The organism is Veillonella parvula, from assembly GCF_032577575.1.
Classification (GTDB): Bacteria; Bacillota; Negativicutes; order Veillonellales; family Veillonellaceae; genus Veillonella.
On the sequence record NZ_JAWFVO010000001.1, the window covers coordinates 346,029 to 403,699 of the forward strand.

A 57,671-nucleotide genomic window follows, 5' to 3' on the forward strand; every position below is an offset into this window, starting at 1 on the left:
ACTTTCTTTGATAATTTCTCTTTTTGAAAGTCTTCCAATAAGTAAGCTAGAATTTAGATCATGATGTAAACGATTATATCGAACTGCTGCTTGATTAGTATTGGCATAACAATAACGGCAAAAGTGGCTACAGCTATCGTAAGCACCAATATCACCATGTAAATAACAATTACATTCTGGTCTCGCTGGCGTACGTTTTGGTGCTTTTAATTTTATATTCCAGGCCCTTTCATAACAATCTAAAGTAAGGCACCCCTCTGTATCAGCACCAAGTTCTTTAAAGATATACCCTTCTCCACAAGTTTTGAGAGTCATATGATGAGAACGAGCTATGGATAGAAATTCTTTGATGATCTTAGTTTGAACATCTAAACTTGGTCTATATCCTTCTGGAAAATTCTGAGCCACCTTATCCAATATATCTAAAAAGCTAACAACAACTGTATCTGTATAACCTTTAAGGGCTTGAGCCATTTTGTAAAAGCTTTCACAATGAAAATCAACGGTATATTCATTAGTTAAAATGATAGGATCATAGCGCCACACCATAGATTGAGAATTAAGCTGTTTAGAAATATGTTTAAATCCTTCTATAACAGACACATAAGTTGGCACGTAGGGTTCAATATCAGTTCCATAAGGCGTTATAGTCATATGCCAGTATTGTCTGTAATCAACAATTTCATTTAGTAGTGGAATAAACGGTAAAGGATTCTTTGTACAGAATGCAATACCATCTACCACTTCTTGATTAATTGGATACCGTGTCACCTGTAGGGGAACCTGTAGAGGATTATAAGGATTACGAACATCTACAAACCCTTCACGGACACGATTGATTAGCCATTGGCCATAAAAAGCAGGAATATCTGTACGTTGTCCAGTCTGTAATATCATAGCCCTGCCCTTTCCTTAAAATAAAACATAGAAGTATTATATCATACCTCATAGTTAGTATTTATGGAATTAATGTGATTTTTGCTGTATAGTTCGTTATTATTTTATGATACTATAAATACTATAGAATATGAGGAGAAGTAAAATATGAACGATATTTTTGAACGCAATCACCCTATGAAGGATGATAAAGACTTTATTACATCCTATTGGACAGATCGGGCTAAAGATTTTGGTGCTTTACGCGCTAAAGAATTGGAAAGTCCAAAACTAAAATTATGGATAGACGAATTAACAAGTCATATATTTGATTCTGATAGATCTTTACGTATATTAGATATTGGTTGTGGAGCTGGATTTTTCAGCATCATCCTATCTCAACTAGGTCATACAGTGCATGGTATTGATATTACGCCCAATATGATAGATGAAGCGAATCAACTAGCACAGTCGCTAGATTGTGATGCAACTTTCTCCGTAATGGATGCAGAAAATCTTAGCTTTGATACTAATACCTTTGATATCGTTGTAGCTCGTAATGTGACGTGGAACTTACCTCATCCAGATAAAGCCTATGCCGAATGGTTACGCGTTATTCGCTCAGGTGGTTTAATTCTCAATTATGATGCGGAACATGCTCGTAATCACCATGATTTACCGCAATCCGTTCATCATGCTCACGAACATGTTAGTAAGGAATTAAAAGAACGATGTCACACCATTTATCATATGCTCGAGATTTCTTCTTATACACGACCAGAATGGGATAAAGAACTGCTCACTAAATTAGGTGCTAGCTCTGTATCAATTGATCCCACAGTAGGCCCTCGTATTTACAGCGAAGAAGATGAATTTTATATTCCTGTACCAATGTTCTTGGTGAAAGTAATAAAATAGTATTTATAGTAAAACATTATAAAATAAACCCACTCCATATAATATGTACCCCTTTATTAGTTATTTAGTAAAGGAACATATCATAAAATGAGTGGGTTTTCTTTTATTTATTATTTCTTATTGTCTTTGATGATAGAGTCATCAAAGCTATAGGTTGTTATAAATTTTGTTTTAGGGTTGGCTGCATTACCAACCTCTTCTAAATATTTATTAGAGGCTACTTGAAGATCCTTCTTATACGCATCAGCCAATGTTTGTAAATTATTCGTATCGCTCACACGTTTAAAAGTTTGATCCGAAAATTTAATAGTATCTGTTTTTGAATCATAAATAAGATCAGTATTTGGTATATCCCTAATATCCATCTTGATTGTATTTGGATTTGAGCTCTCTGAATTACCTACTATATCATTAGCACTCATTACAAGTGTAAGGGCCGTAATATAATTTAGACGAGCTTCCTTTATATCCCCTACCATTTGGGTAGATTCAATAACAGGTCTCTTTTCAGGTGTTGTATATTGATAGTTATAGGCTTTCATATCTGCTGTATAAATCGTCTTACTATCGTTACGAGCCTTTACATTAAGGATAAAAATTGGTGTGTCTACAGCACTCACTACATTTTGAACGGTATAGCCTGAGTAAGCAATCCATTCCCCTTCAGGTCCTTTAGACTGAGAAGACGCACTATTACTACTACAACCAGCTAATATAAATAAACTAACTAGCACGATACAGAGTGAAAGGTATTGAAGTATTCTTTTTAGCATAGCAGTACCTCGTATACAAACTTATATTATATAAATACAAACCTAAATAGTACTACAATAGACAACAAGAAGTTAATCAATTACAGATATAGTTTTTTTCTAATATATTAGTTACTGAAATACGCTTGAGCCTTAGTGATTTCTGCGCGAAGTTTTTCTTCATCAATAGTAAGCAATTCTTTGTCTTTCATAAGAACTTTACCGCCTACGATTGTAGTATTTACATCGGAGCTATTAGCAGAGTATACAAGAGCTGCTAAATCATTGTAACGAGGCATCCAGTGCATACCAGATACGTCATATAACACAATATCTGCACGATAGCCTTTAGCTAGTACTCCAAGATCTGTATATCCCAACGCCTTTGCACCTTCTACAGTGCCCATGTTCCATGCTGCTTGAGCAGGAATAGCCTTTGGATCATAAAGACGTGCTTTATGTAATGTTGCTGCAAGACGTACTTCTTCAAGCATATCAGCATTATTATTAGAAGCGGAGCCATCTGTACCAAGACCAACCGTAATACCTTTGGCAATCATTTCAGGTACTGGTGCAATACCGCTAGCTAATTTTAAATTAGATTGTGGGTTATGCGCTACCGCTACATTATTTCCAGCCATAATAGCCATATCTTCATCTGTTACATGAACGCAGTGTGCGGCTAAGGTAGTATTCCAGAATAAACCTAAATCATGCATATGCGCAATTGGTGTCTTACCAGTAGCTTTCATAACATTCTCCACTTCTCCTTTTGTTTCGGACAAGTGCATATGAATACCACAATTTAATTCATGAGATAAGGCAATCACCTTTTCCATATAATCATCAGGGCAAGTATATGGTGCATGTGGTCCAAGCAATACTTTGATGCGGTCATTATCAAAGCCGTTCCAAGTGCGGAATAAGTCAGCATTTTCAACTAATGCTTGATCTGCTGTTGGGGATACACCGGCTAAGCCACGTGACAATACAGCGCGAATACCTGTTTCTTTTACCACCTCAGCAGTAGTATTCATAAAGAAATACATGTCGCTAAATGTAGTGGTACCAGTGCGCAACATTTCAGCAATACCGAGTTGTGTGCCGTACCGTACATAATCGTCATTTAATTTTGCTTCTGTTGGCCAAATAGCCGTTTCAAGCCATTCCATAAGCTCAAGATCATCTGCATAGTTTCTAAATAGACCCATCGCAATATGAGTATGTGTATTTACAAGACCTGGCGTAGCCAATTGACCTTTACCGTCTAGTACTTCCTTAGCAGAGTCTTTTACCTTTTCAGCTTCAATATCGTTTAAAATAGCTGTAATATAACCATTATTAATTTCAATGGCATGATTTTTAAGAACCCCCTCATCGGTGAGGACGTCTACATGAGTAATCAATAAATCAGACATAGTCTTCCCTCATAGGTATAACCGAGCCATGATAGCTCGGTTATATTTGTTTAATTTGAAAGCTAGTATAGTTTAGATACAAAATGTATTACAGAAACCATTATATTTCAATACAGTATTAGTTTACTTTTGTTAGGTAATCGATTTGTTCTTGTGTTAAAGAATCTAAATCATACCCCATCGAGTTCAACTTAAGTTTGGCGATTTCCACATCTAATTCATGAGGCAATACGTATACTTTTGGATCCATTTCTTTACCGTTTTTCAAAATATACTCTGCAGCAAGGGCTTGCATAGCAAAGGACAAGTCCATAATTTCTGCAGGGTGACCATCGCCAGCTGCAAGGTTTACTAGACGGCCTTCAGCCAATACATAGAGTTTACGACCATCAGACATAGTATAGCCTTCGATGTTTTGGCGAACCCGTTCGTGGCTTACAGCAAGTTCAGTAAGATCAGAAACGTTCACTTCGCAATCAAAGTGACCAGCATTACACAAGATAGCTTTATCTTTCATCACTTCGTAATGTTCTTTTACGATAACATCTTTACAACCTGTTACAGTACAGAAGATATCGCCCACTTTAGCAGCTTCAATCATAGGCAATACTTTAAAGCCATCAAATACAGCCTCAACTGCTTTAATTGGATCTACTTCAGTTACATATACGTGGGCACCAAGGCCTTTTGCTCGCATAGCAACGCCTTTACCGCACCAACCGTAACCAGCAACGACAACGTTTTTACCTGTTACAGTCAAGTTTGTAGTACGCATGATGCCGTCCCAAACGGACTGACCTGTACCATAGCGATTATCAAAAAGATATTTACAGTAAGAGTCGTTTACTGCAATCATAGGGAATGTTAATTGTTTAGCATTCTCTAATGCATATAAACGATGTACACCTGTTGTAGTTTCTTCACTCCCCCCTAACAAACGTTCTTTTGCATCTTGACGTGTAGTATGCAATAGATTTACTAAATCACCACCATCATCGATGATAATATGTGGTTTGTGATCAAGTGCTTTATGGAGGAAGTTAAAATATTCTTCATCAGTACAATCGTACCAAGCATATACAGTAATGCCCATATCTACAAGACCTGCAGCTACATCGTCTTGTGTAGACAACGGATTGGAGCCCGTTACAATTACATCTGCACCACCGCGTTTTAAAACAGTCGCGAGGTATGCTGTTTTTGCTTCCAAGTGGACACTAACAACAATTGTTTGGCCTTTGAAAGTTTGTTCTGCTTCAAAACGGTCACCTAATGTGTTTAATGTAGGCATAAAGTTAGAAACCCAATCAATTTTTTTGCGACCTTCTGTTGCTAAATTTATGTCTCTAATTAAAGATTGCATAATATCTCCTTTTACTCATACAAGTAGATACAATAAAATAAATAGTTGATAGTAAATCTACTTAGATTTATTGATACTATATAATTTTGTTAATATCATTGTAGATACTTAATTATATAGATAATATATTTATTATATATAGAATGCTTAATAAGCTAATCATTAAGATAATAGACTATTTAGATTCTACAATCTGGCGTAGCTTATCGATTGACTCTTCATAATTTGGAGTCAATACTCCCTCTTCGGTGATAATCGCTGTTACAAGTTCATGAGGTGTTACATCAAATGCAGGATTAAGTACATCAATACCACTAGGGGCTGTTTGAACACCGTGTAAAGCAGTTACTTCATCATCGTTGCGCATCTCAATAGGAATATCTCCACCATTTTCCAGACTAAAGTCAAATGTACTATAAGGAGCGGCTACATAGAACGGAATATTGTGGAATTTAGCTAGTACAGCCACACCATAGGTACCAATTTTATTGGCTACATCCCCTTTTGTAGTGATGCGGTCAGCACCGACGATAACGGCATCAATTAACCCATGTTGCATCGCATAGGCTGCCATATTATCTGTTTCAAGAGTAATAGGAATACCATCCTCGTGAAGTTCAAAGGCTGTAAGTCGAGCACCTTGTAATAATGGACGTGTTTCATCAGCATACACGCGTTCCAATTGTCCATTTTCATGTAATTTACGGACAACACCAAGAGCTGTACCTAAACCACCTGTAGCTAGTGCACCAGCATTACAATGAGTTAAGATGCGAATATTCTTTTTATCTTCAAATAATGTAGCCCCTGCTTCGGCCATACGTCTATTCAAAGACACATCTTCTTCGTGAATGATAATAGCCTCTTTTGTAATGAGGTCTACTACTTCACTCATTGAGGACATACTGTCAACATTAGTTTTCACAAGAGAAATGACACGATCTACAGCCCAAGCTAAATTGATTGCTGTAGGGCGAGTTTCTTTTAAGGTCTCACTAAACTCATATAAGCTTGTAAGTTGTTCACTAAATGGCGCCTCTAAACGTCCTGTTTCCATAGCAGCTAAAATGAGACCATAACTAGCAGCTACACCAATAGCAGGTGCACCACGAACGCGAAGCATTTTAATAGCTTCGGCCACTTGGCGCCAATCTGTACAGTGAACGTATGTAATTTCAGTAGGCAATTTAGTTTGATCTAATAGTACCAGCGTATCTTTACGCCATTCAATATTAATCATAACTTCTCCTTCGATGAACTATTGTGTATCATTATGAGTTGATTATAGTTTAAAACCACCATATTCATGCATGCGATTATGAGCATCATAACGAGCATCCACATCGATTGCATCAATAGCACCTAAGATAAGAGATTTTAGTTGGGCCGCCATATTGCCCATCATTTCTACAACTTCCGCATGTGTCAAAGCAGATTCAGAAATACCTGCTGCATAGTTGGTAATCATAGAAATCGTAGCATATGCCATTTCAGCTTCATTAGCAAGGTTTACTTCTGGTACATTAGTCATACCTACTGTATCGCCACCGAGCATGTGGAACATTTTGATTTCTGCAGGAGTCTCAAAACGAGGTCCTTCAGTACATACATAGGTACCGCCATTGTGTATCGTAAGGCCTTGTTCCGTACCTACCTTTTGAAGAATATTACGTAATTCAGGGCAGTATGGATTTGTTACATCAAGATGTGCCACTGGACGGTCCCCGCCTTCATAAAACGTAGTGATGCGGGTCTTTGTGAAATCTAAGAATTGGTCAGTCAACACAAAATGACCTGGCTTAAAGTTCTCATTTAAAGAACCTACTGCTGTCGTGGAGATAATAAATGTAACGCCTAGTTTTTTGAGGCCCCAAATATTAGCACGATAGTTAATTTTGTGTGGAGGAATTGTATGATCTTTGCCGTGACGAGCTACAAAAATTACAGTTTTCCCATGGTATGTACCTTGTACATAATCTATTTCACCATATGGTGTCATTAAGGATTCTTCATGAATATTTTCAAAGATGGACGGATCATAAACACCAGTACCACCAATTACGCCAATTGCACTCATTGTGACCTCCTATTATTAATAACTCTATCTTTTATTTTCTCATAGAATAGAAAAACAGGCTATAGGAAAAACCTAGTAGCCTGTATTTTTTCTACATATTATAAAGTTTTTATTGAATTGGACCTTTTGAAGTGAACATATTTTGTAACTCTTCACGTGTGAAATGATATTTTTCATTACAATAATGGCAAACAAGCTCTGTTACGTCATCTTCCAAAATAGCATTCTTATCTTCTTCACGTAATGTCATTAGCACACTGGCAAAGCGATCACGACCACAACGACATTGGAAATGAATTGGTTCATTATATACTTGATTCACAGTTAAACCATCGAGAACGCGTTCCATAAGACCTTTACCATCTGGATTTGCTTTCAAATATTCTGTAATAGGACCAAGTTCATTAATATTCTTTTCTACTTGTGCTAATGCTTCATCTGTAGCATCCGGTAAGGCTTGTACGATAAAACCTCCAGCTACAACTGTATGGTAATCTGGATCTACTAATACACCTAAACTAATCGTTGACGGTACTTGTTCAGATGCATATAAATAATATGCCAAATCCTCTGCTACTTCACCACTTTGAATCGGGCTTGTAGAAGTATAGTCTTGCGCCAATTGTGTAAATCGTGTAACTTGTACTTCCCCATTATGACCTACGGCAGCACCAACATCAAGCTTACCAGCATGCTTTAAAGGTACATCTACATGTGGCTCGTCTACATAGCCTCGAACCGTATTATCAGAGAATGCATCTACATGAACTACACCTAGTGGACCATCACCTTTGATACGAAGACTTACGTTTTCATGGTTTTTAAAATCACCAGCCAATAAAATAGCTCCCGTCATAGCACGACCTAAAGCAGCTGTTGCTACAGGCCATAAATCATGACGTACACGAGCTGTTTCAACTGTATCGGTTGTTACAGCTAAAGACATACGAACCCCTTCTCGGGTTGTAAAACGTTTTATATAATCCATTCTATCATTCCTTATTTCTACTTATTTTATATAAGATATTATATTTATATTGCTTATATAGTATATCATGTCAAATATTTAACTTTCAATAATAAAGAATATATGTTCGTCTAGTCTGATTTAAAGTTAAAAGAACATATTTTCGATGATATAAAAACACCCAGTACCATGAGATACTGAGTGTTATATATACAGTTCTTAGATTTGATCGATAAGGTTAACCATTTCGATTGCACCCATAGCACAATCATAACCTTTATTACCCGCTTTTGTACCAGCGCGTTCGATAGCTTGCTCGATGTTTTCAGTAGTCACTACACCAAACATAACTGGAATACCAGTTTCTAATGAAACGTGGGCAATGCCTTTTGCTACTTCATTACATACATAATCATAATGAGTAGTAGAACCACGAATAACTGCACCTACACAAATAACTGCATCATAACGACCAGATAAGGCAGCTTTTTTAGCAATCAATGGAATTTCATAAGCACCGGGAACCCAGATTACTGTAATGTCCTCTTGTTTAACGTCATGACGCAATAAGCAGTCTTCTGCTCCACCAATTAATTTCGACGTGATGAATTCATTAAAACGAGAACCAATAATAGCAAATTTCTTACCAGAACCTAACAAATTACCTTCTTGAACTACCATTATGATGACCTCCTATAATCCGTACATAGATTTTCTATGTGTGATAAAAACATTCTAAATTGAAGATAGACCATTATTAGTCTTCTAACATATGACCCATTTTTTCTTCTTTTGTTTTCAAATAGCCTGCATTAAATTTATTTGCTGCAATAATAAGTGGTACACGACTAGTCACATTAATTCCCCAATGTTCTAAGCCATGACGTTTTTCTGGATTGTTAGTTAATAAGCGAATACTATTAATACCTAAAAAGCGTATAATTTGTGCCGCCAAAGAATATTCACGCATATCTGCAGGGAAACCTAATTGCTCATTCGCCTCTACTGTATCAAGGCCTTGTTCTTGTAATGCATAGGCTTTAATTTTATTAGTCAGCCCAATACCTCGGCCCTCTTGTCGCATATATACAACAACGCCTTTGCCTTCTTTTTCAATAGCGCGCAACGCATTGTCTAATTGTTCGCCACAATCACAGCGCTTAGAACCAAATACATCGCCTGTTAAACATTCAGAATGAATACGTACAAGCACATCGCTACAATCTTGAACATTGCCCTTTACGATAGCTAAATGCTCTTTATGATCTAATTCATTTTTAAATACAAAGATATTAAAATCACCAAATTTAGTAGGCAACTTAGAACAAGCACCAAGCTCAACCATATCTTCATGTTGTTTACGATATTCTATAAGTTCTGCTACAGAAGCAATTTTCAAGTCATGCTCCTTAGCAAATTTCATAAGATCTGGCAAACGGGCCATATCGCCATTGTCTTTAGTAATCTCACAAATAACAGCTACCTCTTGTAGACCTGCCAAGCGGCAAAGATCGATAGATGCCTCCGTATGACCTTGTCGTACCAATACGCCTCCCTCTTTATAGACAAGTGGGAACACATGACCTGGACGGCGGAAATCTTGAGGTTTTGCAGTTGGATCTAACAATTTTTGAATTGTATAGGCACGCTCTGCTGGAGAAACGCCTGTTGTAGTATCTACATGGTCAACAGTAACTGTGAAAGCAGTTTCATGGTTATCTGTATTTTTGGCAACCATGGCAGGAATGCCAAGCTTTTCTAACGCTTCACGACGCATTGGGGTACATACGATACCGCGCGCGTATTTAACCATAAAATTAATATTTTCTTGTGTAACAAACTCAGCTGCAATGATAAGATCGCCTTCGTTTTCACGGCTTTCATCATCAACAATAATAACAGGCTTACCTGCTTTGAGGTCTTGTAAGACCTCTTCAATAGAATGTAATTGTTCGCTCATAGGAACGCTCCTTACTTATTACATAAATCCATTCTCTACTAAGAGGGATTGCATAGATTTCTTTGTTTTATCCTCAGTAGGTTCACTACCGAGATTCATAAAATGACGAATGTATCGACCAGCTATATCCGTTTCTAAATTAACTTCCGTACCAATATGGGCAGAGCCTAAAATTGTTTCGCTCAGCGTATGAGGAATGATAGATACGGAAAAACTGCTGTCCGTTCGTCGCATAATTGTGAGGCTAATACCATCGATTGTAATGGAACCCTTATAAATAACGTAATCTATTACCGATTTCGGGGCCTCTACAGTAAAGATAATGGCATTATCCGTTTGTTCGCGATTAATGATGCGGCCTGTACCATCTACATGGCCTGCCACAATGTGACCACCAAATCTACCATTAGCAAGCATAGCTCGCTCTAAGTTGACTGGTTGATGGACTTTCAAATTAGTAAACGTAGTCATCTTAATGGATTCTGGCATCACATCCGCTGTAAATATACTATTGCCAATCGTTGTGGCCGTCAAGCACACCCCATTAACAGCTACGGAATCACCAACTTTTAAATCGCTAAAAATTTTTTCTCCTCGAATTGTTATGGTTAAGGATTTAGGGCCCTTTTTAATGTTCTCGACGCGGCCAATTTCTTCAACGATTCCCGTGAACATAAGCGCCCCTCCTTCCTTGACGATACGCTTCAATGCGAATGTTATTATCTAATACTTTAATCTTGGTGAAAGTTAGTTGTGGTGAAGCCTTTAAACTTTCAAAACCTCGACCTCCTACAGCTGGTGTTGCATCGTTACCACCAATAATGGTATTTCCAATATATGTTACGACCTTATCAAAGTTCTTCGTTTCCACAAAGGAACTGATAATTGCAGATCCACCTTCAACAAGAATAGATGTGTAACCTAGTTCACCTAGTTTTGTAAGAATATCATCGATAGATAATTTCTTAATATCAATCACAATGTCTGTGCTCTTGCTTTTACGAGTAGAAATAGATTCTACTACGGTTACTTGAGCACCAACTTGTTCTAATACTTGTATCCGATCCTTAGGACAACCTTTAGATACGAATATATGAATCTTGCGATTATTTATTTCAAAGACGCGACTAGTAGTAGGTGTTCTACCAAGACTATCCAAGATAATTACATCTGGTTGATGAATCGTAATCGGTTCATCAAGTATGCTTTTATCTAATAAAGCATCTGATAATTCACTATCCGTTAAACGACAATTTAACTGTGGATTATCTGCCAGAATTGTACCAATTCCAACGAGCATGGCATCATGCGTGGCACGAAACACATGTCCATCGCGACGAGAGGACTCATTTGTAATCCATTGAGATTGTCCAGTAGATGTAGCAATTTTCCCATCTAGTGACATAGCACTTTTTATAGTGACAAAAGGCTTACCTGTCTGTATATAGGTAAAGAAATGCTCATTTAGTTCAGCACATTCATCACTACATACGGGGCAAACAACCTCAATACCTGCTTCACGAAGTAACTCCATTCCTTTTCCAGAAACTAGTGGATTTGGATCCGTACTACCTACTATTACTTTAGCTATACCAGCCTCAATGATACGAATCGCACAAGGTGGTGTTTTTCCATAATGGGAACATGGCTCTAATGTTACGTATAAAGTAGCACCTTTGGCATTATCACCTGCTTGATTTAGTGCATGCACCTCAGCATGAGCTGTACCAGCTTTATGGTGATAACCTTCACCGATTATTGTATTATCTTTTACCACAACAGCACCAACCAAAGGATTTGGTGAGGTGTGACCTGTGGCTAATTTTGCCAGTTCAATGGCGCGCTTCATATATACTACGTCATCCACCATATCACCTCAATAAAAAAAGGACTATTACATAGTCCTTGGGTCATCATAAATGCGCACAACAAACGTGCCTCGTCTTTTCTCATCCAGACTCTACTGTCGGTATCGGAATTGCACCGATTCATACCAAAAAGGTTCGCGGACTTTACCGCCGGTAAGGAATTTCACCTATCCCCAAAGACTTATCTATTTTGTTTATGAATTAATAGTAACACTTTTATTAATGTTATGCAAGAATAATAGTTTTGTATTGAGAAAGAATATTAAATAATTTAATTAAAATATAATTTTTAGAACACAAATACTAGAACAATATAAATAATAATATATATTTACTTTTAATATAAACATATATAAACTATGTATACAGTAAATAGTAACTTTTATCACATAATTACAAGTTAAACAAGTCTAATATAATATATATGGTTTGAATAACCATATTTTAATGATAGTAATTATTAAATATAGGTGATAATATGGCAAAAAAACGAATTTCTGATGTACTTATAGAAGTCTTAGCCAATGCGGGCATCGAACGCATTTACGGTATCACTGGAGATAGTCTAAACTCTGTAAATGATAGTTTACGCCGCAATGGTAAAATTGCTTTTGAACATGTACGACATGAAGAAACAGCAGCCTTTGCTGCCGGTGCAGAAGCATCCCTAACTCATAAACTAACTGTATGTGCTGGTAGCTCTGGTCCTGGCAACTTACACTTGATTAATGGTCTCTTCGACTGTCATCGCAATCGTGTTCCAGTATTGGCCATTGCTTCTCACATTCCTCAATCTGAAGTAGGTTTGAACTATTTCCAAGAAACACATCCAGAAAATCTATTCAAAGAATGTTCTTGTTTCTGCGAACTTGTATCCAATCCTAAACAAATGCCGGAAATTCTATTCCGTGCTATGAACGCTGCTGTTGGTAACCAAGATGTTGCAGTTATCGTTCTTCCTGGGGACGTTGCCGTTATGGAAATGGAAATTGACGAATTACCTGTATGGACCCCACCTCGTTTACCTCATATCGTTCCACAACGAGAAGATATTGAAGAAATGGCTGCTCATTTAGAAACAGGCAAACGTATTACCCTATTCTGTGGTGCCGGCTGTGAAGGTGCCCATGACGAAGTGGTAGAATTAGCAAAACGCTTGCAAGCACCGGTTGTACATGCTTTCAGAGGTAAAGAATGGGTTGAATGGGATAATCCATATGATGTAGGTATGACTGGCCTATTAGGCTATACATCTGGCTACCGTGCTATTGAACAATGTGATATATTGGTAATGCTTGGTACAGACTTCCCTTACCGTCCATTTTATCCAGAAAATGCGAAAGTAATACAAGTAGATAGAGATCCTAGCGCTTTAGGTCGTCGCGTACCGCTTACACAAGGTATCATTGGTACTGTAAAAGATACGTTAAAAGAATTATTACCTCTTGTAGGCCAACGTGGTGATACTGAATTTATCGACACAGTGCGTAAAGCGTACACTAAATTTAGAGGTGATTTAGATAGTTATGCCGTTGCCGAGCCAGATGGTGTAGCAATTCACCCTCAATACTTCGTAAATCGCCTCAATAAACTAGCAGCAGAAGACGCGATCTTTACCTTTGACGTAGGAACTCCGGTTATTTGGACTGCTCGCCATCTAAAAACAAATGGTAAACGCCGTATTTTAGGATCCTTTAGCCACGGCTCCATGGCTAATGCTATGATGCATGCTATTGGCGCTCAAAATGCTTGTCCAAATCGTCAAGTCATCTCCCTCTCTGGTGATGGTGGCTTTACAATGATGATGGGCGAAATGTTAACATTAAAACAACTTAACTTACCTGTTAAAATCTTTGTATTCAATAACGAAGAACTTAGCTTTATCGCTATGGAAATGAAGGCTTCCGGCTATCTAGACTACGCTACAGACTTTGTAAATCCAGATTTCGGTAAACTTGCTGAAGCTGCTGGTATCAAAGGTGTGAGTATTCATAACTCTAGCGAAGTTGATGAAAAAATCATGGAAGCCCTTAACCATAATGGCCCAGTCATCGTTAACGTTCGCGTAGATAAACAAGAACTTGCTATGCCTCCTAAAATTGCATATCAACAAGCTAAAGGCTTTAGCAAATATTTAATCAATGCAATCCTTGATGGCCGTGGTACAGAACTTAAAGAAATGGCCAAAACAAACTGGATGAAATATAAATCCTTATACTAATATTGCAAAATTTACAAAATCTGCCAAAATAAATAAACTGCAAAACTTTCAAAAAGAGGTGTCATCATTCGATGATACCTTTTTTATTGCATAATTTTAATCATATACTGTTATAAAACCTTCAGTCCAGCCCCTTAAATTGAGAGTAATTGTATAAATTCCTAAACAATCTAAACCATATACTTTAAATATATCCCAGGTCTTATACCACTTTAATGCTTTCTCTGCATATTCTAAAGTGCTAAATAAACCTATGTATCCAGAACTGGAATAATATGGATTTATATCGTAATCATACCAAACACCATAAATTTTATTATTTATTATTTCATAACTAACTTGATTACTTATATGAGAACAATCATTTAAATAGTGAGTTTTTATGGAAAAGGAATCATCATTTAACTTAGAAAATCCAGACAATATTTTAGATTCAACTAGAGCCTCTTCAGCTAATGATATATCAGAAAAAAATCCTAATCCAAAATATTCTGTATAAGGTAGCTCTTCATTCTTTTTATAGTGTGCTAAAGCTTCATATATTGGAACTCTCATAATTCACCAACTCGATTCAATATACATATAACACATTAACTATTTCTATCTATAATAATCGTCCTCGTAATCGTCTTTATACCGTATCGCATCGACCTCTGATGGAGATAGTACATTCCCCTCTTCATCTACATATTCCATGAATTCGTTAATGTATACACCTGGAATATCTGATTCTTCTAATTCAATAGTATCTTCAAGTTCAATCTCCCAAAGTTCTATCTCATCAGCTTGATTTTGAAGTTGTTTTATCATATTCCAACACTCCCTAGTATCAAAGACATATATTACTTGTATTGTAGCAAAATATATAAAAATAAGCACTATATACCTTTTTAGGTGTATAGTGCTTACTTTGTATTTAGTAATTTTTTGTATTAAATTATGCCCCAAAGAGTGACATTTGTTCATCTTCAGGTAGTTCACCACAGCATTTGAGGTCTTTCATAAGATCAATGATGGTATTTGATACTTTACAACGGCGTTGTAAGTCTTTTAAAGATGTAAATGGACGTTCATTTCTTTCCTCGACGATAGCATCAGCCACTGTTTCACCTAGAGAATCAATAGCTAAGAATGGTGGCAATAAAGCTCCATCCTTAATGCTAAAACGTCTAGCTTCAGAATGTTGAATATCTACATTAATAAAACGATAGCCCCGTTGATACATTTCCATAGATACTTCCAAGGCACTCATAAGATCCTTGTCTTTAGGGCTGGCAGCACGATCAAGAGCCTTGATACGGTTAAACTCGGTCAATTGCGTTTTGAGGTCTCCTGTCATGATTCGTAAGTCGAAAGCCTTTGCACGAATGGAGAAATATGCTGCATAGAATGCCAATGGATGGTATACCTTAAACCATGCAATACGGAAGGCCATCATTACGTAAGCTACCGCATGGGCCCGTGGGAATAGATAGGAAATCTTTTTACAAGATTCAATAAACCACTCAGGAATATTATTTTCGCGCATTTCTGCTTCAAATTCCGTTGTAGCTTGACCTTGTTTATTTCGTTTTTCAATCCCCTTCCCTTTACGTACGTTTTCCATAACGAAGAAGCTGTGCTTTCTATCCATACCACGATGGATTAAGAAATTCATTACGTCGTCACGGGTAGAAATAGCTTCGTTCAACTTACAAGTTCCATTTTTAATAAGGTCTTGCGCATTATCGAGCCATACATTCGTACCATGAGAGAAACCAGAGATACGTACTAAGTCAGAGAAGGTTTGCGGACGAGAGTCTTCCAACATGCCCCGTACAAACTTCGTACCACATTCTGGTACGGCCAAGCTGGCTACCTGGTCACCTTGCAATTGTTCAGGTGTTAAACCAATCCCCTCTGTAGAGGAAAACAAGCTCAATGTCTTTGGATCATCAAATGGTATTGTCTTAGCATCGATACCTGTCAAATCCTCTAGCATACGAATAATTGTGGGATCATCATGGCCCAGAATATCAAGCTTAGTCATACGACCTTCGATGGAGTGATAATCAAAGTGTGTCGTTAATACGCCACTTTCCTTTTTATTCGCTGGATGTTGTATGGGCGTAAAATGATGCACATCCATATCTCGAGGACATACCATAATACCACCAGGGTGTTGTCCCGTAGTATTCTTTACATTTGTAAAGCCTTTCGCTAAATGTTCAAAGAATCCATTGCGGGCTTGTATATCTCGAATTTCGGCGTATTTTTTAACATAACCAAAAGCAGTTTTATCAGCAATTGTACCGATTGTACCGGCTTTAAATACATTGTCACGGCCAAATAATTCTTCCGTATATTTGTGAGCTTTTGCTTGGTAATCACCGGAGAAGTTAAGGTCAATATCTGGAACCTTGTCACCTTCAAAACCAAGAAAGATAGCAAATGGAATATCGTGACCATTTGTTTGTAACGCATGACCACACTTAGGACAATCTTTACGAGGCAAGTCAAAGCCCCCTGCATATTCACCCTTTTCAAAGAACTCTGAATATTTACAATTAGGACATACATAATGTGGCGGTAATGGATTTACCTCTGTAATCTCAGACATGGTTGCTGCAAAGGAAGATCCTACGGAACCACGAGAACCTACGAGATACCCATCATCAAGAGATTTTTTTACCAATTTATGAGCGATATAATACAATACACCATAACCATTGGAGATAATACAATCTAGTTCATAGTCGAGACGCTCTTGTACTACACGTGGCAATGGATCACCGTAAATAGCCTTCGCATTTTTATAGCACATTTCTGTGAAAGCTTCGTCAGCACCTTCAATCTTAGGTGAGTATGTACCATCAGGAACGGGCTTAATATCTTCAATGCTATCATTAATAGCACGTGTATTAGTAACGACTACTTCGTATCGCTTCTCTTCGCTTAAGTAAGGGAATGACGCAAGCATTTCATCTGTAGTACGTAAATGTAAATCTGGTTGTTCATCTGCATCTGGATATCCACATGCAGTTAGCATGATTTCACGATATATTTTCTCTTCTGGTGTCAAATAATGAACGTCACAAGTAGCACATACAGGTTTATTCAAGGCTTCCCCTAATTCAATAACGGTCTTATTCATATCGATGAGGGCTTGCTCATCTGGCATGAGACCTTTACGAACCAAAAACATATTATTAGTATGTGGCTGAATTTCAAGATAATCGTAGAAGGATGCTATTTCCAAAAGCTCTTCTTTTGTAGCTCCACGAACAATAGATTGCATAAGTTCCCCTGCTTCACAAGCAGAACCGATGATAATACCTTCACGATGTTCTTCGATAACGGAACGAGGCAAACGAGGACGAACCTTGTAATGTTCAAGGTGAGAAATGGAAATCATTTTATATAAATTACGCAAGCCAACCATATTTTTAGCTAATAAAATAATATGATAGCGTTTATCTTTTTCCTTCTTCTTCTTTTTATCTAGTACAAGCTCCTCATCTTTTGTTACCGTTTCATCTTCGATGAGGTAACCTTCTACACCATAGATAACCTTAACACCTAACTCTTTACCAAGGGCTTGCGCTTCAGGAAAGGCTTGTACAACACCATGGTCAGTAATGGCAACCGCAGGATGACCCCATTTTTTAACTGTTTTAAATAAATCCTTAACAGATACGAGAGCATCTTTATCACTCATCTTAGTATGTAAATGAAGCTCTACACGAGAATCTGGACGGTTTTCAGTTCGCTCTACACTTGTAGTTTCCACTGCTTCAATACTGCGAATCGATAAGATATAATCTTTATCAAAACGATCGTCAAAGTTGACACTACCTTGTACACGAACGCGTTGTAAGCCTTTTAATTGTTTAAGTAGCGCATCCCCTTCTTCAGGGCTATTCGTAAACTTGATAAATTTAATGCTATTTGTATCATCTACAATGCTGCCATTAACGATACTTTTACCAGTCTTAGTATCACGTTTATCTAAACCTACAAAGACACCTTCAAAAATTACACTAGGTGTATCCACGGTGCCCATGATTTTAGAGGTGACCCCTTCAATTTTAGGTCCTAAAATCATGCCTTCATCTGTAGGTGCCTCCTTTGGTGCACGACGAGTATATTTACCATCCCCTTCACTTCTTTTAGCCGTAGATTTTGTAGTTTTTTTAGGTCCAAAGCCTTTGCTTGCTTTAGATGTACTGCTCACAGATGCGATAGTATCACTACTACTAGATTCGGCAGCCGTATGATTAGAACGAGGCACAACAACTGGGCTATTGTTGAAATAGCCTAATTCGACAGCTTCTACAAATGGGGCAAAATCATCTTCATCAATATCATCATATTCATCTTGTTGATCATATCCTGCAAAAGACTTGCCTTTAGGTACTTGATTTTTAGCCTCTTCAGCTTCACGTTGTGCTTCAGCCGCTTCAATCCATTCACCAGCACCACAGCCACCGCCATAATAATAGGTATCTAACCCTTCACCCGTTTCAGTATCTATCTTCCACGCAAAGCAACAAGCTGTATCTGTATTTGTTGGAATATCATCAAAAGAAATATTCTTTTCCTTGTACCATGCAGACAATCTGTCTCGTAAACTAAGCAATGTGGAAAATGCGGAGTCCGCAGCTTGAATCGTCACATGTTGGCTATGACAGTTCACATAGAAAGATGATTTCTTATTCTGTTTTGGTACAACGCGATAACGTACTTTCATTTTTATCCTTTATACCCACAATAGGTAATACATAAATCTCTAAATCGCCAAATATCGCCCTTGCTACTACGACTATCTAAAATAATCTCATAGAGCCCTTTTAATAAAGCTCGCAAGGCCTTAACTGAAATTCTAGGACTTGCTTCGTAAGCCAACTTAATCGGATATGGTTTAAATGACGAATCATGATCCTTACATAAGTTTTGTATGGCTTGAACAGACATTCCCGCTTGTCGACATTCACTAACCAGTAGCTGTAGACGTAATTGCCCCTCAATATAGCTCATAGCACGGTCTAATTCTTTATAGCCGAACATAAATGGAAATAGTTCAAGTAATGTATCGATATCTCTTTTTAACAGAGCCTCTTTAAAGGTAAATATATTTTTAGCTCCATAGTCACTGCCATTTTCCTCTAGGAATTCTTTGGTAATTACTTTTTCCCCAGTAATTTGCAAGAAATATCGGTCAAACTCAGTTCTCATAAAAGAAACAGGTACATCTTGCCACAAATCGATGAGATGAGTTACGTATTCTTGTGCATCAGGCGTCATGTTAAAGCCATGAGATGTACAATACTGACGTATCCACATCACAAGGTCTGCCCCTTCAAGGCGCTTACATTCACGATTCGGTATTTTATTTAAAAGCTCTTTATTCTGCTTGATTCGTTTATCTATCATGTCATGATAAATCAAAACAATTGGATTATCCCCATTATATTCCATGATGAGCTCATATAATGGGAGCCAAGCATCGCTATTTTTGCCGCTTTTACGAATAATGGGCAAATTAACTAAGCAGAATACCTTTTGATCTCCAAAGAGAGAGTCCTCACAAAGTTTTTCACTTATCTTCTGTGGACCAGCTTCATCGTCTAATACAATCACCGGTAGGTCAGGATAGGCACTTAAAAATTTACGTTTTTCTTCTTCAATTAATTGTGGCTCATCACCATAAATGAGTTCAATATGTGCCATAGTGCCTCCTTTCACAGATACATATCCTTAATATAGCTATACCCCATTATATACATGTGTTCTGACGAAGGATCCACATCGCGTAACGCACCGTGGGGACTGCCAAATAGAATTGTACTATGAGGTGAAATACGCCCTATTTCATTCATTACACTGGATCGACTCGTTATATATAATGAATTAATCTTATCATTTAATTTTAGATTTTTTTCTCTACTTTGTCCATTATATACGACGATTTGGTTCATACCATTTTTATATACCACCTGTGCAGAACCGTTACTGTGAAAGTACTCAACTTTTACATCTTTAGGATTTACACCATATGCCCTTATAGCCTGATTAATAAGTCTTTCATTAGGTATAGTTTTAATATAATCTGGTGCATCGATTAATAGATATGCTCTTCTATGGTTTGGGTCTATGCAAAGTAACACATTACACTGTTTCATAGGAATATAATGGATTATTGTGTTCTTGTGATGCTGAGTCACATAGTATGAAGCACCAAAGGTTGCAACCATACATAATAAGGACATCACTATATATACAGTATACTTATTCTTATGTGTCAAAAAATACGTAAACAAACCTAATAGAGCATAATATATATAAACACAATAAAGATGCATCATACCAAGCCAAAGTAGACTATAACTACGTCCTAACACATGATTTAAATATAAAGATATTCGCAATAGTACATCTACTAAAGACCATATTAACGATATAGGGAATACGTAACTGACTAAAGTACTTACAAAAATTAAAACTATGGATATATCTAATAAGGGCGCTACTATACAGGCTGCTAGCAAACTAGCAATGCTAATATAGTGAAAGTAATAGAGTTGTAATGGCAATATGAGTAACTGTGCGGATACACATAATACAAAAGGTGTTTTTATCCATCTTGGTAACCACTGTATCCGTTCATATAATACTTTTCCCCATATGAGTAAACCATAAGTCGCCCCGATGGATAGTTGAAAGCTTACATCAAATAAGGAGAACGGATCATATATGATACATAAAATAGCGCATATACATAACGCTTGTTTGGCCTGATATAGTCGTCCCTTTATATAGGCGATACACATGAGTATACTCATCATCGTTGCACGTACAACTGGTGCATCTCCACCAACGATACAACAATATATACAAGCTACTAATATACCCCAAATTAAACATGTACGCTTCCGTAATTTAACAAGCCTTCCTAGACCATAAATTAAAGCTAATAGTAAAGCAATATGCGAGCCAGATATAGAAAGAATGTGGATGAGGCCAGTATAGGCAAAATCTTTCATCCGTTCTTCTCCTAGTTCACTATAATGACCACCTAAAGCTAACGCTTGAGCTAATACCTTTTGTGGACCATCTAGATTACTAGCAATATTCTTTTCTATAGATTCTCGTATTTGACCACATAGATATAAACTTCTCCTATATGTTTCTTCATAAATACTCTCTTTATATGAAAATGTTTGTAAATCTTTAGCACTGGCAGGTCGATAAACTCCATCGTAGATTCGTCCTCTTGTGTTAGAACTCATATATCTGCCTCGAAGATTGATCCGACCTTCCTCTTCGATGAAAAATAAAGACTTTGGAGTTCCTTCAATAATGGCTTGTTCTCCCAATCTTATTTTGTTATTTGTAGCTGATACCTTAGAGTATACTTGTAAACGTCCTTGAGCCTTTATATAGGAGTTTTTTGCGCTATCTTTATAAGGATGTAGACCATAGATTTCAATAGTATATTTGTGATATTCCTGTCCATCTAGATTTACTATTTCAGGAGATGATACAACAGTACCTAGATATTCTCCTTCTTGCTGTAAATAATATGATGTATAACTATTAAAATTTATAATCCGTAAATCTGTTTGATAATAAGATAAACCAACTAAAACAAAGACTAAGATGATTAACTTGCTAAGTGAATACCATCTATCAGACGATAGTAATGCTTTGAAAATACCCACAACTATAATAGCTAACCCAATAGCAAAGATGTAGTGCATCTGCATAAGTACAGGATAATACTGACCATAGCCTAATATTGTACCCATAATTATAGAACCCAATATAGTATGTGCCCATTGACTATGGGTTAAAACCTTAGTGTTCCAATTAACATCATTTGCATCAAAGAAGGGTTCATCATTCTTGCTATCTTGATGACTAAATCGTAATTTTGTCTTTAATCTTCTTAAATACTCCGTCACCAATGCCCTTCACCCCCTTAATACCTTCAATGGATGTAAAGGGACCCTTTTGCGAACGATATTCTTCAATTCTCTTCGCCATAGCTGGACCAATACCTGGTAATGAATCTAATTCCTTTGCAGTTGCCGTATTGATATTAATTTTGTTACCGCGCAATAAAACCTCTGGATTACCGTGAAAGTTAAATACTATATGGATATGATCTCCCGCATTTACTGGTTTTGCCATATTGACTGATTCTACATCAGCATAAGGTAGTAGCCCACCTGCAAGCTTTACCATATCTCCATAAGTAGCTGAATTTTCATATTCATACAATCCTGGTGATACAACAGCACCTGTAATATACGCAATTGGTTTATTGGGCAATTGTTCTACATTTGATATAGAAGAATTTCCATCTATTGCCCCTTCAGCTAGGACAGAATCGCTTTCATCTGTTATAATAGGCCATAGGAAATAAATTCCTACTAAAATACATAGGATTAATATAATTATCGTATACGGCTTCAATTTACTTTTCATAATGCACCTCCTACTAAAGGATTTTCCAATATAAAAGTAAACTCCTACCGTTGACTCTATTGGTCACACAAGCAGGAGTTTTATAATTGATGTCGAATATAAGGAGACTCAATGAATCAAGATACATTAAGAAAATATGCCCGTACATTATTACAATACGGCGTAAATTTACAACAAGATCAAACTTTAGTTATTTCTGTTGATGTGGAAAATAAAGACTTTGCAGTTATCGTTACAGAAGAAGCCTATCAATTGGGGGCTAAAGAGGTTGTTCTCAACTGGCGCTGTTCACCTATTGCACGTCAACGTTTAATGCATGCCAAAGAAATAGTCTTAGAAAAACCTGCTAACTGGATTCCTGAATTCTACAAACAATACATCGATGATAAAGCGGCATTCTTATCTTTAATTAGTGCCAACCCTAAAGCCCTTGCTGGCATCCCGACAGAACGTATTTCTTTACAGTCACGTAATTTAAACAAAGCCTTATCCTTCTATCACACAGCCATTATGAATTCTTCTGTTACTTGGTGCGTTGCTTCTGTGCCAACTGTTTTATGGGCAGATTTACTCGGTTATGAAGGTACCGATGAAGAAAAAATCGACCAATTGTGGGCAACTTTGCTTAAACTTTGTCGCATCGAAGGCATTGAGGCAAAGGATACATACCGTCACCACATGGCTAAATTACGCCGTCGTCGCGAAGCAATTAATAAACTAGACTTAAAAGTATTACGTTACACTTGTGAAAATGGTACTGACCTCTTACTAGAATTACCAGAAGGTCATATTTGGCAAGGCGGTGAAGAAGCGTCTAAAGATGGTACTATCTTCAATGCTAATATTCCTACCGAAGAAATTTTCTCTGCACCACAGTACAATGGTGTAAACGGCATTGTATATAGTACAAAACCTTTAATTTACCATGGCAATACGATTTCTGATTTCTCCTTCACTTTCAAAGAAGGTAAAATTGTAGAATACACTGCAAAAGAAGGTTATGAAGTACTAAAAGAATTAGTTGAGACAGATGAAGGCTCACACTACCTTGGCGAAGTTGCATTAGTTGATCATTTTAGTCCAATCAGCCAATCTAATCAAATCTTCTATGAAACATTATTTGATGAAAATGCATCATGCCATCTAGCAATTGGAGCCTCTTACCCTACATGCCTCAAAAACAGTGATGGTTTATCTGACGAGGAATTAAAAGAACGTGGTTTGAACCACTCTTTAACACATGTAGACTTTATGATTGGTCATGAACATATGAATATCAAAGGCTATACACGTGATGGCCAAGAAGTAGACATCATGATCGATGGTCGCTTACAAGTATAAACATAAATAACAGATAACGAAATCCCCCATATACAACTGTATATAGGGGATTTTAAAAGCAATTAAATTTTTATTACATTACAATGTGATATTCAAAGTGCGGCCTGTAGGCTTGTATTCAATAATTTCTACACCTGCGGTTTTCAACATTCGTTTAGAAGCTTTTACCTCTTTCGTATCCTTATATAGGTCATCACGATAGATAACGGCCTTAATACCACTTTGAATAATGGCTTTTGCACATTCATTACAAGGGAAAAGTGTTACATATATTTTAGAACCTTCTAAAGAACCACCCCGATAATTAAGTATGGCATTCAGTTCACTATGAACGGTATAAAAGTATTTATTATCATCCGCCGTATCGCGTTCCCATGTGAAATCATCATCACTACAATTTAATGGCATCCCATTATAGCCAATAGACAATATTTTATTATCATTGCTCACAATACAGGCACCTACTTGTGTGTTGGGATCTTTAGAACGTTGTGCTGCCAAAATGGCAACACCCATGAAGTATTCATCCCAGGAAATATAATCGTTACGTTTTGCCATAGTTACCTCTCTTAAAAATAAGCCCCCATCTACCTATGTAGTTGGAGGCTTACATTATTAACCAAAAATATCATCATTTACATTTATTTAACAACGATATTTACAAGTTTACCTGGTACATAAATAACTTTTACAATGTTTTTACCTTCTGTAAACTCTTGAACACGACTAGACTCTTTAGCCATTGTTTCTAATTCTTCTTTTGTAATATTTACGGAAACAGTAAGTTTATCGCGAACTTTACCATTTACTTGCAATACTACTTCTACTTCGTCTACTACAAGCGCAGCTTCTTCATATACAGGCCAGTTTTCAGTGTGGATGGATGTAGTTTCACCCAATTCATGCCACAACTCTTCTGTCATATGAGGAACGAATGGCGCTAAAAGAAGTAATAATGAATGAGTCAATTCATTAGCTAAAGCACTATTGATTGTTTCAGTTTTATCCTTATGAGCGTACATAGCATTTACAAGTTCCATGATTGCAGAAATGGCTGTATTGAAGTTGAAGTTGTTATCGAGGTCTTCTGTTACCTTTTTGATAACACGGTGTAATTCACGACGTAATCCGAATTCGTCTTTTGTGAGTTCACCAGTTACATTTTTCTTAGCCTCTTCGTTATACGCATCAACAATACGCCATACACGGCCTAAGAAACGGTAAGAGCCTTCAACACCTTGATCAGACCAATCGAGGTCACGATCGACAGGAGCCGCGAATAGAATAAACAAACGAGCAGTATCTGCACCATAGGTATTGATGATTTCTTCTGGAGAAACTACATTACCTTTAGATTTAGACATTTTACTGCCTTCTTTAAGAACCATACCTTGCGTCAATAAGCCTCGGAATGGTTCGTTAGCTTCGATAAGACCTAAATCATGAATAACTTTCACAAAGAATCGAGAGTACAACAAGTGCAAGATAGCATGTTCAATACCGCCGATATATTGGTCAACATTCATCCAGTAATTAGCAATTTTTTTATCGAATGGAGCTTGGTCGTTTTTAGCATCTGTATAGCGCAAGAAGTACCAAGAGGAATCGATAAATGTGTCCATCGTGTCTGTTTCACGACGTGCAGGGCCACCACACTTAGGACATGTAGTATTTAGGAAGCTTTCAGATGTAGCCAATGGAGATACGGCACCAGATTCAAATTTAACATCCTCTGGCAAGCGTACTGGTAACTGTTCTTCAGGAACGAGTTGTTCACCACATTTTTCACAATATACCACGGGAATTGGCACGCCCCAGTAACGTTGACGAGAAATCAACCAGTCACGAAGGCGGAAGTTTACTTTACCTTCACCAATACCGCGTTCATTAAGAGCTGCCGTGATATTTTTACGAGCCTCTTCAGATGTTTGGCCATTATATTCACCAGAGTTAACGAGGATACCATCTTCATGATACCATTCTTGCCATTTTTCAAGGCTGTATTCTTCACCTTCACGAGCTACGACTTGTTTAATAGGCAAATCGTATTTATGAGCAAATTCCCAGTCACGTTCATCATGTGCAGGGGAACCCATTACAGCACCAGTACCATAATCTACCAATACATAGTTTGCAATCCACACAGGAACTTGTTCGCCAGACATTGGGTTTACTGCATAAGATCCAGTAAACATACCTTCTTTAGGTGCCTCTGTAGATGTACGGTCGATATCGCTCATATTGCGCATACGCGTAATGAAAGCTTCTAATTCAGCTTTATTAGGAGCATTTTCAATGAGACGTTCCACATATGGATGTTCAGGAGCCAATACTACATAGCTTACGCCGTAAATAGTATCAACACGTGTAGTATATACAGATACGCGTTCATTGATGGATGGCACTTCAAAGGAAAATTCTGTACCTTCAGAACGACCAATCCAGTTCTTTTGCATCAACTTAACGCGTTGTGGCCAATGATCTAGAGTATCTAAATCAGCTAACAAGCGATCTGCATATTCAGTGATGCGTAAAAACCATTGTGACAAATCTTTTTTCTCAACAGGGTTATCACAGCGCCAACAAGCACCATCGATAACTTGTTCATTTGCTAATACAGTATGACAAGTTTCACACCAGTTTACTTTTGCTTCCTTTTTATAGGCTAAGCCTTTTTTATAGAACTGTTCAAAAAACCATTGAGTCCATTTATAGTAATCTTCTTTACATGTTGCTACTTCGCGGTCCCAATCATAGGACAAACCAAGTGCTTTTTGTTGCAATTTCATGTTCTCGATGTTATCAAGAGTCCATGTTTTTGGCGCAATACCATGTTTAATAGCCGCATTTTCAGCAGGCATACCAAAGGAGTCCCAGCCCATTGGATGCAACACGTTAAACCCCTTCATTTTCTTGAAGCGAGCTACTACGTCACCGATGGAATAGTTACGTACGTGACCCATGTGTAAATTACCAGATGGGTACGGGAACATTTCTAATACATAGTATTTTTCTTTAGATTCATCATATTCTGTTTTAAATGTATGGTTATCTTCCCAATACTGTTGCCACTTTTTTTCAATATCTTGGGCTACATACTTTTCGTTCATGTAGGGGCCTCCTCATATGGTCAACCTCATAGGTTGCCATTTTATAATTAATGTTTTTATTTTACTACGTACTGTAAAAGCAGTCAAACACTAGCGTTTTACGACTTGAATAGTTTTTGTTAAATCATTTTTAGGGCTTGTATTTTGATCCGAACTATAACCAGTATATAAGTCATTTTGCTCTTTAACTGTTTGTTTATTATGCTCTTTTTTAGCTTTAGCCTCTTCTTCTAAGCGTTTTTTCTCAGCTTTTACTTTTTCAGCTTCTTCTTTTGCTTTGCGTTTAGCAGCCTCTTTCTCTTCTTTAGCTTTCCGTTTTGCTTCTGCTTTAGCTGCTTTTTCTTTTTCTTCTAAGCGCAATTTATAAGCATCAAGTTTAGACAACGGCTTAGCTTCTTCTACTTTAGGTTCTGAAACAACATGGTTAGCAGATTTAGACATACCACGACCTAAATCTTTTTCTTGAATCATAGCAATTGTAGAAGTATCTTCAAACCCTTTACGCCATGCAGCAAACCCACCAAGGTGTAATTCTTTTACCAGATCAAGTTTTAATCCTAACGATGTATTATCTTCAAACCAAATACGATCTGAACCAGAAGCTGTTGGAATAGATAAATAGTATAACTTTAATCGATCATCCCAAGTCATTTTATCCCTGTAATTAGTAAAGTAATTACTTGTATTCTTCATAGCCAATGTTTCGCTTTTAGCATAACCATTCGTGTCATGCCATAAGCGCATATAGAATGGTACGCCTAATATTAACTTTTGAGAAGGAACTTCAGAGAGCATTCTTTCTGTATGGCTACGAACCCAAGGATAACTTGCAACAGGACCTGCAGTAGTACTCTTAGCCCAAGTTTCGTCATACGCCATAAGAACTACATAATCTACTATATCTGCCAAAGCTTTACGGTTATACACTAATGACCATTCTGGACTATCAGAATAGCCAGTCACATCAATAGAAGTTTTAATATTATACTGATGTAAATGATTAGACAAATATGCTACAAATGTTGTTAAACGATCACGGTCAGCATAATCAATGTTTTCAAAGTCAAAGTTATAACCATCAAACCCATATATATAGGCATATTGAACAAGATTATGAGCAAATTTCTTCCATACCGATTGATCCGCCAGAATACCACTTGTAAAATTAGAGTCAAAACGATTAGTAATCAACGGCCAAATATGATAGCCTTTATCCTTATACGCTTTCACATAATCAATATTTACATTTGAACTTGCTTCTAAACCTAAGCTATGCAATTTAAACCAACTTGGAGAAATAATATTATCACCACTCGTATTGAGTTTTGCCTGATACGGAATTCCCTCTGTTGTCCATGGATCAAAAGCCCAAGCCAATGGTGTTTGCAATGTATAAGGTGCTTTCACCGTAGATGCTTCTGGTGCAGGTCCTAAAATAAGTTGACCATTATTTTTTGTATAACTAACACCCAGCATAGCTGGCTCAGACTCAATATCTACATAGGATATACCATCTTTTTTGGTAATGGGCAATTTAACAGGTTCACCTACGGCTGCAGGATTTAAAATAACCGTATCACCTTGTAATTCACTTTGTGGAACATATACTGTATATGCTGTTTTATATTGATTTGCTTCGTAATGACGTGTAGTAGTGGCTAAAAATTGATCTAATGGTACCAATACCTCTGCTTGTACGATTGTACTAGATAATGCAGACATTACTAAAGCTGTTAATGATTTTATAATAGTAGATTTACGAATCATGTACTCTCCTAATTCTAGGTCCCATACGGGGATACAATACCAATTTCTATATTATACCATATTATATATAGTTCATCTCTTTTCTTGCATGAAGGATATATGTAATTTATAATTTAATCTATGTACTAATAAAAAATTATCACATAAGGAGTTTTGTATGCATCAATATTTATTTTTCATAGGGGACTTCCCTATTAGAGCCTATGGTACCATGTTAGCTTTGGCTATCATTTGTGGTGCCTCTGTTGCCTATGTACTTTTGAAAAAGGATGGCCGCGGTTGGCATGAACACATCATCGACTTTTCCATTACTGTAGCCGTAGCTGGTCTCATCGGTGCTCGTCTATGGGACGTATTCTTCTTTGATTGGGATTATTACGGTAATCATTTATTAGAAATTCCCTTTGTTTGGCAAGGAGGTATGGCCATTCAAGGTGGCGTGGTACTAGGCACAATTGCTGGCTATTGGTATCTTCGTAAAAACAAAATTGACTTTTGGGCTTTTGCCGATTTATTTGCCCCTGCATTGATTTTAGCTCAATCGGTAGGCCGTATGGCAAACCTTTTAAACGGTGATGCTTTCGGTCATCCTACGGGTGGTAATTATGGTATTATCTATCCTGAAAGTACCCTTGCCTATCGCACCTACGGTAATCAGCCGCTTTGGCCTGCCGAAGTATGGGAAGGTCAAATTGATATTCTCATCTTTGTAGCCCTTCTATTATTTGGATCTTTCAAACATGCTAAGGGCCAAGTGTTCGTACTATATGCCATTCTCTATTCTACGGCTCGCTTCTTCTTAGAGTTCTTACGTGGCGATTACGTAAACTTAACGCTAGGTTTAAAATCTGCTCAAATGACTAGTTTAATAGCCATCATTGTAGGTATCTGTGTATTCATTTATCTAGGTTATCTAGAAAAGAAAAATCAAAAAGTACTCGTGACTACAGAACCGATAGTAAAAACTAAAAAACGTAAATAAATTACAAATAAAAAGAAAAAGTCCTACATTCAAAGTTAAAAACAATGAATGTAGGGCTTTTTCTATATAAGATATAATTTACTAACTCATTTATTGACTAATAAATTATACAGTAATTATAAATGTAAGAATTTTTTTTATAGATTTTCTTTAGCTTTTAACGCATCCAGATCTTCTAATGCACGATTTGCAATCAGTGCATTTTTTTCTTTCTTCTTACGTACTTTTTGAGACCAGGACTCCATGATACCAAAGTTGACGTTCATTGGTTGGAAATTTGAACCTTCGTAGTTAGAAATATAGTGACTAAGGGAACCGATAGCCGTCGTCTTAGGAAATTCAATAAATGGTTGTTCCTCTAAGTAACGGTCTACTTGTAGGCCTACCATTAGCCCACTAGCAGCAGATTCTAAATAACCTTCAACTCCAGTCATTTGACCAGCAAAAAATAAACGCGGTTCCTTTTTAAGCTGGAATGCATGATTCAATAACTCAGGAGAATTGATATACGTATTGCGATGCATAACACCATAACGAATGAAATCGGCATTTTCAAGGCCTGGAATCATACCGAATACACGCTTTTGCTCGCCCCATTTTAAATGAGTTTGAAAGCCTACCAAATTAAACATGGTACCTTCTTTATTCTCCTTACGCAATTGCACAACTGCATAAGATTCCTCATTGGTGCGTTTATCCACTAAGCCCACAGGCTTTAAGGGACCATAACGCAATGTATCTTCCCCACGGCTCGCCATAATTTCTACGGGCATACAGCCTTCAAAGTAGATTTCCTTTTCAAAATCTTTTGGTTGTACGGCTTCAGCCGTTGTAAGCTCATGCCAGAACGCTTTATATTCCTCTTCTGTCATAGGACAGTTAAGATAATCCGCATCGCCCTTATCATAACGAGAAGCAGCAAAAACTTTATCATAGTTTAAGGATTCAGCCGTTACAATAGGTGCAGCAGCATCGTAGAAGTAAAAGCCTGTTTCACCAGTTAAAGCTTTAATTTTATCTCCCAATGCTTCAGATGTAAGTGGACCAGATGCAAAGATAACAGTGCTTTCAGTAGGAATATCCGTTACCTCTTCTAGATGAACTGTAATATTAGGATGACCTTTTACTTTTTTCGTCACCATTTCACTAAATAAATGACGATCAACGGCTAAAGCACCACCTGCAGGAACAGCAGTTGCATCGGCACATTCCATAATGATGGAACCGAGATGACGCATTTCTTCTTTCAAAAGGCCTACCGCATTTTCAATATTACCAGCGCGTAACGAGTTACTACATACGAGCTCTGCAAATTGATCTGTTTGGTGCGCAGGAGAACTCTTAACAGGACGCATTTCATATAAGTCTACATGAATGCCTCGGTTAGCAAGTTGCCAAGCTGCTTCGGATCCTGCAAGGCCTGCACCAATAATGATAACATTTTTATGATTCAATTGTAGTTTCCTCTTTTTTAGCTTTACTAGACTTTTTAGATTCTTTTACAGTTTCTTCACTAGCTTCGCTTTTTTTCTTTCTTGTTTTCTTTGGTGGCCTAGTAGGACAAGTTTCATTGGAACAGAACTTTTTAACTGTACCATTTTTATATGTCTTTTCAACCATTATAGAGCCACATGTTTCACAGAAATCATGAGTTGGCTTATCCCATAATGTAAAGTCGCATTGTGGGTATCGATTACAGCCATAGAAAATACGTCCACGACGAGATTTGCGTTCTACGATTTCCCCTTCTTTACATTTAGGACAAGTTACACCAGTTCCTACTGTAATAGGTTTTGTGTTTTTACATTCCGGGAAATTAGAACATGCTAAAAACTTACCATAGCGACCAAATTTATATACCATTGGACTATTGCAAAGTTCACAGATTTCATCACTTTCCATAGATGCAATTTCAATGCGGTCTACATCACTTGCATCTTCTAGCTCTTGCGCAAAGACCTCGTAGAAATCAGATAATACTTTTACATATGTATCTTTACCAGATGCAATAGCATCTAGTTCTTCTTCTAGATCACGAGTAAAGCCAGTATTGATGATTTTTTCAAAGTATGCAATCAAGAAGTCTACCACAACAAAGCCTAGCTCTGTAGGCACGAATTGTTTATTCGTATTTTCCACATAGTTACGACTAACGATAGTATCTAGAATTGGTGCGTATGTACTAGGACGACCAATGCCAAGTTCTTCTAATGTCTTGATGAGACTCGCCTCGGAGTAACGTGGAGGTGGTTGCGTGAAATGTTGTTCAGGCAATACCTCTACCGTATGGGCAACATCATTCTTTTTTAAAGCAGGTAATTGAGGTACATCCTCTTTTTTTGCATCTTCATAAACGGCACTGAAACCTGGGAAAATAACACGAGAGCCAGTCGCTTTAAATGTATAGTCATCTTTAACATTCAACTCTATCGTTGTGGATTCATTTTGTTGAGGCGCCATTTGGCTAGCCATAAAACGATTCCAAATCAACGTATATAGCTTAAGTTCATCACGACTCAAGAATGGTTCCACCATTTTAGGTGTTAACTCAAGAGATGTAGGACGAATCGCCTCATGCGCATCTTGTGCAGAACCCTTAGAGCCGTACACATTTGGTTTAGATGGATAATAGTCTTCCCCATAATTGCGAAGAATAAAGTCTTTAGCCATAACTTGCATCTCTTTAGAGATACGCGTAGAGTCTGTACGCATATATGTAATCAAACCTACGTGGCCATAGGAGCCAATTTCTAAACCTTCGTATAAATGTTGAGCAATCATCATCGTACGCTTAGCACCAAAGTTCAATTTACGCACACCATCTTGTTGCAAGGTAGAAGTTGTAAATGGAGGTGCCGCTTTACGAGAACGCTTGCGCTTTTCAATATTAGTCACTACTGCATCTTCATTGCCAATAGCATCAACTATGGCTTGTGCATCACTTTCAGTAGTAATATCGATTTTTTCACCTTTAATATGGGTTAATTCCGCTGTGAAAACCTCTTTTTTAGGCGTTTCAAAATTGCCTTCAATAGTCCAATATTCTTGTGGCACGAAAGCTTGAATTTCTCGCTCTCTTTCACAGATAAGTCGAACTGCAACGGATTGCACACGACCTGCACTGAGGCCTTTACAAACCTTTTTCCATAATAAAGGACTCAATTTATAGCCTACGATACGGTCTAATACACGGCGTGCTTGTTGAGCATCTACCATATTCATATCGATGGTACGTGGAGACTCCAAAGCCTCTGCTACAGCATTTTTAGTGATTTCATTGAACGTAATACGGCATGTAGACGTAGGATCCACATTAAGAATGTACGCTAAATGCCAAGAAATAGCTTCCCCTTCGCGGTCAGGGTCAGTTGCGAGCAATACGGCACTGCTTTCATCGGCATAAGAAACTAGTTCATCAATAACCTTTTTACGGGTGACCAAATTGCTATAGCGCGGCGTGAAATTATTCTCTATATCGATGCCCATTTGAGATTTAGGCAAATCTCGTAAATGTCCCATACTCGCCTTTACAACATAGTTAGAACCTAAAAATTTTTCAATTGTTTTAGATTTAGCAGGAGACTCTACGATAACCAATACTTTGCCATCAGGATTATATACACGTGGTTCCCGTTGCTCCGGTGGCACTGAAGTTTGTAGTACGGATTTATCCCGTACAATCCCCATGGGAGTAAGGGCTTCTCTAGCAACCTTACGCTTTATCGTAGTACTTTCTTTCTTAGTATTTTTCTTTTTTGTGTCTTTACTAGTACTAGCTGCTTTCGGCTCGCCAATAACGATAGATCGTTTAATGGACAAGTATATCACTCCTAGTCATATTAATATAGCCTCTCGGCGGATGATTCTCTATAGCCCCTTCCATTTCTAACTCTAGTAATAAGGGCTGTAGTTGTTGTAATGGAATACGAGTCGCTTTCAAAATATCACTAACCGTAATACATCGATCATGAGGTATTTCACTCAATATTACACTCCTATCCACATTAAAGCTTAACATAGAGCACCCTTTTCTATCAACACTTTGACTATGATTCCCTATTTTTACACTATCTTTTACACCTTTATTTCCCTTATTTTTTGTTGGTAAAAGTTTCTGTTCACTAGAAAAATAGTCCCGCAATGTTAAATGATATTGTTCAACTATATCCACGTAACCAGTAAGTACATATGCACCATTTCTCATTAGAAATTTATTTCCGTCTGCCGTATGGTCTAATAAATTACAAGGAACTACAAAAACATCTCGACCTTCACTAACCGCCATATCTGCCGTAATCAAAGAACCGCTACTGGACTTGGCCTCTACTACAATAACACCTCTGCATAATCCACTAATGATACGGTTTCGTGCAGGAAAATGTTTTGCGGACGGCGGTGTACCTGGCGGGTATTCAGATAGGAGTAACCCATTATTTTGTAATATACGATCAAATAGTTTTGCATTTTCTCTAGGATAGGTGATATCTAAACCACATCCCATAACAACGATTCCGTACCCCTGACTAGTTAAAAGGCCTTCATGACCATGTGAGTCTATACCACGAGCCCCACCGCTGACAATAATGGTGCTATATTTACCCAATTCCTTGCCGAGCATTCTTGCCACATTCCGACCATATAAGGAGCAACTCCGTGCCCCAACTATACCAATACGATTTAATCGTTCATCTAAAAGTGCTCGATTACCTCTCATAAACAAAATAGCTGGCGGATTATATATATGATTTAAAACAGACGGAAAGTCTTTGTCTAAAAAGGTAGTAAAATCCATCTGGTATTCGTCTACTTTATGGATAATATACTCTAATTTTTCATCTTTAGCCGATGCTGAAATGGCACGTTTATCAGATGCAGAAATATATGTATAAGATTTTAAGTTTTCTACATTCTTAATAGCTTGCCACGCATCATAAGGGGATCCAAAATCCTCTATAAAACGCCTTACATATGTGGCTCCAACATTGTATAAGCTTTGTAATCCTGCAATATAAATATTGTCATCGTATCTAATCATATAAACACCTAGTAATTCTTTCTAAGTATATAATCATTAATTTTATATAGAATCAAACAACTACTTTTGGCAAATAAACAACTACTAAATTTATGAGATAATTACTTTATTTGCCAGTTCTAAATAACATTGCTTCAGAAATATGATGTGGTTCTACTTTTGGATTTTCTTCTAAATCAGCAATTGTACGAGCCACCTTTAATATGCGATCAAAAGCTCGCCCACTTAAATGAAAATGGTCAAATATATTGCCTAAAACACTCCAAGCCTTATCTGTAATATTGCATAGTTCACTAATTGCCTTATGGGGAACTGCTCCATTCGAATTAAAGTCAAAACCTTCATATCGTTTCTGTTGCATAGCAGTGGCCATGATAACTTGTTGTCTCATACTTTCACTCGTCATATTTGAAGATGATGTATCTAACAGCTGTTCAAGGGTCGGTCTCTCAACGGGAATATGCAAATCAATACGATCCATAATCGGCCCTGATAACCGTTGCTGATAGTTTTTAACCATCGTTTCTGTACAGACACATTCCTTATAAGGATCATGGTAATACCCACAAGGACAAGGATTGGCCGCAAGAATACAAATAAAATTAGCTGGATATATATAATTTCCTTGAGACCGATTTATAGTAATCGTTCTAGACTCTAAAGGCTGTCGTAATGCATCGATTACTTGGCGTTGAAACTCAGGCGCTTCATCCATAAATAATACGCCTCCATGAGCTAATGTTACCTCTCCAGGACGTCCCTGTATCCCTCCACCGACCATACTAGCCAAAGTTGCCGTATGATGAGGATGTCTAAAAGGTCTAGATTTCACTAGCCCATTATCACCTAGTAAACCTATTACATCTTGTATACGACTCACTTCAACAATTTCATTCCAAGTCATAGGAGGCAATATGGTCGGCAATCGTTCGGCCATCATCGTTTTACCCCCACCTGGAGGCCCTATCATAATACAATGATGATGACCTGCAGCACTGATGAGCATGGCTCGTTTGCCTAACTCTTGACCTTGTACATCGCCAAAATCAACTGTATATGGTTGATTAGTCTTTATAGTTATACTTTCATCCGTAACAGACGTATCAACACAATTATTACTAATCATAGTTACTTGTGGTTTACTGATTGTATCTAGATTTTCATTGCTTCCGGTTAATGGCATAGACTCTAAAGGCCCTAGAATTGATTTATTGGCATTGTGTTTATCTACTTTTCCTTTTTTGATACTTATTTGTTTATTTTTATCAACTACCTTTGGCTTAATTTGTTCCTCTAAAATAGTAATAATTTCTTGTAGTGATGATCCACCATATATAGTTAAATTAGGAATAGACTGTAGCACTTTACTATTTTCAATACTTGTATAAATTTTTGAATAATTAGCATCTAATCCTGCTAGCGACATAGCTAGAGTCCCAAAGGTCGGTAATAACGAACCATCTAACGCTAACTCTCCCATAAACAAACTCTTATCAAATAAAGCCGAAATTTTAGCTTTACGCCCATTTATCTGTCCTGATGCAAGCAGAACCCCTAAAGCGATTGCTAAATCGAGCCCAGCGCTACTTTTACGAATTGTAGCCGGGGCTAAATTGACTACGATGCGTCTCATTGGAAATTCGTATCCACTATTTTTAATGGCCGCTCGCACTCGTTCACGAGCCTCTTTAACAGATTGATTAGGTAGTCCAACGATATCAAAGACCGGCAAACCTTGTGATATATCAACCTCTACAGTAATGATACATCCATCAATGCCGTGTAAGGTGGCTCCATTTAATTTTGCGTACATAAACTGACCTCACTAAAAGCACTGTGGTAAATAATGAATAGAACTTTGAAAGTCCTCGTGCAAATACACCTCTATTACATCAAAGGATATTTCCTTCCAACGGCGCTTTTTTTGATTTAAATCATATAGAAACAACATAGCAGCTCGTTTAATATGCTTTTGTTTTTTCTTGGTAACTGCCTCACGTGCTAGTCCATGTTGCATACCTCGGCGAGCTTTAATCTCTATAAAATGATAGACTAAATCACGTTTAGCAATGATGTCTATTTCGCCTAAACGGGTTCGATAATTTGTATCTACTACCGTAAGTCCCATTTTTTCAATATAATTGGTAGCTACTCGTTCCCCCCATTTGCCCAGTTCTTTTGAATCGAGTTCATTAAATGCTTTACCAGTACTAATCGTTTTCATATATACCTCCTAATAAGGTGTATCTGCAACAACAACTCATAGAATTTAATATCTATACTATATTAATCTTTCAACAGGTAATACTTACTTGTAGCGTAAATTATGGAGGTAACAAAAGTAAATACAAAAGAGGTTCCTAATAGTCACATAGGTGACCAATAGGAACCTCTTTACGGATATAAACTATATGCAATTTATAATGATATAACGAATAAAACTAATACGACTATAGGACTTAACTTAATAGTCTAATCATAAAATAAATTTATTATCCATATATAAATAACTAAAATTTAGTCAGGTTTAACCCAACGCACAATAGATTTAATAGGCTCAAAGCTCTTACGATGAAGCGGTGTTACCCCTTGTTGCTCGATAGCTTCTTTATGTAATTCCGTATAGTAACCTTTATGAATACCAAAGCCATAGCCAGGGAACTCATCATCAAGGCTCTTCATATATCGATCTCGCGTAACCTTTGCAATGATGGATGCAGCAGCAATATTAGCGCTTTTGCTATCACCTTTAATGATGGATTCAACGGGAATCCTCAAATCAGGCAATTTCATAGCATCGGCTACTACTGCTTCAGCTGGTACGCTAAGCGTACGAATAGCCTCATACATCGCTTGTCGCGTTGCTTCATAGATATTTAGCTCATCAATCTTTTCTGGACCGTAAGAAATACAGCTAACAGCAACGGCTTCGTCCATGATGATATCATAGAGTGTTTCTCGTTTTTCCTCTGTTAGTTTTTTAGAGTCATTAAGGCCTGGAATTAATGTCATAGGTGGCAAGATAACAGCAGCTACCGTAACAGGCCCCGCAATAGGACCACGCCCCACTTCATCGACACCAGCCACATGATAAATACCTTGATCATAGAACATGCCTTCATAGTCATACATACCCATGAGGCGTTGCTGTTCTTTTAACTCTTTTTCTTGACGCTTAATATAAGAAGCAGCCAATTTCTGTACAGAACTACGAGTATCCTCTTGAGCAAAAGACAAAATCTCTAAGGCTTGTTCAGTTTCAAAGAGAGCTTTAATATCTGCTACTTTTAACTTAGAAAATACATCCTTATCCATTATGACTCTCCTCACCATCTGCAGGGTAGTACGGTTCTTCATCAACTTGATCGAGAGTAATTGTACCTAACTTAGTATTGCGATAGTCTTGCAAGATAATACGGCGAGCCTTGTCAAAATCTACAATGCCACCGCTTACAAGACAACCTCGACGACGTCCAATGCTTTCAAGAATCGTATCAACATCGGTCATCTCTTCTTCTTTTAATTTATAACGCTCTACCAAAATATTTGGCGTGTTCGTCAATAAGTAATTTAATAGTTGTTTTATAACATGCTCTAAATCATAAACATCATCGGAAATGGCACCTGTCATAGCGAGGCGAGCCGCTGCACGTTGGTCCTCTAATTTTGGCCATAATACACCTGGTGTATCAAGCAATTCAAGATTTTTACCGATTTTAACCCACTGTTGACCACGTGTATGACCTGCCTTATTAGCTGTACGCGTTGCAGCAGAACCAGCCAAAGAGTTAATCAATGTAGATTTACCAACATTAGGAATGCCTAAGATGATAGTCCTAACAGAACGACTGCGAATACCTTTCGCTACCCAACGATCAATGATAGGTTTACTTAGACGTTCTACGGTAGATAGTAATTTTTTATTGCCTTTGCCAGATTTAGAATCGATAGCCAATACTGTAATGCCTTGTTTAGTAAAAAATTCAGTCCATTCCTTTGTGGCTTTAGGATCAGCTAAGTCAACTTTATTTAACAGTACAATATGTGGTTTTTGACCAACGAGTTCAAGGATTACAGGATTCGCACTAGAGCGAGGAATACGCGCATCTAATAACTCGATAACAACATCTACCTTCTTGATGTACTCTGTAATCATACGAGTAGCTTTCGCCATATGCCCAGGGAACCAATGTACGATAGGTGAATCTGCCATTTTATATCCTTTCTACATACTTTATATACATCTCATAGAGATACTTAGTATATTTTATATTTATCTTTTTACAGCTCTATATTCCTCTATTATAATTCTTTAATTCATAGAATAATAAAATAGAACTATTTATATCTAATTTTAGCAAAAATAAAAGGCTGCCAACGGCAGCCTTTTATGAACATTAGCGTTTTTCGCGAATACGAGCAGCTTTACCAGTAAGGTTACGTAAGTAGTACAATTTAGCACGACGAACAACACCACGGCGCATAACTTCGATTTTAGCTAAACGTGGGCTGTGAAGTGGGAATGTACGTTCTACACCTACACCGGATGCAATACGACGAACTGTAAAAGTTTCACGTACGCCACCGTTTTGACGTTTAATTACCAAACCTTCGAACACTTGGATACGTTCACGAGTACCTTCCACTACTTTTACGTGTACGCGAACTGTGTCACCAGCGCGGAAAGTAGGGATGTCTGTACGAAGTTGTTCTTGTTCAAGTACGTTAATAATGTTCATTGTTTCCTCCTGTTTGCAGACATTCAATACCTACACCTTATAGGCAGCGGACTGTCTCAAATTAACAGCAATATAGTATCATAAATCACGTACTGTTAGCAAGTATTTTCTATATTATTTTAATAATCCAAATAATTACGTATTATTTACGTATAATTGGTCGTTTTAACTTACCTAATAAGCGGTATAAATTCTCCTGTTCTTCATCCGATAAATCAGAGAACATTACATTAAGAAATTCGTTAAATGTATGTAAAAGAGTTTTGCCTAACCGTTTCCCCTCATCTGTTAAAGTAACTACAGATATACGTTTATCCATATAATCAATATGTTTTGTAACATATCCCAATTCAATGAGAATATCTGTCTGCTCCGACACAGTAGCGGGACGCATATTTAGAGCATCTACTAACTGCTTCTGTGATGCTCCTTGGGAACGCATATATAATTCAATAATAATTCTATCACGAGACTTTTCTTTGCCGCTTGGCACCTTACACAAGGCTTTATATAATTCATCATGATTCATAATCATCTATCTCCTCATACAACTTTGTATATTATAAAGTATTCGTCATAGTCTCTAAAAATCCTGCATAAAATTTGCATATTCTTCGTAAAAGCAAAAAAGAGGTACGCACGGTACCTCTTCTCCTGTATATCATTATAAAAATTTTAACTTTTACTAGAATATGTTATTTTAATGCGCTAATATCGCCAATAATAGCCATTACACTGTATGCTAAACGAACGAGTTGTAAACGGTTAGCTTTAATAGCTTCATCTTTATCCATAACCATTACATCTTCAAAGAATTTGTTAATGGCTGGAACTAAAGTAGCTGGAACTGCCACGACTGCATCATAATCGCCAGCTTCCCAAGCAGCACTACTTGCTTCAGATGCTTTAGAAGCAGCTTCGAACAATTCTTTTTCAGCATCTTCTTTCAATAAATCGCTATTAACACCAGTATATTCCACATCTTTTACAAGATTGTACATACGAGTATAAGCTTGAACAAGTTCAACGTTTTCATCGATGCGGTTAGCTAACAATGCATTTACAAGACCTTCAGCATCAGCAACAGACAATTCGTTGTTAGATAACAATAAGTCAATTACATGATGAGGAACTTCGCGATCAAGGAAGATATTTTTCAAACGAAGTGTGAAGAACTCTTCTACTTGGTCAAGCAATTCGTCTTGTTTTTCAGCTAGTACATTAAGTAATTCCATAGATGCTTTGAAGATTGGACGTAAGCTGATATTCCATTCGCTACCAAGCAAGATATTCAAGATACCAATTGTTTGACGACGCAATGCATATGGATCTTGAGAGCCTGTAGGGATTAAACCACGGCTGAAAGTAGCGACGATGTTATCTACTTTATCGATGATGGACAATACTTTACCGGCCTCAGTTTGAGGCAATACATCACCTGCAAAACGTGGTAAGTATTGTTCAAAAATAGCTTCTGCCACTTCAGGGGATTCACCATCGAGTAAAGCGTATTCCTTACCCATGACACCTTGTAATTCAGTGAATTCTGTAACCATACCGGTTGTAAGGTCGGTTTTAGCGAGCTCTGTAGCGCGTTCTAACACAACAGCTGTATCTTCGTGCAAGCCACATTCTTCACCAAATACACGGCCCAATTTAAGTAAACGTTCAGTTTTATCCGCTAAATTACCAAGACCTTCTTGGAATACAATTTTAGTCAAACCATCTTGACGGTCGATAAGAGGTTTCTTGCGGTCTTCGTTGAAGAAGAATTTAGCATCATCAAGACGGGCGCGCAATACACGTTCATTACCAGCTTGAACTACTTCAATAGAATGATCGGAGCCATTGCGAACGGTTAAGAACATTGGCAACAATTTGCCGTCTTGATCAACTAATGGGAAATAACGTTGATGGTCTTTCATTGGTGTGATGATGGCTGCATCTGGAAGTGTCAAGTAAGACTCTTCAAAGCCACCACACAATGCTGTAGGCCATTCAACAAGATAGTTGATTTCTTCTAACAAATCATCATCCCAAACGATGGATGCATTTTTAGAAGCTGCCATATCATGTAATTGTTTGGAGATCAATTCACGACGTGCGTCTTGATCAACCATAACAAAGTTTTCTTTTAATGTATCTACATAGGATGCTGCATTTTTAATAGTGATTTCATCAGCCCCTAAAAAACGATGACCACGTGTTACATTACCAGATTTTACAGTAGCAAATTCTACAGGAATTACTTCTTCATCAAGTAAAGCTACAAGCCAACGTACAGGACGTACGAACTTAGCATCTAAATTACCCCAATGCATGGATTTAGGGAAGTTAAGACCTGTAATCAATTGAGGTAACATATCTGTGACGATATCTTTTGCAGGAACCCCTGCAGTTTTGGTTTCAGCGTAAATATAGCCGTCTTCTACAACGAGATCAGCTACATCAAGACCTTTACCACGAGCAAAGCCGATAGCTGCTTTTGTGGCATTACCGTCAGCATCATATGCGATAGACGCAGAAGGACCTTTATGACGTTCACTGATTTCAGCAGATGTGTCAGCAAGACCTTTCACGATAAGAGCCAAACGACGTGGTGTGCCGTATGTTGCGATGCTTTCAAAAGAAAGATGGGCATCATTTAATTTTGTTTCAGCCAATTGTTTCAATTGACCTAAGATATTTGGCATAAAGCCGGCAGGAATTTCTTCTGCACCGATTTCAAATAATAAATCTTTTGCCATCTTATTTATCTCCTTTCAAAAGTGGGAAACCTAACTCTTCGCGTTTAGCGAGGTATTGTTGTGCACAAATACGAGCCAATGCACGTACGCGGCCGATGAAAGCAGTACGTTCGCTGATGGAAATAGCGCCACGGGAATCAAGTAAGTTGAATGTGTGGGAACATTTCAATACATAGTCGTAAGCTGGTAATACATAACCAGCTGCACAAACGCGTTTTGCTTCTGCTTCGTACATATCAAACAATTTGAAAAGCATATCTGTATCAGCTAATTCAAAGTTGTATACGGATTGTTCAACTTCGTTAGCATGCCAAACATCACCGTATGTAACATTTTCATTCCATTTAAGGTCATATACGTTTTCTACGCCTTGAATGTACATAGCCAAACGTTCTAAACCGTATGTAATTTCTACGGAAACTGGTTTACAATCAATGGAACCAACTTGTTGGAAATATGTGAACTGAGTTACTTCCATACCGTCGAGCCATACTTCCCAACCAAGACCCCAAGCACCCAATGTTGGAGATTCCCAGTTATCCTCAACGAAACGGATATCGTGATCTTCAGCATGAATACCCAATGCAGCCAAAGATTGTAAGTACAATTCTTGGATGTTATCTGGAGATGGTTTCACGATAACTTGGAATTGATGATGTTGGAACAAACGGTTAGGGTTATCGCCATAACGACCGTCTGCTGGACGACGAGAAGGCTCTACATAACATACAGCCCATGGTTCAGGACCAATAGCATGTAAGAATGTAGCAGGATTCATTGTACCTGCACCTTTTTCTATGTCATATGGATTTTGAACGATACAACCTTGATCGCTCCAGAATTTTTGTAAATTTAAAATAATCTCTTGAAATGTCATTGCTGCCTCCACTTTACACAACCGACATAAAATCAACCATTTCGTTACAAACAAAAAAGTCCCTGTAACGAAAAACGTTACAGGGACGAGTATACCCGCGGTTCCACCCTATTTGGCTTGCGCCCTCTTTTTTCTATGTTGGCCTTTACTAACAGATACCTGCGTTCCTGCCAATGCTCTACAGCGCCTTCAACCAAATGTGAGCTTACACCATCCTCACTCGCTAGAGAGGTTTACTACTCTGCTTCATCGCATATATTATACACAATATTGTAGCAATAGAGAGGGATGAATGTCAAACTATTATCTAAAACTTTTACCCCAAATATATGTTGAAAAATAAATTAATACCTATATCTAGCTAAATATATAACTTGAATAAAATTATATAGAAAATAAGATAGCCATTAAAAATAGCAATATAGTAAAGAAAGTAAATAAATAGTAAATCCATTTATGGTTACTATTTTTAAATATTAGCGAAAACAAGTAGGTACTGAATGATAATAGTAAAAACTCAACTAGATATTTAAATTGTTTATTTATATCATCTAAGAACTTAAAATCCACAAAAAATACAACTAAAAATATTCCTAAACTAATTAATCTATATTTTTCATTTATGTCCTCATTAGATCTTCGAATATATTGAATTACACTATAGGCAAATGCTAAAAACAAGGATATAGTAGCAAAATAATATACTAATTTCATTTATTATTTTCACCTCGTTTTCTAATCTCTTCATCTGTCGGAATATCTTGTCGTAGCTCCATTTTTTTTATATCTCCTGCTATTCCACCGGAAATACTTCCTAAAGTTCCTAAAGAATAAGATGAAACTGCTGTCGCAATTGGTCCATAAGGATATCCTAGTTTGAATCCTTCTGCAGTACCATAAGCACCTCCTATTGCAGAGCCTATTGGAGGAATTAAATTTGTCCCCCAAGCTTTAACTAAATTGGTTCCACTATAGGTATAATAGTCTTGCACAAAATCATTTGTCATGCTTCCTATACTAAAAACCCCCCCCAATCTATTAACTACTCTAAAAGCAGGTTTAGCATTCTCAGTATAATATAAATACCCCTTTAAAGGTTGATTGGTCAACTCAGATGTAGTATTAGTTAAAACCGACTTTTCTAAATCTCTAGTACTTATACTATTAGTAGGTTTACTAACTTCTATAGTATCATTAGGATTATTAGAATTTAAATTATAGTCAAATATTTTGGTTGTACTAGTGTGGTTATTATATAAAATATCTTTATCAACACTTAAAGTTAAATTATTAATAGAATTATTATTGATTCTATCACGTTTCTGTTTTTCATATCCATATAATGCACGCCCTTTTTCTACACCATATTTATCAATATAGTCATTTAGCAAGGAGTCTTCATATGCTTTATTAGAAGAAACAATTCTAGAACTAGCCTCTTGTTTGTACATACTAAATGAATCTTCTAGGCCATTTGATGTAACATATTTATATACTAAATTGTTCATAATATCTTGGAATGAACCCGATCCAATTACTTCTGGTATACTACTTTCCAATTCACCATTTAAAAGTATGGATGTTTCATTATTAGTTTTATAGATTGAATTATGATTGTATTCATACCACATAAGGGTATCATAATAAGCAAGTTTTCTAACCCATTCGTCTAAACTAATTTCTCCATACTTAAAACTTCTATAATCACGTAACAAGTTTAGCTGATCGTCATGGGTCAACCAATTATTATCAACGGCTGAATTTATCAAAGGCACTGCTATTGATTGATCACTAATACTTTTCCCTAAAATTATACTAACTAACTTTTGCATGTCAGGATTATCGATTTTTCTTAGAAGTGGTTGTGTAACTTCATTTATTGCACTAATTTTAAATCCATTAAAAGAATCATATCCAGAAAGCTTCGATATAGTTGCACCAAGCGCACCATGTAAAGCAACTTTATAAATTCCACCATCATCCCATTTTTTAGCCTTGTCCAAGTATTCTTTTGCTAATTTTTCATTATTAGCATTTTCAGCAGATTCAGCTAATATTACATATTTTTTTTGTTCGCTAACAGCAATATCACCAATTAATTTATATCCATGATCAGAAATTTTAGATAAAAGAATTTGTTTTTCTTCTACTGTTTTCTTATCAAAAATCGGTGCTAGTTTATTTAATGCTTGTTCCGTATCATGATTAATCTTTTCTAAAGATTCTTTCTCAGCAATTTCAATGATACCTTCACTGATGGCAGAATGAGTAGTTGATTTAGAATTACCTTTCACAGGAATCCCCATTTTAGGGCTGCCAGTAATACCTATCGGATTATTTTTAGAGCGTTTAGTTGTAGATAAACTATATCCAGAAGTTTTTGCTGAATAGGATGCTTTATTTTGAATATCATTCATTTTTAAAGAATTAGAGGATAATTTATTCTTGGATTTATCAGGACTCCCTTTAATTATACCACCTGTAAGTGTAGTTGCATTATTTACCTGTACATTATATCCACCATCACCTGCGTATATACCAGCCTGATCTGTAACACTTGCATAGTGACTGTCTGTAGTGCCTCTCGAATTATCAAATCCAACTCTTACAGGTCCACTCATTCCATAAGATACAGATATACCTTTATTTTTACTTATTTTATGGTAGTCATTCGTATCTTGTAAACTTTCAATATTCAAATTATGTCCAACTTTTGTGGTCACACTTTCACCGATGACCTTAGAACCAATAATTTCTGTATCATTTCCAGAGACAGTATTGACTTGTTTACCACGAATAACAGTTCCAGTATGCGTCTTAGTTGTCTCTAATGCATTTTCTTTACCTTTATACACATTAGCATCTAAACCAATAACACCATTACCGTGAGGACTAACTGTGGCACCAACAGACCATCCTGAGCTTGTATATGTATCGCGTTGTACTAAAGAGTTCGTTCCTGCATCTATACTTAAGTTATTTGATGCATTTAGATTAACCTTTGGAGCCTCTACAATACTACCTTTAATATGAATATTTCCTTTGTCACTATTATCACTATCTGCAGTAATACTTACATTATTTTTGCTCCCTATAGAACTACCTATATAATTTTCTTGATTAAGTTCGCTATGCTGTTTAAATTTACTTGAACCAATACCTACTTGTATATTGAGTAAACGATCTTTTTTAATTCTATTATTTACATTATTAATCGCTGTTCTTACATCTGGATGCATAGCATTGCTCTCTTCAGGATGTTCTGCCTGATATGCTTTATTAAGTTCATCAGCCTTAGCAAGTATATCTTTTTCTTTTTCTACAAGTTTTTCTATCTTAGCATTTTTATAAGAAGTCCCATCATTATAAGCATGTTTTAAAGTATTTGCAGCCTCAAGATACTCTAATGTTGATAAGTTGCTATTTTTTCTAGAGTTAGCACGCTTACCAAGTTGCTGAACAGCATTCAATTCATTAACAATTTGACCACCAACACTTACAGTAAGACCGGAACGCTTCTCCTCGTGACTTTGCACTACATGTGCAGTATTATGTTTTCCATCAACCGTTACATTTTGAGCAGATAAGTCTATCGGTTTATTACTAAAATAGTTTGTTGTTGTACTGTGAATTGAATTACCAGCACTAACATTTATCTCGTCCTTAGAGGAAGAAATATTGGTAGCAACTTGATTTTTATATCTGCCATCTGTTGTATCAGTCACTTTTTTACTACCAATAGTAAAGCCTATACCAGCGCCCATTAAGCCAGATTTTTTACTATATTGATATACATCATCACGTTGTGTTTCTTCACCTGAATCTGTACGCACGTCATTACCTGCAGATACGGATACATCGTTTGTTCCTAAAATATTAGAACCTGTTACCGAAACATTACGATTAGCTTTCACATTAATCGTATCGCCACCAATAGTTGAAGATAGCACACCTGTGTGTTCGTGATCTGTACGTATGATATTAGTTGTACGAGATAGTAAACTTTTTTCTTTATACTTTAGACCATATTCATCACGGCTATAGCTTTTCCCATTAGTGATAGTAACATCATTTCCCGCTTCAACTGATGTTAAGCCATGTTCACTATTAACAATACCATTACGGATATTTACATCATTTCCCGCTCGTAAAGTAACATTGCTATCACTTAAAATAGCTGTACCTAATTCTGTACGGCGGTCAGTACGATTATAATTATCACTATTAACCGTCATATCCTTTTTAGCAGATAATGCCTCTGTTGTTACATTAATATTCTGACCAGCATCAATACTTACTTTGGAATTATCTCCAGTATGAACAATAGCTCCTTTAAGGTTAATATCTCGTTTAGCAGATAAAACTAAATCACCTTTTTCTCCTACACCTATAGTACCTTGACGACCAACAACATCTTGATGTTGTAATCTATCTACCTGAGTACCTACATTAATATCACGGCCAGCATTAATATAAACTTGTTTATCACCATGAATATTACCAGTATTTATTACATCTTGAGATGCTTTAATAGTAACTGTACGTCCATCTATACGCCCTGTATTTTCTACATCAAGAGCCCCTAATACAATTGTATCTGCAGTCATAATGCCTTGATTTAGAATATCTGTATTAGCATTGCTAACGATAGCTTTGCCACTTATAATTCCCCCCATTGTATCCATAGATTTAGCAGACTGTTTGGCTAAATACACTTTAGGATACAAAACTTGTTGCGCTTTTCCATCTACTATAACGGTTTTAGTTTCCAACCAAACCATATCTGTTGTTATAGCGTCCATTTGTTCTTTAGATAAAGCAATTCCAGGTGTTAATTTAAAAGCTTTACCAAAAGCTACACCAGCCTCTAATAAAGCTTTATATTCAGCTTCATTATCTGTATAACCTTCTAAATATTGTTTACCTGTAGCTGATACAATTTGCTCATTAATAAGTTGCTGTTCATAGAATCCATCACCTAAGCGTTTGGATCTTCTTTCAGGATTATTTGCCAAGGCATCAATCATAAATTGAGATGATAAAAAATTCTTTCGATTAGTAAAAGCAGGATCAGTCTCTATCAAAGCATTAGCCGTAATAGCAGGATGAATATCATATAGTGCCTCTGTTGGTAACGATAAACCATCTATGGTTTGACTTGCTTTACCTTTGCCCCCACCCAGACCATATGGATCTAAACTATCATTGACCTTTGCAATAGTAGCTTTGGATACTTTATCTTCAGCGTGCTCTTTTAGAGTACCAATTGGTTTTACATTTTCTTCAGTAATCGACGGTGTCATAAAGACTTCAGGGCCCCAAACACGTATACGTTTACTTCTATAACCATGACGTTTCCTTTTCTTTTCGGTTCTACTCTCTTGAGTAGTTCCAGTAATAAAGGTTTTATCACTAATCATATCTGATATGTTTTGTATAGAGCCCTTTGTTTTAAAAGTTCCTCCTGAAATCACGCTGCTATTATCATTATAAAGTATACCAGTAGTTACTAAATCACCACCACTACTAATGATACCTGGATCATCATTGGTAATCTTTTTGTGAGTTTGTTCGGCTTCACTTCTAATGATTGTAAACTGATTTATTCGGTTCTCATTCTTATTCATTTCCTTATTATAAGCTTCATCTTCAGGCGTTTTAACTGGTTTTACATGCGGTGTACCATAACCACTTGAATCATCAGCATATGGGAACTCAGACTTATCAAATACCTGACCTTCTAATTTATGATTTGGATGAGTAACTTTTATTTTATCTGGATTTTTAGTAATCCCATCTGAAACACGCTTGGTTCCTAACGCAACATTATTATTTTCTACTGTAGGAGTATCAAGTTTAATAGACTTTGTAGCTTTAATAGTCGCCCCTTTATTATGTATACCATCTTTAGCAATAAAGTCCATAGTTCCACCACTATAAATGAGACCTTTACCAGTATTATCTATTGTATTTGAAGTTATATTAACGTGATTACGACCCGCAATTACACCAGACTTATGAGAATCTAGTTCTGCCTTAAGAGCAGTAACTTTCTCTTGTACATCATCATACGCTTTTGTTAAATCATTAATCCGTTGACGATGTGCGTCTAACTCAGGCTTGGTCTTATATTTAGATATATCAGCATTCCATTCAGCATCAAGTTCATTTTTTGCCTTTTCTAGCTCTTTACCAGCTTTATGATAGCGTTCTTCTATTTCACTATTAGTATGATTTGTAACTATATTAGCTTTAATATCTACTGTATCACCATAAATACGTCCACCTTCATGATTATCTATAGATTTAGCATTTATAGTTGTAGTATTTCCAGAGTTGATAAGACCATTATTGTTTACCTTTTCTTGACTATGTACAGTTGTAGAGGAATCACCTTGAACCACACCATTTGAATGAATTGCTATACTTTGTCCATCTAAAATAGTATTGCCATTACTTGTAACGCCACCATCAACTACAATTTGACCATCACTAGTAATACTAGAGGCTTGTGAAGAACTTACTACACCTTTAACATTTACCCCAAGACCAGTATTGGTCCCTTTCAGAGTAATAGAATTTGCATACATACCCCCAATTGCGGATACATCTAAGCCAATATTGTTAGAATTACCAATTTTTTGCGTGTCTAATGTATTAGCATCTATTTTGTTCTTACCCGTGCGAGCTTCGATCGAATTTGCCCAGATTCCAGCATTTACACTCGCTGCTTCTGTTAAAATTTGTAACGAGTTAGCCTCTTTGGCATTAAGACCGTTTCTATTAATAGCAACAATTCCTCGCTCCACCCGATATGAGTTTAGATTTCCTGATAAATCATATTCAGGTTTACCTGTAGTTAATACTGCTCGATCTGTATTGATAAATCCGCCACCATCTACAGTAATACCATTAGGATTTGCTATAACTACTGAAGCTTTATGACCTGCTACCTCAATAAACCCGTTCATATTGGTTGGATTGTGTGAAGTAATCTCATTAACAATGACATTGGCAGAACCACGCATCATATTAGTATTACCAGGAACATATCCACCAAGCTTGGTATTAGACATTTGGTAAGAGTTATTAAGAATTACACCATTTTGTGGTACGTTAAAGTTAGTATAATCATTTCTAGATACTCCACCAGCGCTAGGGCCTACGACATTTACTAATGTGACACCATTAGCAGCTTGTCCAATCATGGCTTGTCTTTCATGTGGCGCATTTCGATCTACCTCTATAGGATTTTCTGCATATACAAACGGTACGACTAAAGGGTCAACGATCATTAGCCCCATAGTAAGCCATACTGCAATTTTATATTGTAATCGTTTTTGTTTCATATTTACTCTCTCAATTAATACGTATACTATATTAGAACCGCACACCTGCTTGGAAACCTGCGGTTACAGAATCAGTTTTGTAACCACTTGGTTTATATAAAGGAGCCCCAACAAATACATCATAGAATAATCCAGATATAAATTGCCCTCTTATCCCAAGACTAGTACCAGCAATAAATTTTCCTGTAAATACCTCTGTACTTGGACCATATACGGCGCCAAAATCAATATTAGCATAAACACTTGATTTCCATTTAGGGATGTAACTAGCAACCTCATTACGCATATACCAGCCACTTTCAGCCATTAGTGTATTTTCACCATCAAATCCTTGTACAGTATATCGATTCCCAAGGCTAATCATATCTCTAGAGAATAAACGTTTATCCCCTAATGTCCATTGTCCATGGAAAGATGTAGTTATACTTGCTGGTCTATGTCCCCATATACGTGGAATTTGATAATCGACATCTAACAATAGTTGAGTATATCGAGTACTAGGCGCTCCATTACCATATTCTGGTTGCGAACCAAACCAACCAACCCCTTGTTTAATAGCTGCTCTAGAGTATAATGTATTTTTCTTTATGTATCTACGTTCTGATATACCTACTTCTAAAGAAGCTGTATTAGCACGTTGTACAGCAATTTCTACATCATTAATATAATTTTTAGCATTACGCTTACTGATAATAATATCCCAACTACGCTTAGTCATTCGATCTCGATGAAATACATGATTCCACGAACCTCTTACAGTCTTTGCATGACTAGAACTAATAAATGGAGTAGCCATAGAATTAATCGTTTGATGATATTTCATATCACTATAGGAAATACTAAAGGTGTCCTTCCCTCTAGGTATTGAATAAGAAATAGTATGGTTTCGACTACCTTTTCGTTCACCATCTTGAGCAGCATCTCGATTAATACTTAAGTTTAATGAATCATTAGCATTAAATATCCTATCAACTCCAATTGCAGCCGTCCACTGCAGTTTACCAGTATCTTTTAGTCCAGAATCATCTATGGATATCATTCCATGAATTGGTGGTTTTTTAGTAGTTTCAAGTACAATATTCGTAGCTAACGGTTTTGTTCCTGGCTCAAGCTCAACAGACACATTTTGAGAACCAATCCGCTTCATTTGCTCTATCCCCTGTTCTATATTTCGAATATTAAGGATATCCCCTTCACGAATAGGAAATGCATTTTGCCATGGCAATGGTTGTGCATACGTTTTATATAAGACAGACTCTACGCGACCGAGTTGTAAATTAAATTGTAGATTACCTGAAGCTAATGATTGGGATGGAATACCAATCCGAGACGTGACGTATCCATGTTCTATAAGTGCAGTATTTAAGCTAGTAGATAATCTATTTACATCTTCAACTGTAAGTTTGCGATTTACAAATGGTTTAATTGTTTTACGTAGAAACGTAAACTCGTTAGGCACATCTAATTGTATCTTCTTTTTTTGTGCTTCATAATATAATGGACCTTTAATTAATCGTACACTTGCTGCAGAACTATTATCCACAAATGTCGTCTGATCCATAGTAGTATTTATCATATTACTATATGTTAATTCTGCAGACTGACTAATAGGTTCTTCTACAACACGGATATGAGATACAAAAAAAGATGGCTCTACATGTGCTGGCTGTTGTGCCGGTACTGTATAACCATCTTGTGGTGTTAAAGAACCAGATGAAAAATCTATTCCACCTGTTTGTACTGTAATTCGTCCCTCTCCAAGCCGCGCCTCTCTCGCTAGTTGTTGTTCTCTCGATCTATCTAGTTGTTCTTGAGTATCAATAGGTTTAGCACCCAAAATATGTATTGGTACCATACACACTAAACTTAGACAGAATAATAACTCTCTCTTTTTCATATTGCTCCTTTTGTAATAAAATATAAATCTGTTTTATATTTTATTATGTTTTTATCTTGACAGTCAATAGAGAGTTTAAACTGTAAAACCACCTACCAAAGATAAATCAATTCATCTTCGATAGGCGGTTTATTTTATTCACCCTTAGCAATACGGTCTAAGAGTTCAATATAGCTTTCTTTATTTAAGGCTGGTGTAAAGTTGTCTAATATATCTTTAGCACCTGCTGCATCATCGTATAGTAAGTCTACGATTGTCATAGCCAATGCTTGTGCTGTTTTAATGTACGCTACATCAGGTACAGAGATTTCATATTCCGCACTGTGTAGTACACCACTTATACAACCAACCCATGGATGGATGACCGGCATCAAGTGAGATACGTCCCCCATATCTGTACTAGCTGTTATATGTGGGCCTTGGTATATATTGGCTTCACCAAAGATAGGATTTGAATTTTCTCGTAATAGAGCATTCATACGTTCATCATTACGCATCGGTAAATAACCAGGTAGGTCATGGATAACACATGTGGCTCCTACTGCATCGCCACCGGCTTTTAAGGCCCGGTTTACACGATGATTGCCATCTACAATAGCTTCAATATTAGAGGCACGCACGTAACTTTCAACTTGAACATAATCAGGCACACAATTTACCAATGTACCACCTTGATTAATGATTGGGTGGAATCTGAAATAATCGCTTTCTTTGAAAGTTTCACGAATGGAGTTAACCCCCATAACCCCCATCAAAGCAGCATTAAGAGCATTGATGCCTTCATGAGGTGCTTGTGCTGCATGGGCTACCTTACCGTGATATTCAATCAGTTTAGATACAAAACCATTAGAGGTACTACCAAGCCCCATTTCACCAGCTGGTGTTTTGGCTGTCTCCACATGCATTTGCATAGCCATATCAATATCGTCGAAAGCTCCTTCATAGATGAGCTGTTGCTTACCACCCATATACTTAAGCTTACCTTGCTCACGCAATTTATTGCGGTAATCAATTTCAATCATTTCCTCTGCCGGAACAGCAAATAATACAACATCGCCAGCTAATTCGTCCACCACAGCTTGTAAACCCATAGCGACAGCAAACATATTCGCAATTTGTACATTATGACCACAGCAATGGGCGGCCCCTGTTAAATCATCGGCACGAGGATGGCGAGGACAGAGAATGGCATCTAATTCCCCCACCATTGCAACCGTATATTTACTATCTCGACCTTTCATTCTACCTTTTACACCTGTCAATGCATGGCCAGTAGTATAAGAAATGCCAAGTTCATCAAACATAGCTTGAACCTTTTTAGAGGTTTTTACCTCTTTAAAACCCAATTCTGGTTCAGCCATAATAGATTCAGCCAATTCTCGTAAACGCGGTTGTGCATCAACAATAGCTTTACAAACACGTTGCTTTACTTCTTCCTTTGTCATACGGCTCATAATATCTCCTTTATAAAATCGACCGTATAAAATACGGTCGATCATGTCATCATGATGTATAGATATCTTCTAAAATATAATTCTATAATTATATCTTAACATAATTTAGACATCTAACATTATGATTTAGTATTAAATTAAACCTTCTAAATGAAGTACTAATTGGGCTAATGCTGTTGCACAGATGAAAGTACCTGCTGTTACAGCTAGTGCAACAGGGATAATACGCCAAGATAAGCGACGGAATGCACCAAGGTCTTTACCTAAGGATAAACCTGCATAGGCAAGTACAGGTGTTGTAGTAGCTAAGAATGTAACTTGGCTAGTTTTTGCGATAATCCATTCTTGACCAGGCATACCTGGTAAGGATGCAATAACACCAACTAAAGACACCCAGAATACCATAGGCAATTTATTAGCATATGGCAAGTTAGAGATCAAAGCACCGATTGTAGCAAGAGCTGCCAAGATAGCTACGCCAACTAAACTATCGCTAAATAGAAGTTTACCATCCATTACATTACCGACTGCAGTGATGATAGCAGCAATACAGATAACGATGACAAACTGTGTTAATCTTTCACTTTTACTCATGATGTGCTGCCTCCTCTGCTAAATCTTCTTCCCGGGTACGACCTGTAAAGAAGTTGTATGTTTTCTCCATAACTGGTAAAGAAACAAATAAACCAAAGTATACGCCTAGAACAGTAGTCAACAAGTTTGCAGCCCCTGCAAGAGCCATAATTTGTTGTTCGTAATCAGGATATACTGCAATGATTGGAGCTGTAGCTGCCGCCATCATACTAGCACTACCTACGCCAGCGCCCATAGCTAATGCCAAAGGATGAAACCAGCCAGATTGTGCTAACATACCTGCCAATACAGATGACCACATAGCGCCGATAAGAACACCACAGATGTACATGCCCATAACGCCACGGCCTTCTGGAGAGCTAAAACCGAATTTATCGATGATAATCGCTACATTTGGCTCACGGTCTACAGAGTAACAAGCACCTACTGCTTCGCGACGCATGCCTACTAGCAAAGCTACTGGTAAACCAAATACAATAGTACCGAAGAAGTGACCAAGCTCTTGTAATAACAATGCCCAGCCAGCACTTGTAAGAATACCAAGATTTGGACCGATACCAAGTCCTACTTTTACCATCAAGATCATAACGGCGATACCGATATAATCGGCAGATTTTTCCATCTGTTTAATCGTAAGAATTTTAAACTTAGGAATAGAAATTAATAAACCTAGAATCAATGTGTACAATAATGGCAATAATACAACAGGACCTAGTTTTTTTATGCCTATAAATTCAGCGACTACAGTTAGTACGAGCGCTAGAAAATGTATTTTGAGATTTCCCAAAAGCTGCATAATGACCTCCTGTAAAAATACATAATATAACATTGTTATATTATAAATAATTGTTATTAAAAGTGTCAATTACAGATGTACATTTGTCTATTTGAATTATTTTTTTCCAATAATATAGAGTCCCTGTTCAGCATCAACTACCTCAATAATAATATTTTCTATCATTGATGGTTTTACTTTATGAAACCTTTGTTCTTCTTCATCATAGTAAATGGCCCATTTAGACATACATGCCGGAATAGTGTCACTATCATAATCTTTCCCCCTCCAAATGGCATCATCTCTAAAATAACTTAGTCCATCTTTAACTAATTCTGTATCTAAACAAAATTCACCAGCTAAACTAACATGATTATCTAATAAAAGGTCTCTAACAATGATGGCTTCATATTCCCAACTTAGAAAACATAAGTATTCAAAGTATCTAAGTGCTATCTTGGAATCCCAACGATTGTTTAAAACCATGATTTGAAATAACTTATTTACTAACGCATAATCAGAAAATATATAATAGTCATTAGTTAAAAGGAAATTATATATTTGTTGAATTTCTTGTAAATCTAAAGTTTTATCTTTATTTATTTTGTCTATAGGCAACGAAGAAAATATTATATCCATATAGTACCTCATAATACATTTCAATAAAAGGCAGTTTGATGTCTCAAACTGCCTTTTACTGTCATTAAATTATGGAATTTAAAAATTTAACGCTTTGTAATGGTTTACCAATTTCTTGCTCACAGTAGGCAAATAGTAGTTTTTCAAGTTCCTTCCAAATTGTTTTGGGAAATTCTAAATGCGTATCTTCACCCCACTGGTAAGCTAGAATCTGAGGTAATGTAGCTTTCACAGAACGAGAAATGCTAAGATTTGTAGTTTCCCGCACCTGCATCCAGAATGGCTCAATTCCGTCTTGATGGTTAAAAGCATTAGCACTAGGGACAACCCCTGCGAGAGATAATAGTTGCCATCCGAGCATTATCGTTCCCAATTGTACATTGCGACGTCGAATTTGCTTGGAATAGTTTACAACAGTATCAAAGACCTTGCGATCTACGTCATACATGGCAAATAACTCTTGAATGAGCTCACTCGCTACTGCTGCATAAGCAATATTATCGAGGTTTACATCTAAGGATTCCACCACATAGGAGCCATCAATTTGCGTAACATTTACATATTCCCCATCCGGTACAACTGTAATATACATGGCACTAAATGGACGTAAATAGGAGCTGTTGCGCATCGTCATCATTCGCTTATGTGGAATCGATGCTTTAATAAGTCCCAAGCTAGGCGTAATAAACGTAAATACGGAATACAACTTATACTTTTTTCGACTTATGACGATGGCTGGCGTATTAAAACCACCATTAAGCTTCTTCATTTTCTTCTTCCGTTGGTTCCTCTACTGGTATAGGTGTTACTTTAATGCGAGAGATACGATATCCTTGCATTTGAGTAACTTCAAAGGTGTAACCATGAGCATCCACCGTATCACCTACGATTGGTGTACGTTCTAATAAACCAAAGACATAGCCACCTATTGTATCAGAATCAGAATTATCAATTTCAATATTCATAATTTCTTCTACTTCGTCTACGAGGACCTTGCCATCAAACTCGAAGGAACCATCTGCATAGGACATCGTAGCTGGTAAATGCGGCTCATGCTCATCTTGTATGTCCCCAACCAACTCTTCGATAATATCTTCTAAGCCTACTAGACCAACCATGCCACCATATTCATCTACTACTACAGCTAGATATATACGGCGCGTTCTCATATATTGCAACAAGGTAGATAATTTCATTACCTCTGGAACAGTAAGAATGTCTCGTTTAATATTGCGCAAATCCTTACGGGCTTGATTAGGGCGTTCCATTAAATCTTTAATATGAACGAGTCCAATAATGTGATCCTTATCCTCTACACAGAGTGGATAACGTGTATGTACTTTAGAGCGGATAACCTTCATCGCTTCATCGTAACCATCTTCAACGAATACGCAGTCTACATCTTGACGAGGCACCATAACCTCTTTCGCCATGCGATCTACGAAGTTAAAAACATTATCGATTAACTCAGACTCT

The 57,671-nt window shown here is 36.9% G+C and carries 43 protein-coding genes and 1 riboswitch (2 of these 44 cut by a window edge); of the genes, 4 read left to right on the top strand and 39 right to left on the bottom strand.

The genetic code is table 11. From position 1 onward, the window contains the following. Window positions 1-897: the 5' portion of a DUF1848 domain-containing protein gene (locus E7K77_RS01680; RefSeq protein WP_325306004.1), read on the bottom strand. It extends 54 nt beyond the left edge of the window; 897 of the gene's 951 nt are visible here — the first part of the coding sequence; it begins with the start codon at window positions 895-897; its stop codon lies off the left edge, out of view. Between the two features lie 147 nt (window positions 898-1,044). Here E7K77_RS01680 and E7K77_RS01685 point away from each other — a divergent pair, with 147 nt between their 5' ends. After that, window positions 1,045-1,794 (top strand): class I SAM-dependent methyltransferase, encoded by a 750-nt coding sequence (locus tag E7K77_RS01685; protein WP_287520444.1) that lies wholly within the window; start codon window positions 1,045-1,047, stop codon window positions 1,792-1,794. A 110-nt stretch (window positions 1,795-1,904) separates the two neighbouring features. On the opposite strand, the gene E7K77_RS01690 is transcribed toward E7K77_RS01685, so the two are convergent. The 10 genes from E7K77_RS01690 to ribD all read right to left on the bottom strand — a co-directional run bounded on the left by E7K77_RS01690 (window position 1,905) and on the right by ribD (window position 12,201). Next, window positions 1,905-2,567: a hypothetical protein gene (locus E7K77_RS01690; RefSeq protein ID WP_287528572.1), complete on the bottom strand. Its 663-nt coding sequence runs from the start codon at window positions 2,565-2,567 to the stop codon at window positions 1,905-1,907. 107 nt (window positions 2,568-2,674) lie between these two features. After that, window positions 2,675-3,964, bottom strand: a complete 1,290-nt coding sequence (locus E7K77_RS01695) for an amidohydrolase (protein ID WP_325306009.1) — start codon at window positions 3,962-3,964, stop codon at window positions 2,675-2,677. A gap of 118 nt (window positions 3,965-4,082) precedes the next feature. Then, window positions 4,083-5,327 (bottom strand): adenosylhomocysteinase, encoded by a 1,245-nt coding sequence (locus E7K77_RS01700; RefSeq protein WP_004695862.1) that lies wholly within the window; start codon window positions 5,325-5,327, stop codon window positions 4,083-4,085. Window positions 5,328-5,502: 175 nt separating this feature from the next. Next, complete coding sequence (mtnA, locus tag E7K77_RS01705) at window positions 5,503-6,567, bottom strand: S-methyl-5-thioribose-1-phosphate isomerase (protein ID WP_315306874.1); 1,065 nt, start codon at window positions 6,565-6,567, stop codon at window positions 5,503-5,505. Between the two features lie 42 nt (window positions 6,568-6,609). Continuing rightward, the gene (gene mtnP / locus E7K77_RS01710) at window positions 6,610-7,404 is read right to left on the bottom strand and encodes an S-methyl-5'-thioadenosine phosphorylase (RefSeq protein WP_316104721.1); all 795 of its coding nucleotides are present in this window, start codon (window positions 7,402-7,404) and stop codon (window positions 6,610-6,612) included. 109 nt (window positions 7,405-7,513) lie between these two features. Further along, on the bottom strand, window positions 7,514-8,392 hold the full coding sequence (hslO, locus tag E7K77_RS01715; RefSeq protein ID WP_012864385.1) for an Hsp33 family molecular chaperone HslO: 879 nt from the start codon (window positions 8,390-8,392) through the stop codon (window positions 7,514-7,516). Window positions 8,393-8,590: 198 nt separating this feature from the next. After that, complete coding sequence (gene ribH / locus E7K77_RS01720; RefSeq protein WP_101928287.1) at window positions 8,591-9,052, bottom strand: 6,7-dimethyl-8-ribityllumazine synthase; 462 nt, start codon at window positions 9,050-9,052, stop codon at window positions 8,591-8,593. Between the two features lie 76 nt (window positions 9,053-9,128). After that, the gene (locus tag E7K77_RS01725) at window positions 9,129-10,331 is read right to left on the bottom strand and encodes a bifunctional 3,4-dihydroxy-2-butanone-4-phosphate synthase/GTP cyclohydrolase II (RefSeq protein ID WP_316061183.1); all 1,203 of its coding nucleotides are present in this window, start codon (window positions 10,329-10,331) and stop codon (window positions 9,129-9,131) included. A gap of 18 nt (window positions 10,332-10,349) precedes the next feature. Then, complete coding sequence (locus E7K77_RS01730; RefSeq protein ID WP_316104719.1) at window positions 10,350-11,006, bottom strand: riboflavin synthase; 657 nt, start codon at window positions 11,004-11,006, stop codon at window positions 10,350-10,352. Continuing rightward, entirely contained in the window at window positions 10,987-12,201 is a 1,215-nt protein-coding gene (ribD, locus tag E7K77_RS01735; RefSeq protein WP_325306015.1) for a bifunctional diaminohydroxyphosphoribosylaminopyrimidine deaminase/5-amino-6-(5-phosphoribosylamino)uracil reductase RibD, read from the bottom strand. The genes E7K77_RS01730 and ribD overlap by 20 nt, the downstream gene beginning before the upstream one ends. A gap of 67 nt (window positions 12,202-12,268) precedes the next feature. Further along, window positions 12,269-12,384, bottom strand: a riboswitch (FMN riboswitch). 293 nt (window positions 12,385-12,677) lie between these two features. On the opposite strand from ribD, the gene poxB reads away from it, so the two are divergent. Then, window positions 12,678-14,420, top strand: a complete 1,743-nt coding sequence (poxB, locus tag E7K77_RS01740; RefSeq protein ID WP_325306017.1) for a ubiquinone-dependent pyruvate dehydrogenase — start codon at window positions 12,678-12,680, stop codon at window positions 14,418-14,420. A gap of 96 nt (window positions 14,421-14,516) precedes the next feature. Here the strand turns inward: poxB and E7K77_RS01745 are convergent, their stop codons facing one another. The 6 genes from E7K77_RS01745 to E7K77_RS01770 form a co-directional block, all read right to left on the bottom strand. Continuing rightward, window positions 14,517-14,975: a hypothetical protein gene (locus tag E7K77_RS01745; RefSeq protein ID WP_316597677.1), complete on the bottom strand. Its 459-nt coding sequence runs from the start codon at window positions 14,973-14,975 to the stop codon at window positions 14,517-14,519. A gap of 45 nt (window positions 14,976-15,020) precedes the next feature. Continuing rightward, window positions 15,021-15,230, bottom strand: coding sequence for a hypothetical protein (locus E7K77_RS01750; protein ID WP_316597678.1), 210 nt, complete (start codon window positions 15,228-15,230; stop codon window positions 15,021-15,023). 127 nt (window positions 15,231-15,357) lie between these two features. Continuing rightward, complete coding sequence (locus E7K77_RS01755; protein ID WP_316597679.1) at window positions 15,358-19,149, bottom strand: PolC-type DNA polymerase III; 3,792 nt, start codon at window positions 19,147-19,149, stop codon at window positions 15,358-15,360. A gap of 2 nt (window positions 19,150-19,151) precedes the next feature. Continuing rightward, the gene (holA, locus tag E7K77_RS01760) at window positions 19,152-20,129 is read right to left on the bottom strand and encodes a DNA polymerase III subunit delta (RefSeq protein WP_325306018.1); all 978 of its coding nucleotides are present in this window, start codon (window positions 20,127-20,129) and stop codon (window positions 19,152-19,154) included. Window positions 20,130-20,140: 11 nt separating this feature from the next. After that, entirely contained in the window at window positions 20,141-22,363 is a 2,223-nt protein-coding gene (locus E7K77_RS01765; RefSeq protein WP_316597873.1) for a ComEC/Rec2 family competence protein, read from the bottom strand. After that, window positions 22,320-22,889: a ComEA family DNA-binding protein gene (locus E7K77_RS01770; protein ID WP_295815867.1), complete on the bottom strand. Its 570-nt coding sequence runs from the start codon at window positions 22,887-22,889 to the stop codon at window positions 22,320-22,322. Before E7K77_RS01770 ends, E7K77_RS01765 begins: the two co-directional genes overlap by 44 nt. 111 nt (window positions 22,890-23,000) lie before the next feature. Here E7K77_RS01770 and E7K77_RS01775 point away from each other — a divergent pair, with 111 nt between their 5' ends. Next, the gene (locus E7K77_RS01775; RefSeq protein ID WP_325306019.1) at window positions 23,001-24,230 is read left to right on the top strand and encodes an aminopeptidase; all 1,230 of its coding nucleotides are present in this window, start codon (window positions 23,001-23,003) and stop codon (window positions 24,228-24,230) included. Window positions 24,231-24,308: 78 nt separating this feature from the next. Here the strand turns inward: E7K77_RS01775 and E7K77_RS01780 are convergent, their stop codons facing one another. From E7K77_RS01780 to E7K77_RS01790, 3 genes are all read right to left on the bottom strand, one after another. Beyond that, window positions 24,309-24,788, bottom strand: coding sequence for a deoxycytidylate deaminase (locus tag E7K77_RS01780; RefSeq protein ID WP_004697136.1), 480 nt, complete (start codon window positions 24,786-24,788; stop codon window positions 24,309-24,311). A gap of 83 nt (window positions 24,789-24,871) precedes the next feature. Beyond that, window positions 24,872-27,340: a leucine--tRNA ligase gene (gene leuS, locus E7K77_RS01785; protein ID WP_316597684.1), complete on the bottom strand. Its 2,469-nt coding sequence runs from the start codon at window positions 27,338-27,340 to the stop codon at window positions 24,872-24,874. 90 nt (window positions 27,341-27,430) lie between these two features. Beyond that, a complete protein-coding gene (locus E7K77_RS01790) occupies window positions 27,431-29,107 on the bottom strand; it encodes a glycosyl hydrolase family 18 protein (RefSeq protein ID WP_316597686.1) in 1,677 nt (558 codons plus the stop codon). Between the two features lie 157 nt (window positions 29,108-29,264). Here E7K77_RS01790 and lgt point away from each other — a divergent pair, with 157 nt between their 5' ends. Then, window positions 29,265-30,089 (top strand): prolipoprotein diacylglyceryl transferase, encoded by an 825-nt coding sequence (gene lgt / locus E7K77_RS01795; protein ID WP_302682876.1) that lies wholly within the window; start codon window positions 29,265-29,267, stop codon window positions 30,087-30,089. A 137-nt stretch (window positions 30,090-30,226) separates the two neighbouring features. Here the strand turns inward: lgt and trmFO are convergent, their stop codons facing one another. The 19 genes from trmFO to E7K77_RS01890 form a co-directional block, all read right to left on the bottom strand. After that, the gene (trmFO, locus tag E7K77_RS01800; protein ID WP_325306020.1) at window positions 30,227-31,543 is read right to left on the bottom strand and encodes a methylenetetrahydrofolate--tRNA-(uracil(54)-C(5))-methyltransferase (FADH(2)-oxidizing) TrmFO; all 1,317 of its coding nucleotides are present in this window, start codon (window positions 31,541-31,543) and stop codon (window positions 30,227-30,229) included. Continuing rightward, window positions 31,533-33,908, bottom strand: a complete 2,376-nt coding sequence (gene topA, locus E7K77_RS01805) for a type I DNA topoisomerase (protein ID WP_325306021.1) — start codon at window positions 33,906-33,908, stop codon at window positions 31,533-31,535. Before topA ends, trmFO begins: the two co-directional genes overlap by 11 nt. Beyond that, entirely contained in the window at window positions 33,898-35,124 is a 1,227-nt protein-coding gene (dprA, locus tag E7K77_RS01810; RefSeq protein ID WP_325306022.1) for a DNA-processing protein DprA, read from the bottom strand. Before dprA ends, topA begins: the two co-directional genes overlap by 11 nt. A gap of 106 nt (window positions 35,125-35,230) precedes the next feature. Beyond that, window positions 35,231-36,937, bottom strand: a complete 1,707-nt coding sequence (locus E7K77_RS01815; protein WP_077708448.1) for a YifB family Mg chelatase-like AAA ATPase — start codon at window positions 36,935-36,937, stop codon at window positions 35,231-35,233. Window positions 36,938-36,949: 12 nt separating this feature from the next. Next, a complete protein-coding gene (locus E7K77_RS01820; RefSeq protein ID WP_004696986.1) occupies window positions 36,950-37,348 on the bottom strand; it encodes a YraN family protein in 399 nt (132 codons plus the stop codon). 293 nt (window positions 37,349-37,641) lie between these two features. Then, window positions 37,642-38,439 (bottom strand): ribonuclease HII, encoded by a 798-nt coding sequence (locus tag E7K77_RS01825; RefSeq protein WP_077708449.1) that lies wholly within the window; start codon window positions 38,437-38,439, stop codon window positions 37,642-37,644. Continuing rightward, the gene (gene ylqF, locus E7K77_RS01830) at window positions 38,432-39,337 is read right to left on the bottom strand and encodes a ribosome biogenesis GTPase YlqF (RefSeq protein WP_060919830.1); all 906 of its coding nucleotides are present in this window, start codon (window positions 39,335-39,337) and stop codon (window positions 38,432-38,434) included. The genes E7K77_RS01825 and ylqF overlap by 8 nt, the downstream gene beginning before the upstream one ends. 184 nt (window positions 39,338-39,521) lie before the next feature. Continuing rightward, the gene (gene rplS, locus E7K77_RS01835) at window positions 39,522-39,863 is read right to left on the bottom strand and encodes a 50S ribosomal protein L19 (protein ID WP_004695921.1); all 342 of its coding nucleotides are present in this window, start codon (window positions 39,861-39,863) and stop codon (window positions 39,522-39,524) included. Window positions 39,864-40,005: 142 nt separating this feature from the next. After that, the gene (locus E7K77_RS01840; RefSeq protein WP_077708654.1) at window positions 40,006-40,392 is read right to left on the bottom strand and encodes a MarR family winged helix-turn-helix transcriptional regulator; all 387 of its coding nucleotides are present in this window, start codon (window positions 40,390-40,392) and stop codon (window positions 40,006-40,008) included. Window positions 40,393-40,558: 166 nt separating this feature from the next. Further along, window positions 40,559-42,610 carry a glycine--tRNA ligase subunit beta gene (gene glyS / locus E7K77_RS01845; protein WP_077708450.1) on the bottom strand — a complete coding sequence of 684 codons (2,052 nt, stop codon included), beginning with the start codon at window positions 42,608-42,610 and terminating at the stop codon, window positions 40,559-40,561. Between the two features lies 1 nt (window position 42,611). Next, window positions 42,612-43,487: a glycine--tRNA ligase subunit alpha gene (gene glyQ / locus E7K77_RS01850; RefSeq protein WP_021148183.1), complete on the bottom strand. Its 876-nt coding sequence runs from the start codon at window positions 43,485-43,487 to the stop codon at window positions 42,612-42,614. A 710-nt stretch (window positions 43,488-44,197) separates the two neighbouring features. Further along, complete coding sequence (locus E7K77_RS01855; protein ID WP_325306023.1) at window positions 44,198-50,836, bottom strand: two-partner secretion domain-containing protein; 6,639 nt, start codon at window positions 50,834-50,836, stop codon at window positions 44,198-44,200. 31 nt (window positions 50,837-50,867) lie between these two features. Next, window positions 50,868-52,733, bottom strand: coding sequence for a ShlB/FhaC/HecB family hemolysin secretion/activation protein (locus tag E7K77_RS01860; protein WP_024062585.1), 1,866 nt, complete (start codon window positions 52,731-52,733; stop codon window positions 50,868-50,870). Window positions 52,734-52,867: 134 nt separating this feature from the next. After that, complete coding sequence (locus tag E7K77_RS01865; protein ID WP_077708452.1) at window positions 52,868-54,187, bottom strand: amidohydrolase; 1,320 nt, start codon at window positions 54,185-54,187, stop codon at window positions 52,868-52,870. Window positions 54,188-54,319: 132 nt separating this feature from the next. Further along, a complete protein-coding gene (locus E7K77_RS01870) occupies window positions 54,320-54,781 on the bottom strand; it encodes a hypothetical protein (RefSeq protein ID WP_077708453.1) in 462 nt (153 codons plus the stop codon). Continuing rightward, a complete protein-coding gene (locus E7K77_RS01875; protein ID WP_325306024.1) occupies window positions 54,774-55,577 on the bottom strand; it encodes a DUF3100 domain-containing protein in 804 nt (267 codons plus the stop codon). The genes E7K77_RS01870 and E7K77_RS01875 overlap by 8 nt, the downstream gene beginning before the upstream one ends. Before the next feature lie 96 nt (window positions 55,578-55,673). Further along, on the bottom strand, window positions 55,674-56,195 hold the full coding sequence (locus E7K77_RS01880) for a hypothetical protein (RefSeq protein WP_077708454.1): 522 nt from the start codon (window positions 56,193-56,195) through the stop codon (window positions 55,674-55,676). A 64-nt stretch (window positions 56,196-56,259) separates the two neighbouring features. Then, window positions 56,260-56,964, bottom strand: a complete 705-nt coding sequence (recO, locus tag E7K77_RS01885) for a DNA repair protein RecO (RefSeq protein ID WP_325306025.1) — start codon at window positions 56,962-56,964, stop codon at window positions 56,260-56,262. After that, window positions 56,951-57,671 carry the 3' portion of a hemolysin family protein gene (locus E7K77_RS01890; RefSeq protein ID WP_004695947.1) on the bottom strand. It continues 611 nt past the right edge of the window, so the window shows 721 of its 1,332 coding nt (coding positions 612-1,332); the start codon falls outside the window, past its right edge; its stop codon occupies window positions 56,951-56,953. The genes recO and E7K77_RS01890 overlap by 14 nt, the downstream gene beginning before the upstream one ends.

Bases quoted from the DNA above. Each gene is read 5' to 3' on its own strand.
- E7K77_RS01745 (WP_316597677.1), bottom strand. From the start codon at position 14,975: ATGAGAGTTCCAATATATGAAGCTTTAGCACACTATAAAAAGAATGAA.
- E7K77_RS01790 (WP_316597686.1), bottom strand. From the start codon at position 29,107: ATGATTCGTAAATCTACTATTATAAAATCATTAACAGCTTTAGTAATG.
- E7K77_RS01855 (WP_325306023.1), bottom strand. From the start codon at position 50,836: ATGAAACAAAAACGATTACAATATAAAATTGCAGTATGGCTTACTATG.
- E7K77_RS01865 (WP_077708452.1), bottom strand. From the start codon at position 54,187: ATGAGCCGTATGACAAAGGAAGAAGTAAAGCAACGTGTTTGTAAAGCT.
- mtnP (WP_316104721.1), bottom strand. From the start codon at position 7,404: ATGAGTGCAATTGGCGTAATTGGTGGTACTGGTGTTTATGATCCGTCC.
- E7K77_RS01860 (WP_024062585.1), bottom strand. From the start codon at position 52,733: ATGAAAAAGAGAGAGTTATTATTCTGTCTAAGTTTAGTGTGTATGGTA.
- ribD (WP_325306015.1), bottom strand. From the start codon at position 12,201: ATGGTGGATGACGTAGTATATATGAAGCGCGCCATTGAACTGGCAAAA.
- E7K77_RS01750 (WP_316597678.1), bottom strand. From the start codon at position 15,230: ATGATAAAACAACTTCAAAATCAAGCTGATGAGATAGAACTTTGGGAG.
- E7K77_RS01875 (WP_325306024.1), bottom strand. From the start codon at position 55,577: ATGCAGCTTTTGGGAAATCTCAAAATACATTTTCTAGCGCTCGTACTA.
- glyS (WP_077708450.1), bottom strand. From the start codon at position 42,610: ATGGCAAAAGATTTATTATTTGAAATCGGTGCAGAAGAAATTCCTGCC.
- ylqF (WP_060919830.1), bottom strand. From the start codon at position 39,337: ATGGCAGATTCACCTATCGTACATTGGTTCCCTGGGCATATGGCGAAA.
- leuS (WP_316597684.1), bottom strand. From the start codon at position 27,340: ATGAACGAAAAGTATGTAGCCCAAGATATTGAAAAAAAGTGGCAACAG.
- E7K77_RS01770 (WP_295815867.1), bottom strand. From the start codon at position 22,889: ATGAAAAGTAAATTGAAGCCGTATACGATAATTATATTAATCCTATGT.
- E7K77_RS01815 (WP_077708448.1), bottom strand. From the start codon at position 36,937: ATGTACGCAAAATTAAATGGAGCCACCTTACACGGCATTGATGGATGT.
- E7K77_RS01685 (WP_287520444.1), top strand. From the start codon at position 1,045: ATGAACGATATTTTTGAACGCAATCACCCTATGAAGGATGATAAAGAC.
- E7K77_RS01870 (WP_077708453.1), bottom strand. From the start codon at position 54,781: ATGAGTAAAAGTGAAAGATTAACACAGTTTGTCATCGTTATCTGTATT.
- E7K77_RS01840 (WP_077708654.1), bottom strand. From the start codon at position 40,392: ATGAATCATGATGAATTATATAAAGCCTTGTGTAAGGTGCCAAGCGGC.
- E7K77_RS01780 (WP_004697136.1), bottom strand. From the start codon at position 24,788: ATGGCAAAACGTAACGATTATATTTCCTGGGATGAATACTTCATGGGT.
- ribH (WP_101928287.1), bottom strand. From the start codon at position 9,052: ATGGTAGTTCAAGAAGGTAATTTGTTAGGTTCTGGTAAGAAATTTGCT.
- E7K77_RS01690 (WP_287528572.1), bottom strand. From the start codon at position 2,567: ATGCTAAAAAGAATACTTCAATACCTTTCACTCTGTATCGTGCTAGTT.
- E7K77_RS01725 (WP_316061183.1), bottom strand. From the start codon at position 10,331: ATGAGCGAACAATTACATTCTATTGAAGAGGTCTTACAAGACCTCAAA.
- E7K77_RS01755 (WP_316597679.1), bottom strand. From the start codon at position 19,149: ATGAAAGTACGTTATCGCGTTGTACCAAAACAGAATAAGAAATCATCT.
- lgt (WP_302682876.1), top strand. From the start codon at position 29,265: ATGCATCAATATTTATTTTTCATAGGGGACTTCCCTATTAGAGCCTAT.
- holA (WP_325306018.1), bottom strand. From the start codon at position 20,129: ATGGCACATATTGAACTCATTTATGGTGATGAGCCACAATTAATTGAA.
- E7K77_RS01730 (WP_316104719.1), bottom strand. From the start codon at position 11,006: ATGTTCACGGGAATCGTTGAAGAAATTGGCCGCGTCGAGAACATTAAA.
- E7K77_RS01700 (WP_004695862.1), bottom strand. From the start codon at position 5,327: ATGCAATCTTTAATTAGAGACATAAATTTAGCAACAGAAGGTCGCAAA.
- rplS (WP_004695921.1), bottom strand. From the start codon at position 39,863: ATGAACATTATTAACGTACTTGAACAAGAACAACTTCGTACAGACATC.
- E7K77_RS01775 (WP_325306019.1), top strand. From the start codon at position 23,001: ATGAATCAAGATACATTAAGAAAATATGCCCGTACATTATTACAATAC.
- dprA (WP_325306022.1), bottom strand. From the start codon at position 35,124: ATGATTAGATACGATGACAATATTTATATTGCAGGATTACAAAGCTTA.
- glyQ (WP_021148183.1), bottom strand. From the start codon at position 43,487: ATGACATTTCAAGAGATTATTTTAAATTTACAAAAATTCTGGAGCGAT.
- mtnA (WP_315306874.1), bottom strand. From the start codon at position 6,567: ATGATTAATATTGAATGGCGTAAAGATACGCTGGTACTATTAGATCAA.
- E7K77_RS01695 (WP_325306009.1), bottom strand. From the start codon at position 3,964: ATGTCTGATTTATTGATTACTCATGTAGACGTCCTCACCGATGAGGGG.
- poxB (WP_325306017.1), top strand. From the start codon at position 12,678: ATGGCAAAAAAACGAATTTCTGATGTACTTATAGAAGTCTTAGCCAAT.
- E7K77_RS01820 (WP_004696986.1), bottom strand. From the start codon at position 37,348: ATGAAAACGATTAGTACTGGTAAAGCATTTAATGAACTCGATTCAAAA.
- hslO (WP_012864385.1), bottom strand. From the start codon at position 8,392: ATGGATTATATAAAACGTTTTACAACCCGAGAAGGGGTTCGTATGTCT.
- E7K77_RS01825 (WP_077708449.1), bottom strand. From the start codon at position 38,439: ATGGATAAGGATGTATTTTCTAAGTTAAAAGTAGCAGATATTAAAGCT.
- E7K77_RS01880 (WP_077708454.1), bottom strand. From the start codon at position 56,195: ATGGATATAATATTTTCTTCGTTGCCTATAGACAAAATAAATAAAGAT.
- recO (WP_325306025.1), bottom strand. From the start codon at position 56,964: ATGAAGAAGCTTAATGGTGGTTTTAATACGCCAGCCATCGTCATAAGT.